General features: G+C 59.8%; 60 protein-coding genes (1 of these 60 only partly in view). 38 read left to right on the top strand and 22 right to left on the bottom strand.

Translation table 11 applies throughout. From position 1 onward, the window contains the following. A protein-coding gene (zapE, locus tag AACT07_RS07355) for a cell division protein ZapE (protein ID WP_069527051.1) crosses the window boundary here: on the bottom strand, positions 1-768 show its 5' portion. It extends 327 nt beyond the left edge of the window; the window shows 768 of its 1,095 coding nt (coding positions 1-768); it begins with the start codon at positions 766-768; the stop codon falls past the left edge of the window. Positions 769-908: 140 nt separating this feature from the next. On the opposite strand from zapE, the gene AACT07_RS07350 reads away from it, so the two are divergent. From AACT07_RS07350 to AACT07_RS07295, 12 genes are all read left to right on the top strand, one after another. Beyond that, complete coding sequence (locus tag AACT07_RS07350) at positions 909-1,289, top strand: YhcB family protein (protein ID WP_005356646.1); 381 nt, start codon at positions 909-911, stop codon at positions 1,287-1,289. 81 nt (positions 1,290-1,370) lie between these two features. Next, positions 1,371-2,732, top strand: a complete 1,362-nt coding sequence (locus AACT07_RS07345; RefSeq protein WP_005336295.1) for a Do family serine endopeptidase — start codon at positions 1,371-1,373, stop codon at positions 2,730-2,732. 109 nt (positions 2,733-2,841) lie between these two features. Then, positions 2,842-3,966 carry an outer membrane-stress sensor serine endopeptidase DegS gene (gene degS, locus AACT07_RS07340; RefSeq protein WP_069527050.1) on the top strand — a complete coding sequence of 375 codons (1,125 nt, stop codon included), beginning with the start codon at positions 2,842-2,844 and terminating at the stop codon, positions 3,964-3,966. Between the two features lie 314 nt (positions 3,967-4,280). Further along, positions 4,281-4,640, top strand: coding sequence for a transcriptional regulator (locus AACT07_RS07335; protein WP_005355140.1), 360 nt, complete (start codon positions 4,281-4,283; stop codon positions 4,638-4,640). Positions 4,641-4,657: 17 nt separating this feature from the next. Further along, on the top strand, positions 4,658-5,023 hold the full coding sequence (locus AACT07_RS07330; RefSeq protein ID WP_005355141.1) for an SFCGS family glycine-rich protein: 366 nt from the start codon (positions 4,658-4,660) through the stop codon (positions 5,021-5,023). Continuing rightward, positions 5,023-5,319, top strand: a complete 297-nt coding sequence (locus AACT07_RS07325; protein ID WP_019444839.1) for a DUF4312 family protein — start codon at positions 5,023-5,025, stop codon at positions 5,317-5,319. Before AACT07_RS07330 ends, AACT07_RS07325 begins: the two co-directional genes overlap by 1 nt. Before the next feature lie 39 nt (positions 5,320-5,358). Further along, positions 5,359-6,135, top strand: coding sequence for a DUF4311 domain-containing protein (locus AACT07_RS07320; RefSeq protein ID WP_005341754.1), 777 nt, complete (start codon positions 5,359-5,361; stop codon positions 6,133-6,135). Positions 6,136-6,146: 11 nt separating this feature from the next. Next, positions 6,147-6,797 carry a DUF4310 family protein gene (locus AACT07_RS07315; RefSeq protein WP_005355144.1) on the top strand — a complete coding sequence of 217 codons (651 nt, stop codon included), beginning with the start codon at positions 6,147-6,149 and terminating at the stop codon, positions 6,795-6,797. A 42-nt stretch (positions 6,798-6,839) separates the two neighbouring features. After that, a complete protein-coding gene (locus AACT07_RS07310) occupies positions 6,840-7,979 on the top strand; it encodes an amidohydrolase/deacetylase family metallohydrolase (RefSeq protein WP_069527049.1) in 1,140 nt (379 codons plus the stop codon). Continuing rightward, a complete protein-coding gene (locus AACT07_RS07305; protein WP_069527048.1) occupies positions 7,963-9,078 on the top strand; it encodes a DgaE family pyridoxal phosphate-dependent ammonia lyase in 1,116 nt (371 codons plus the stop codon). Before AACT07_RS07310 ends, AACT07_RS07305 begins: the two co-directional genes overlap by 17 nt. Beyond that, the gene (gene dagF / locus AACT07_RS07300; RefSeq protein ID WP_069527047.1) at positions 9,078-9,818 is read left to right on the top strand and encodes a 2-dehydro-3-deoxy-phosphogluconate aldolase; all 741 of its coding nucleotides are present in this window, start codon (positions 9,078-9,080) and stop codon (positions 9,816-9,818) included. Before AACT07_RS07305 ends, dagF begins: the two co-directional genes overlap by 1 nt. Positions 9,819-9,925: 107 nt before the next feature. Continuing rightward, entirely contained in the window at positions 9,926-11,830 is a 1,905-nt protein-coding gene (locus AACT07_RS07295; RefSeq protein ID WP_069527046.1) for a BglG family transcription antiterminator, read from the top strand. A gap of 17 nt (positions 11,831-11,847) precedes the next feature. On the opposite strand, the gene npr is transcribed toward AACT07_RS07295, so the two are convergent. The 10 genes from npr to AACT07_RS07245 all read right to left on the bottom strand — a co-directional run bounded on the left by npr (position 11,848) and on the right by AACT07_RS07245 (position 18,664). Further along, the gene (gene npr, locus AACT07_RS07290) at positions 11,848-12,120 is read right to left on the bottom strand and encodes a PTS phosphocarrier protein NPr (protein ID WP_005336318.1); all 273 of its coding nucleotides are present in this window, start codon (positions 12,118-12,120) and stop codon (positions 11,848-11,850) included. A 20-nt stretch (positions 12,121-12,140) separates the two neighbouring features. After that, positions 12,141-13,007 carry an RNase adapter RapZ gene (gene rapZ / locus AACT07_RS07285; RefSeq protein ID WP_040068818.1) on the bottom strand — a complete coding sequence of 289 codons (867 nt, stop codon included), beginning with the start codon at positions 13,005-13,007 and terminating at the stop codon, positions 12,141-12,143. Between the two features lie 45 nt (positions 13,008-13,052). Then, on the bottom strand, positions 13,053-13,499 hold the full coding sequence (gene ptsN, locus AACT07_RS07280; protein ID WP_005336322.1) for a PTS IIA-like nitrogen regulatory protein PtsN: 447 nt from the start codon (positions 13,497-13,499) through the stop codon (positions 13,053-13,055). Between the two features lie 2 nt (positions 13,500-13,501). After that, complete coding sequence (gene hpf / locus AACT07_RS07275) at positions 13,502-13,789, bottom strand: ribosome hibernation promoting factor (protein ID WP_005336323.1); 288 nt, start codon at positions 13,787-13,789, stop codon at positions 13,502-13,504. Positions 13,790-13,809: 20 nt separating this feature from the next. Continuing rightward, a complete protein-coding gene (locus AACT07_RS07270) occupies positions 13,810-15,249 on the bottom strand; it encodes an RNA polymerase factor sigma-54 (protein WP_005336331.1) in 1,440 nt (479 codons plus the stop codon). A gap of 65 nt (positions 15,250-15,314) precedes the next feature. Then, on the bottom strand, positions 15,315-16,040 hold the full coding sequence (gene lptB / locus AACT07_RS07265) for an LPS export ABC transporter ATP-binding protein (RefSeq protein WP_005336333.1): 726 nt from the start codon (positions 16,038-16,040) through the stop codon (positions 15,315-15,317). Positions 16,041-16,043: 3 nt separating this feature from the next. Further along, positions 16,044-16,571, bottom strand: coding sequence for a lipopolysaccharide transport periplasmic protein LptA (gene lptA / locus AACT07_RS07260; RefSeq protein WP_040068817.1), 528 nt, complete (start codon positions 16,569-16,571; stop codon positions 16,044-16,046). Further along, positions 16,558-17,118: an LPS export ABC transporter periplasmic protein LptC gene (lptC, locus tag AACT07_RS07255; RefSeq protein ID WP_005336338.1), complete on the bottom strand. Its 561-nt coding sequence runs from the start codon at positions 17,116-17,118 to the stop codon at positions 16,558-16,560. Before lptC ends, lptA begins: the two co-directional genes overlap by 14 nt. Further along, positions 17,115-17,669, bottom strand: a complete 555-nt coding sequence (kdsC, locus tag AACT07_RS07250) for a 3-deoxy-manno-octulosonate-8-phosphatase KdsC (RefSeq protein ID WP_069527045.1) — start codon at positions 17,667-17,669, stop codon at positions 17,115-17,117. Before kdsC ends, lptC begins: the two co-directional genes overlap by 4 nt. Beyond that, a complete protein-coding gene (locus AACT07_RS07245; RefSeq protein WP_069527044.1) occupies positions 17,669-18,664 on the bottom strand; it encodes a KpsF/GutQ family sugar-phosphate isomerase in 996 nt (331 codons plus the stop codon). Before AACT07_RS07245 ends, kdsC begins: the two co-directional genes overlap by 1 nt. A gap of 207 nt (positions 18,665-18,871) precedes the next feature. On the opposite strand from AACT07_RS07245, the gene mlaF reads away from it, so the two are divergent. From mlaF to murA, 7 genes are read left to right on the top strand one after another with little or no spacing between them, the layout of a single operon-like run. Continuing rightward, positions 18,872-19,672, top strand: a complete 801-nt coding sequence (gene mlaF, locus AACT07_RS07240; RefSeq protein ID WP_005336343.1) for a phospholipid ABC transporter ATP-binding protein MlaF — start codon at positions 18,872-18,874, stop codon at positions 19,670-19,672. Continuing rightward, the gene (gene mlaE, locus AACT07_RS07235) at positions 19,672-20,451 is read left to right on the top strand and encodes a lipid asymmetry maintenance ABC transporter permease subunit MlaE (protein ID WP_005336345.1); all 780 of its coding nucleotides are present in this window, start codon (positions 19,672-19,674) and stop codon (positions 20,449-20,451) included. The genes mlaF and mlaE overlap by 1 nt, the downstream gene beginning before the upstream one ends. A gap of 7 nt (positions 20,452-20,458) precedes the next feature. Next, positions 20,459-20,956, top strand: coding sequence for an outer membrane lipid asymmetry maintenance protein MlaD (gene mlaD, locus AACT07_RS07230; protein ID WP_005336348.1), 498 nt, complete (start codon positions 20,459-20,461; stop codon positions 20,954-20,956). 2 nt (positions 20,957-20,958) lie between these two features. Further along, positions 20,959-21,591, top strand: a complete 633-nt coding sequence (locus AACT07_RS07225) for an MlaC/ttg2D family ABC transporter substrate-binding protein (protein WP_005336350.1) — start codon at positions 20,959-20,961, stop codon at positions 21,589-21,591. Next, positions 21,588-21,860 (top strand): STAS domain-containing protein, encoded by a 273-nt coding sequence (locus tag AACT07_RS07220; RefSeq protein WP_069527043.1) that lies wholly within the window; start codon positions 21,588-21,590, stop codon positions 21,858-21,860. The genes AACT07_RS07225 and AACT07_RS07220 overlap by 4 nt, the downstream gene beginning before the upstream one ends. Next, complete coding sequence (gene ibaG, locus AACT07_RS07215; protein WP_005306001.1) at positions 21,860-22,117, top strand: BolA family iron metabolism protein IbaG; 258 nt, start codon at positions 21,860-21,862, stop codon at positions 22,115-22,117. Before AACT07_RS07220 ends, ibaG begins: the two co-directional genes overlap by 1 nt. A gap of 18 nt (positions 22,118-22,135) precedes the next feature. Beyond that, positions 22,136-23,392, top strand: coding sequence for a UDP-N-acetylglucosamine 1-carboxyvinyltransferase (gene murA, locus AACT07_RS07210; RefSeq protein ID WP_069527042.1), 1,257 nt, complete (start codon positions 22,136-22,138; stop codon positions 23,390-23,392). An 87-nt stretch (positions 23,393-23,479) separates the two neighbouring features. Here the strand turns inward: murA and pmbA are convergent, their stop codons facing one another. After that, a complete protein-coding gene (gene pmbA / locus AACT07_RS07205) occupies positions 23,480-24,823 on the bottom strand; it encodes a metalloprotease PmbA (protein ID WP_005355164.1) in 1,344 nt (447 codons plus the stop codon). Between the two features lie 114 nt (positions 24,824-24,937). Here pmbA and yjgA point away from each other — a divergent pair, with 114 nt between their 5' ends. Beyond that, positions 24,938-25,462 (top strand): ribosome biogenesis factor YjgA, encoded by a 525-nt coding sequence (gene yjgA, locus AACT07_RS07200; protein ID WP_005336359.1) that lies wholly within the window; start codon positions 24,938-24,940, stop codon positions 25,460-25,462. A 396-nt stretch (positions 25,463-25,858) separates the two neighbouring features. Then, entirely contained in the window at positions 25,859-26,641 is a 783-nt protein-coding gene (locus AACT07_RS07195) for a gamma-glutamyl-gamma-aminobutyrate hydrolase family protein (protein ID WP_021231832.1), read from the top strand. Positions 26,642-26,653: 12 nt separating this feature from the next. Here AACT07_RS07195 and AACT07_RS07190 read toward each other — a convergent pair whose 3' ends face one another. Continuing rightward, positions 26,654-27,037 carry a hypothetical protein gene (locus AACT07_RS07190; protein WP_041236100.1) on the bottom strand — a complete coding sequence of 128 codons (384 nt, stop codon included), beginning with the start codon at positions 27,035-27,037 and terminating at the stop codon, positions 26,654-26,656. Positions 27,038-27,182: 145 nt separating this feature from the next. On the opposite strand from AACT07_RS07190, the gene AACT07_RS07185 reads away from it, so the two are divergent. After that, entirely contained in the window at positions 27,183-28,709 is a 1,527-nt protein-coding gene (locus AACT07_RS07185; RefSeq protein WP_069527041.1) for a cyclic nucleotide-binding domain-containing protein, read from the top strand. Positions 28,710-28,754: 45 nt separating this feature from the next. Then, positions 28,755-29,153, top strand: a complete 399-nt coding sequence (locus AACT07_RS07180; protein ID WP_069527040.1) for an STY0301 family protein — start codon at positions 28,755-28,757, stop codon at positions 29,151-29,153. A gap of 76 nt (positions 29,154-29,229) precedes the next feature. Here AACT07_RS07180 and AACT07_RS07175 read toward each other — a convergent pair whose 3' ends face one another. The 6 genes from AACT07_RS07175 to lptM form a co-directional block, all read right to left on the bottom strand. Further along, the gene (locus tag AACT07_RS07175; protein WP_069527039.1) at positions 29,230-29,940 is read right to left on the bottom strand and encodes an HAD-IA family hydrolase; all 711 of its coding nucleotides are present in this window, start codon (positions 29,938-29,940) and stop codon (positions 29,230-29,232) included. Positions 29,941-29,973: 33 nt separating this feature from the next. After that, the gene (gene xerC, locus AACT07_RS07170; RefSeq protein ID WP_069527038.1) at positions 29,974-30,951 is read right to left on the bottom strand and encodes a tyrosine recombinase XerC; all 978 of its coding nucleotides are present in this window, start codon (positions 30,949-30,951) and stop codon (positions 29,974-29,976) included. Beyond that, complete coding sequence (locus tag AACT07_RS07165) at positions 30,944-31,624, bottom strand: DUF484 family protein (RefSeq protein WP_005336370.1); 681 nt, start codon at positions 31,622-31,624, stop codon at positions 30,944-30,946. The genes xerC and AACT07_RS07165 overlap by 8 nt, the downstream gene beginning before the upstream one ends. Positions 31,625-31,716: 92 nt before the next feature. Continuing rightward, positions 31,717-32,547, bottom strand: a complete 831-nt coding sequence (gene dapF / locus AACT07_RS07160) for a diaminopimelate epimerase (RefSeq protein WP_005336371.1) — start codon at positions 32,545-32,547, stop codon at positions 31,717-31,719. 164 nt (positions 32,548-32,711) lie between these two features. Beyond that, entirely contained in the window at positions 32,712-33,962 is a 1,251-nt protein-coding gene (gene lysA / locus AACT07_RS07155; RefSeq protein WP_069527037.1) for a diaminopimelate decarboxylase, read from the bottom strand. Positions 33,963-33,994: 32 nt separating this feature from the next. After that, positions 33,995-34,171 (bottom strand): LPS translocon maturation chaperone LptM, encoded by a 177-nt coding sequence (lptM, locus tag AACT07_RS07150; protein ID WP_019444858.1) that lies wholly within the window; start codon positions 34,169-34,171, stop codon positions 33,995-33,997. Positions 34,172-34,244: 73 nt separating this feature from the next. On the opposite strand from lptM, the gene cyaY reads away from it, so the two are divergent. Both cyaY and AACT07_RS07140 read left to right on the top strand, forming a co-directional pair. Then, on the top strand, positions 34,245-34,559 hold the full coding sequence (gene cyaY, locus AACT07_RS07145; protein WP_069527036.1) for an iron donor protein CyaY: 315 nt from the start codon (positions 34,245-34,247) through the stop codon (positions 34,557-34,559). Next, positions 34,556-35,209 carry an alpha/beta hydrolase gene (locus AACT07_RS07140; protein ID WP_069527035.1) on the top strand — a complete coding sequence of 218 codons (654 nt, stop codon included), beginning with the start codon at positions 34,556-34,558 and terminating at the stop codon, positions 35,207-35,209. The genes cyaY and AACT07_RS07140 overlap by 4 nt, the downstream gene beginning before the upstream one ends. Positions 35,210-35,275: 66 nt before the next feature. Here the strand turns inward: AACT07_RS07140 and AACT07_RS07135 are convergent, their stop codons facing one another. Then, the gene (locus AACT07_RS07135) at positions 35,276-37,795 is read right to left on the bottom strand and encodes a class I adenylate cyclase (protein WP_005356703.1); all 2,520 of its coding nucleotides are present in this window, start codon (positions 37,793-37,795) and stop codon (positions 35,276-35,278) included. A gap of 323 nt (positions 37,796-38,118) precedes the next feature. On the opposite strand from AACT07_RS07135, the gene hemC reads away from it, so the two are divergent. From hemC to AACT07_RS07115, 4 genes are read left to right on the top strand one after another with little or no spacing between them, the layout of a single operon-like run. Further along, entirely contained in the window at positions 38,119-39,048 is a 930-nt protein-coding gene (gene hemC / locus AACT07_RS07130) for a hydroxymethylbilane synthase (protein ID WP_139123765.1), read from the top strand. After that, positions 39,045-39,779: a uroporphyrinogen-III synthase gene (locus AACT07_RS07125; RefSeq protein ID WP_069527033.1), complete on the top strand. Its 735-nt coding sequence runs from the start codon at positions 39,045-39,047 to the stop codon at positions 39,777-39,779. Before hemC ends, AACT07_RS07125 begins: the two co-directional genes overlap by 4 nt. Next, positions 39,776-40,825, top strand: a complete 1,050-nt coding sequence (locus AACT07_RS07120) for a uroporphyrinogen-III C-methyltransferase (RefSeq protein WP_005336380.1) — start codon at positions 39,776-39,778, stop codon at positions 40,823-40,825. Before AACT07_RS07125 ends, AACT07_RS07120 begins: the two co-directional genes overlap by 4 nt. Positions 40,826-40,835: 10 nt before the next feature. Then, entirely contained in the window at positions 40,836-41,999 is a 1,164-nt protein-coding gene (locus AACT07_RS07115; RefSeq protein ID WP_069527032.1) for a heme biosynthesis HemY N-terminal domain-containing protein, read from the top strand. Positions 42,000-42,069: 70 nt separating this feature from the next. On the opposite strand, the gene AACT07_RS07110 is transcribed toward AACT07_RS07115, so the two are convergent. Beyond that, positions 42,070-42,321, bottom strand: coding sequence for a YkgJ family cysteine cluster protein (locus AACT07_RS07110; RefSeq protein ID WP_069527031.1), 252 nt, complete (start codon positions 42,319-42,321; stop codon positions 42,070-42,072). Between the two features lie 134 nt (positions 42,322-42,455). Beyond that, complete coding sequence (gene glpX / locus AACT07_RS07105) at positions 42,456-43,466, bottom strand: class II fructose-bisphosphatase (protein WP_005336386.1); 1,011 nt, start codon at positions 43,464-43,466, stop codon at positions 42,456-42,458. 221 nt (positions 43,467-43,687) lie between these two features. On the opposite strand from glpX, the gene AACT07_RS07100 reads away from it, so the two are divergent. From AACT07_RS07100 to hcp1, 9 genes are all read left to right on the top strand, one after another. Next, positions 43,688-44,743 (top strand): porin, encoded by a 1,056-nt coding sequence (locus AACT07_RS07100; RefSeq protein WP_069527030.1) that lies wholly within the window; start codon positions 43,688-43,690, stop codon positions 44,741-44,743. 120 nt (positions 44,744-44,863) lie between these two features. Continuing rightward, positions 44,864-45,784, top strand: a complete 921-nt coding sequence (locus tag AACT07_RS07095; protein ID WP_083249930.1) for an ABC transporter substrate-binding protein — start codon at positions 44,864-44,866, stop codon at positions 45,782-45,784. Positions 45,785-45,817: 33 nt separating this feature from the next. Further along, on the top strand, positions 45,818-46,696 hold the full coding sequence (locus tag AACT07_RS07090; protein WP_083249925.1) for an EamA family transporter: 879 nt from the start codon (positions 45,818-45,820) through the stop codon (positions 46,694-46,696). A 435-nt stretch (positions 46,697-47,131) separates the two neighbouring features. Then, positions 47,132-48,598 carry a glutamate/gamma-aminobutyrate family transporter YjeM gene (gene yjeM, locus AACT07_RS07085; RefSeq protein ID WP_040068784.1) on the top strand — a complete coding sequence of 489 codons (1,467 nt, stop codon included), beginning with the start codon at positions 47,132-47,134 and terminating at the stop codon, positions 48,596-48,598. Positions 48,599-48,857: 259 nt separating this feature from the next. After that, on the top strand, positions 48,858-49,769 hold the full coding sequence (pbpG, locus tag AACT07_RS07080) for a D-alanyl-D-alanine endopeptidase (RefSeq protein WP_005336410.1): 912 nt from the start codon (positions 48,858-48,860) through the stop codon (positions 49,767-49,769). 223 nt (positions 49,770-49,992) lie between these two features. After that, positions 49,993-51,030 (top strand): acyltransferase, encoded by a 1,038-nt coding sequence (locus AACT07_RS07075; protein WP_069527029.1) that lies wholly within the window; start codon positions 49,993-49,995, stop codon positions 51,028-51,030. Between the two features lie 291 nt (positions 51,031-51,321). Beyond that, positions 51,322-53,364 carry a TonB-dependent receptor gene (locus AACT07_RS07070; RefSeq protein ID WP_069527028.1) on the top strand — a complete coding sequence of 681 codons (2,043 nt, stop codon included), beginning with the start codon at positions 51,322-51,324 and terminating at the stop codon, positions 53,362-53,364. Between the two features lie 64 nt (positions 53,365-53,428). Then, a complete protein-coding gene (locus tag AACT07_RS07065) occupies positions 53,429-54,052 on the top strand; it encodes a PepSY-associated TM helix domain-containing protein (RefSeq protein ID WP_047438769.1) in 624 nt (207 codons plus the stop codon). A gap of 704 nt (positions 54,053-54,756) precedes the next feature. Beyond that, positions 54,757-55,140, top strand: a 384-nt coding sequence (hcp1, locus tag AACT07_RS07060; RefSeq protein ID WP_069527027.1) for a type VI secretion system effector Hcp1, incomplete at its 3' end; no start/stop codon positions are given.

The following is a 55,140-nucleotide window of genomic DNA, read 5'->3' as shown; positions in this document are numbered from 1 at the left end:
CATCCCGAGCGACCTCAGCTGACGATGATTGACCTCGAACGTCCCCTCGCAAGCCGTGTGTCCGCCGGTTAATTGCTGAAAATAGTGGTCAAGATTGGCTTTTGCCTGCAAATCCAGCGGGCAGTGATAAATCTCGGCTTGTTCCAGCGTACGCAGGCGATAGTCGATACCACCATCCACGTTAAGTACCTCGCAATGGCGCTCGATCAGCTCGATAGCAGGCAGAAAACGGGCTCGCTGCAACCCGTTGCGATAAAGATCATGCGGCGGAATATTTGAAGTGGCGACCAGCACGACACCGTGACCAAACAGCTCCTGAAACAGCGTTCCCAGCAACATGGCATCGGTGATGTCGGAGACAAAAAATTCGTCGAAACAGATGATGTCTGTTTCACTGGCAAGCTTGCTGGCCACCAGCTTGAGGGGATCGGACTGCCCGCTCAGCCCCTGCAGTTCATCGTGAATGCGGTGCATGAAGCGGTGGAAATGGCTGCGCATCTTGCGCGTCCCCGGCAGGCTGTCGAAAAAAGTATCCATCAGCCAGGTCTTGCCTCGGCCCACTCCGCCCCACATATAGATACCGAGGACGGGCTCCGGCGGCTTGGGCTTTTGCAGCCAACCCAGCAGCCCTCGAGATCTGGTCGGAGTCGGGCGCCGTAGCAAATCCTGATACAGTCGCTCCAGCCTGCTAATGGCCATCCCCTGCGCGGGGTCGGCCACAAAGCCGGGGCGCAGCAGATCCTGCTGGTATTTTTGCTGCGGTGTCATCCTTGAGCGCCTCTCCAAGTCCCTGAATCGAGGACAAAATGGTATCACGGCCTCAGGACGCACGGTATAGTGCCATCAAGGCATGGCGGTTATGACGACCGTATAAACCCACTCTGTTTTAGCTGTAACAAGGAGCATCTATGAGTCTGTTAACTGGGATCCTGCTGGCTGTCGCGGCCTTGATTATCGGTATCGTTCTCGGCCGTTTTTCGGTGCGTAGCCGCGATGCTGGCCGTCTGGAACAGGAACTGAAGAAGGCCCACAAGGAGCTCGAGAGTTATCAGGGCCAGATCAACACCCACTTCGCCGACAGCGCCGCCCTGATGGAGCAACTGGCCGAGCAGTATCAGACCCTCTATCGCCACATGGCCGAGCAGAGCAAATTCCTGGCCAAGGCGCAGGAACCGCTGTTCCGCGAGTCATTGGTAGAAGAAGCCCCTGCCAATGTGGCAGAAGAGCCGGGCGTTCCGCCTCGCGACTATGCTGGCGCCTCTTCCGGGCTGCTCAAGCAACCAAACTAGTTCCTCGCGGAACTAATTGGCCAGTCCCGTGGTCTGACCTTGACGATTGCAATGCAACTTTTTCTGGGAGCTGTTTTTCATATGCGTAAACCTCTTTCCATGCTCAGTGTGCTAGCCCTCAGTGTCGGTATCGCCATGTCTGCGGCCCCTGCTCAGGCTGCACTGCCTTCCCTGTTAGGTTCAAATCAGGAGATGCCAAGCCTGGCGCCTGTTCTCGAACAGGTCACCCCGGCGGTGGTCAATATCTCGGTTTCTGGCAAAAAAATTACCCGTCAGCGTCTGCCGGAACAGTTCAAGTTCTTCTTCGGCCCCAATATGCCCGATGAACAGGTGAGCGAGCAGCCGTTCCAGGCGCTCGGCTCCGGTGTCATCGTCGATGCCAAGAAGGGTTACGTGATCACCAACGCCCATGTGGTTCACGAGGCGGACGAGATCAAAGTCAATCTGAAGGATGGTCGTGAGTACGCAGCCAAGAAGATCGGTGAAGACAAGCAGTCCGACATCGCCCTGCTGCAAATCAAGGCCGAGGATCTGGTGCAGATCAAGTTTGCCGACTCCGACGAGCTGCGGGTAGGTGACTATGCGCTGGCCATCGGCAACCCGTTTGGTCTGGGCCAGACCGTCACCTCCGGTATTGTCAGTGCGCTGGGTCGCAGCGGCCTCAACATCGAGAATCTGGAGAACTTCATCCAGACCGATGCGGCCATCAACTCCGGTAACTCCGGCGGTGCCCTGCTCAACCTGCGTGGCGAGCTGATCGGTATCAACACCGCGATTCTGGGCCCGAACGGCGGCAACATTGGCATCGGCTTTGCCATCCCCTCCAACATGGTGCGGGATCTGACCGAGCAGATCGTCAAGTACGGTGAAGTGCGTCGCGGCCAGCTGGGTATTACCGGCACCGAGCTTACCTCCGACATCGCCAAAACCTTCGGTTACAACAAGAAGGATGGTGCCTTCGTCAATCAGGTCATGCCTGATTCGGCGGCCGACAAGGCGGGCATCAAGGCCGGCGATATCATCGTCAGCATCGATGGCAAACCGGTTCGCTCCTTCGGTGAGCTGCGTGCCAAGATCGCTACCATGGGCGCTGGCAAGCAGGTCGAATTGGGGCTGATCCGCGATGGCAAGTCGCAAACTGCCAAAGTGACCCTGAAGCAGGCCGATGACAGCGAAGTACGCGCCAGCGCGCTGCATCCGGCACTGGAAGGGGCCAAGCTGAGCACCACTACCGACCCGGTCTCCGGTGTTGCGGTGGCCGACATTGATCCTCGCTCTCCGGCTGCCGCTTCCGGCCTGCAGAAGGGTGACATCATCATCGGGGTCAACCGCCTGCGCATCAACACCCTGGGCGAGCTGACCAAGGCGCTCAAGAACAAGCCTGACGTGCTGGCACTCAACATCCAGCGCGGCGACTCCTCGCTCTATCTGGTGATCCGCTAACGCTCAAGTTGTTCGCCAACCCCTCTATCACCCGCGGCCTTCACCGCGGGTGATTTTTATCCATCGATAGTGTTATTCTCTGCGCGCAGCCTGTACGGATGAGAATGACATGAAAATCCCCCCTTTAGTCAGTTACTTGGGCAAGTCTGTCGGTTTTGGATTGACCGTCGCGGCGCTGCTGTTGCTGCTGTTTCCCCATTTTCGCGGTGGTGCCCAACTGCCCGGCATCATCACCAATGCCCGTGAACTGAGTTTCTCCTATGCCGCCCATCGGGCAGGCCCTGCCGTCGTCAACATCTACACCCGCAGCTTTGCCCCCAATCAGGGCAATCAGGGGGAACTGCGCCCGCAAGGGCTGGGTTCTGGCGTCATCATGAATCAGCGCGGCTATGTGCTGACCAACTACCACGTCATCGCCGATGCCGACCAGATCATCATCGCGTTGCAGGATGGTCGGGTCTTCAGTGCCGAGCTGGTCGGCACCGATCAGCTCACCGACCTCGCCGTGCTCTATATCGAGTCAGACAACCTGCCGGTGATCCCGCAGGATCCGGAGCGACTGCCAGAAGTGGGGGATGTGGTGCTCGCCATCGGCAACCCCTACAACGTCGGCCAGACCATCACCCAGGGCATCATCAGTGCGACCGGCCGTACCGGCCTCTCCAGCATGGGACCCGACAGCAATGGCCGCCAGGATCTGCTACAGACCGATGCCGCCATCAACGAGGGCAACTCGGGTGGCGCGCTGGTCAACGGCCGTGGCGATCTGGTGGGTATCAACACCGCCACCTATCACCTCAACGGCAATCAGGAGAGCTACGGCATCAGCTTCGCCATCCCCTACCGGCTGGCAAAACGGATCATGGATGAGCTGATCGCCAACGGCCGGGTGATCCGCGGCTACCTCGGGATCTCCAGTGTCGAGATCAACCCCATAGTCGCGCGGATGATGAACCTCGGCGACCTGCGTGGCCTGGTGGTGGAGAGTCTGGATCCCAACGGACCGGCGGCCAAAGGCGGCCTGCAGCGAGGGGATGTGCTGCTCAAGATCAACGGAGAGGCCATCAGTGGCGTACGCAGCGCCATGGACAAGATTGTCGAGAGCCGCCCCGGCACCAAGCTGACCATCTCGGTATTCCGCTCCGGCAAGCCGCTGGAAGTGGTGGTCACTATAGAGGAAGACCTGCGCTATCAGCAGAGAACGGCCAGCTCGAGCGCCGCATCGGCCAGCTAGCGTCACTCCTTTTAATGAGAAGGGCGGGAAACCGCCCTTTTCCATATCTGTCCCCTCGGCAACGTCTCTTACCGTGAGATGACTCACAGTTTCCCGCAACGCTTGCCCTGCCCCCGCCCCCCGATTTGTGCGCTACCGATCACACAAAACCAGCTTCAATAAGCACTCTTTTTACCTTTTCAGTATCCAAACGATCACTTCGGGGCCATTTCCTCAAGAATTTCCGCTTCGAATCGGAAAAACGCTACCTCCTCCGCATCGACGCGCAGGCTTAGGGTAACGCCATACCTTCTGCCAGCCTTGGAGAGCAGACATTGCAAACAGAGACTCACGACCAGACCCTGACCCCGAACAGCCCGGAGTTGCTGCGCCAGACCGATCATATCCTCGCGCGCATTTATCCACTGCTGGCCGAACAGGGCATCATCCCCAACGAGGTGCAACGGCAGATGCTGGCCTCCCATGTCAAAGCCATGGTGTGGCGCTCCCACAGCGGCGAGCCCCTGCCAGAAGTTGACCTCAGCCTGTTTGAAGAGATCTCCCCCCTCTCACTACGTCTCGCCGAACAGGTCGTCAGCTGGCTGGATCAACTTGCTTATGAAGAGGCACACCTCTTGTCCGTCCATTTTGAAGTCGCCAAAGAAAACGAACTCAGCTCGGTGCAGAACCCGTAACTCAAGGAGAAATCGATATGACAGCCATCAAACTCGTGATTGGAGACCGTCTCGGCAAGGGTCAGAAAGTGGGCGCAGGCGCGGAAGCTGCCGGGGCCAACGTGACCATCATCCCCGGCATGGCCGCTGACATGAAGCTCGGCGACGTGATGAACAAGGAGCAGGCGGATCTCGGCATCTCCTTCTGCGGCAGCGGCGGCGCCGGTGCGATCACCGCCCAGACCAAGTACGGCTACAAGTGCCGCTACGGCATGCGCTCTGTTGAAGAGGGCGTCACCGCCATCAACGAAGGATGTGTAGTGCTGGGCTTCGGTTTCATGGACAAGGAAGAGCTGGGCCAGAAGCTGGTCGAAGCCTTCGCCAAGAAGCACGGACGCGCCTGATGAAAGAGAACTTCACCACCCAGGTCATCGTCAACGGCAAGGGGACGACCCGCCAGCAGGCGTTTGCCTCCGCCCTCAGCCAGGTGCAACCCACACTGCTCAAAGACAACCAGCAGGTACTGCTGCGCATTGAGCCGGTCGATGTACAGGTGCTCAAAGCCGAGGAGTCGGTCCGGGTGGAGAAGTTCCTGTTCTTCTTCCTGCCGCGCCAGCGCCGCGAATACCGCGTCCAGCTGGAGATCAAGGTTCAGGTCACCAGTCTGGATGTCGCCAAAGTGACATTCACCCAGGTGTGATGCCTGCGCAGGCACAACCCCACAAGAAGGATACGTTGGATGTTTCTAATCATTTTTATCAAGTCACTCATCATTGGCGGCCTGGTTGGCGTCGGGGTGGGGGCCGGCGCGGCGCGGATGTTCCACGCCCCGACCGTACAGGGCATGGGTGCCTTCCGCACCCTGGGCGAACTCAACTCCTGCGAAGGGGATCCCGCTTCCCACTTCTCGTTTGGTCTGGGCTTCTTCTTCAACGCCTGGGCCTCGACCGTGGCGGCAGGCGCCTTCACCCAGGATGTGGATCACCGCATCATCCCGCACTGGGCCACGGCGGCACTGCTGTTCAAAAATCGGGATCTAGCCACCACTCTGCACGACCCGAAAAAGATGGCCATCGCCGGCGGCATCATAGGTGCCATCGTGGTTGCCTTCCTCAACAGCACGGCCGCAGCCGTCCCTGCTGCATTGCAGGTCACTGCGGTCAAGGTGCTGGTACCGGCAGCCAACCTGCTGGTCAACACCGTCATGCCGGTGATCTTCTGGCTCGCCGCCATCGAAGCGGGCAAGAAGTCCGGTTTCTGGGCCACCATCTTCGGCGGTCTGGCCCAGCTCATCATGGGTAACGCGGTACCGGGTCTGGTGCTCGGTATCCTGATCGGCAAGGGTGTGGAAGAGAGCGGTTGGAACCATGTCACCAAGGTGATGATGGCAGCCATCGTCCTACTGTTCGTGCTGAGCGGCTTCTTCCGCGGCTTCGACATGAAACTGATTGAATCCTTCCATATGGGCGTCCCCCTGTGGCTGGAAAACGTCCATAACCTGCTGAGCGGCAAATAAGGGGTCACACCATGGATGAGAAATTGAAAAACAACTTCTGGTATGCCGACTGGTCATTCCCCATCTTCGTCGGCCTGCTCTCGGCCGGGGTCTTTGCCGGTACCCACATGTTCTATCTGTACGGGGTCGGGGCCTTCAACGAGGTAGCCTTCGTCGCCATGCTGAAAGCCGGAATGGACACGGGTGCCTACGGCGCAGTAGCCGCCTTCGGTGCCAGCTTCCTGTTCGCCCGCATCATCGAGGGATCCCTGGTGGGGATCCTGGATATCGGCGGCGCCATCCAGACCGGGGTCGGCCTCGGAGTGCCAGCCCTGCTGCTGGGGGCTGGCATCGTCTATCCGGTGGAGAACTTCGGCGCCTCGTTGGCAACTGGCATGGGGATTGGTCTGGCCATCGGCTACGTCATCATTCTGGCGCGCAAGTTCACCATCAACCAGAGCAACTCCACTTACGGTGCTGACGTGATGATGGGTGCTGGCAACAGCTCTGGCCGCTTCCTCGGCCCCCTCATCATCCTCTCCGCAATGGGCGCTTCCATCCCCATCGGTATCGGTTCCCTGCTGGGTGCACTGCTGTTCTACGTGTGGGGCAAACCCATCACCGGCGGTGCCATTCTGGGAGCCATGCTGCTGGGTACCTTCTTCCCGGTCGCCCTTGTGTAAGTACCAGCCGCCCTGCGGGGCGGCTCGCCAGAGGTTATCAGCATGTACGACATGATCATCAGAGCCGGGCGTCAGGGAGATGGCCAGCTCGTCGATATTGCCATCAGGGAGGGCAAAATCGCCGCCATCGGCTCCCTGCCGGAGACGGCAGCGGCGCAGCAGACACTGGATCTCGGCGGCCGGGTGCATGTGAGCGCTGGCTGGATCGATGGCCACACCCACTGCTACCCCGCCTCCCCCATCTATCACGATGAGCCGGACAAGGTGGGCGTAGAGTCCGGCGTCACCACCGTCATCGACGCCGGCAGCACCGGAGCCGATGATGTGGATGACTTCCAGCAGATCGCTGCGGGCTGCAAGACCCGGGTGAATGCCCTGCTCAACATCTCCCGCATCGGTCTGCTACGCCAGAACGAGCTGGCGGATAGCCGGGACCTCGATATGGATCTCGCCTCGGCAGCCATTCGCCGCCACCCCGACTTTATCGTTGGCATCAAGGCGCGAATGAGCGGTAGCGTGGTCGGTGAGAACGGCCTGCAACCGCTGCGCATGGCCAAGGCCCTGCAACAGGCTCACGGCCAGCTGCCGCTGATGGTGCACGTGGGTAACACACCGCCGAATCTGGACGAGATCGTCGCCCTGCTGGGGGATGGCGATCTGCTGACCCACTGCTTCAACGGCAAGCCGAACCGCATCCTGACTCCGGCTGGCGAGCTGCGGGTCGCGGTGCGCGAGGCGATGAAACGGGGCCTTTTGCTCGACATCGGCCACGGCGGCGCCAGCTTCAGCTTCGAGGTGGCGGAGCTGGCTATCCGACAGGGGATCCTGCCCCGCACCATCAGCTCCGACATCTACTGCAAGAACCGCATCAAGGGGCCGGTCTACAGTCTGGCTCACGTGATGTCGAAGTTTCTCGCCATCGGCATGACGCTGGAACAGGTGCTCGCCTGCGTCACCCATCAGGCCGCTGATGCCCTGCGCCTTTCCGGCAAGGGGCGGCTAGAGGTGGGAGCCGATGCCGATCTGACCCTGTTCGAGGTCGCCAGCGGCCCGACCCTGTTTATGGATACCGAAGCCCAGTCCCGCAGCGGTGACCAACAACTGCAGCCTCTCGCCGCCCTGGTCGGTGGCGAACTGGTTCTGACTCACTATGGGAAATCACACCATGCCTTCTGTTTATGAGAAATATCAGCTCAAACCGGTGATCAACGCCTCCGGGCGCATGACCATACTCGGCGTCTCCACCCCCGAGCAGGAGGTGGTCGATGCAGTCAATTTTGGCCTGGGCCACTACTTCGAGGTCAAGGATCTGGTCAACAAGACCGGCGCCTATCTGGCTGGTTTACTGGATGTGGAAGATGCGGTGGTGGTCTCCTGCGCCAGCGCCGGCATCGCCCAGTCAGTCGCCGCCATGATAGTGCGCGGCGATCCCTATCGCCTCGAGCACCTGCATACCCATCACCATGAGGTGCCGAGTGAAATCGTGCTGCCCAAGGGGCATAACGTCAACTTCGGCGCCCCGGTCGGTACCATGGTCAATCTGGGTGGCGGCAAAGTAGTGGAAGCCGGTTACGCCAACGAGTGCTCCCCTTCCCAGCTGGCCGCTGCCATCAATGCCAACACAGCAGCCATCCTCTACATCAAATCCCACCACTGCGTGCAGAAGAGCATTCTGTCGGTGGCAGAGGCTGCCGAGGTGGCCAAGACCCACGGGCTCCCGCTCATCGTCGATGCGGCTGCCGAAGAGGATCTGCGCCTCTACTACAACCAGGGGGCGGACCTGGTCATCTACAGCGGCGCCAAAGCCATCGAAGGGCCCACCAGCGGGCTGGTAGTTGGCAAGCGTCAGTACGTGGAGTGGGTCAAGCAGCAAGCCAACGGCATCGGCCGCGCCATGAAGGTGGGCAAGGAGGGGATCCTCGGCCTGACTCACGCCATCGAGCGCTATCTGGCCAAAGAGAAAGAGAGCGGCGCCGCCATGGTTGCCAAGATGAGCCCCTTCATCGAGCGCCTCAACCAGCTGCCCGGCGTCACCGCCAAGGTGGTATGGGACAGCGCAGGACGTGACATCGCCCGCACCGATATCGCCTTCGACCACCAGCAGATCGGCATGACCACAGTGCAGGTCGTCACCCGTCTGCAACAGGGCACGCCTGCCATCTACTGCCGCGGCTACAAGGCCAACGAGGGGCACATCGAGATCGATGTGCGCAGCGTCTCCGTGCCCCAGCTCGACCAAATCCACTCTGCCATTGCCAACCTCGTTCAGGAGAATCGCTGATGTCCCTTACCCCCAACTACTACCGTGATCGGGTCTGTCTCAACGTATTGGCTGGATCCAAGGAGAATGCCGTCGAGGTGTACGACGCAGCCGAAGGCCACGTGCTGGTCGGTGTGCTCTCCAAAAACTACCCGGATATTCCCTCCGCAGTTGCCGATATGAAGGAGTACGCCAAGCTTATCGACAACGCCCTCTCCATCGGGCTGGGCGCCGGCGATCCACGCCAATCCGCCATGGTGGCCGAGCTGGCCTGCCAGCTGCAGCCCCAGCACGTCAATCAGGTGTTCACCGGTGTTGGCGCCAGCAGGGCGCTGCTCGGTCAGTCGGAAACGCTGGTCAACGGCCTGATCTCCCCTACCGGCATGCCGGGCATGGTGAAGATCTCCACCGGCCCGCTCAGCGCCGGGCAGCCGGATGGCATAGTGCCCATCGATACAGCCATCGCCCTGCTCAAGGACATGGGCGGCAGCTCGGTCAAGTTCTTCCCCATGGGCGGGCTGGCCTGCCGCGACGAGTATCAGGCAGTAGCCGAGGCTTGTGCCCGCAACAACTTCTGGCTGGAGCCCACCGGTGGCATCGATCTGGAGAACTTCGAGGAGATAGTGCGGATTGCGCTGGACGCCGGAGTCGAGAAGGTGATCCCACACGTCTACAGCTCCATCATCGACAGCGCGAGCGGGCACACTCGCCCCGAGGATGTGCGGACTCTGCTGGCCATAGTGAAACGACTGTTGGCCTGATGGCAGTCACGGGCGCCGGTTCAATCACTGACCGGTGCCTGGCCTGCTGGTGGCATGCTTGTTAACATCGGTCCTTTTATCGTGCAACAGGAGACGTTCATCCCCACATGATCAAGCTGCCCCACCCGAGACTGCACCAGCTGCTGACCCAACTTCATGCCGAACCACTGCCGCAGGAGGAGCTGGCTCGCCGCCTCAATGTCTCCACCCGCACGGTGCGCACCGATGTGGCGACCCTCAACGAACTGATTGCCACGCACGGCGCTCACCTGCTCCACCAGCGTGGCAGCGGCTACCAGCTGAAAATCTACAATCAGGGACTGTTCGACGCTCTGCTGGCGACACAGGGTCAGGATAGCGGCCTGCCACGCACCAGCCGGGAGCGGGTGCTGCACTTGCAGATCCTGCTATTGACGGCAGAGCAGGGGATCAAGCTCGATGAGCTGGCTGATACCTGGTATCTGAGCCGGGCGGCACTGCAGGGGGATATGGCGGAAGTCCGTGAGCAGCTCAGCCACTTCAGGCTCAGCGTCGAGAGCAAACCCCGCTTGGGGATGCGCATTCAGGGGGAGGAGACGGCGATCCGTGCCTGTTTGACCCAACTGCTCTATCAGGAGTTGCTGCACAACAACCAGTTGCAAACCCTGCTACCCAACCTCTGCCCCAGCAAGACGATGGAGGTAGTGGGCAATCACATCCATGCCCAGCTTGCCCGACATCAGCTGCGTCTCGCTGACGAGAGCCTGCAGCAGCTCACCATCTACTGCGCCGTTGCCCTGCTGCGTCAGGCATCCGGTCACGAGTTGCGCCACTTCGCCAGCGAAGATCTGACTCTGCCGCTGCTGGCAGTATCTCGCGATATTTATGCGGTATTGCCAACCCTGACGCCCCCCGTAGAGGACGAGATCTCCGGGCTCGCCATCCAGATCCAGGCGCGCCTGATTGCCGATACTCCCCAGCTCAGCCCTGCAATGGCCGCCGAGAGCGAACAGCTGGTGGAGCATCTGCTGACCTACATTCATCAACACTACCCTTACGACCTGCGAGGCGACCAACAGCTGCGGGCCGACCTGCAAACCCATATCAGCACCATGCTGCTACGGGTCAAATACCAGATAGGCAACCACAACCCGCTGGCCGATCACATCAAGCAGTACTACCCCCTCGCCTACGACATCACGCTGGCGGCCATTTCGGAGTGGATCAAGCAGACCCCCTACAGACTGACCCACCACGAGATCGGCTATCTGGTGATCCATATCGGGGTCGGGCTGGAGCGCCACTACGACATCGGCTACACCAGACGCCCGCAGGCGCTATTGCTTTGCGATGCAGGCAACGCCACCTTCCGGGTACTGGAAGCACGCATCAAACGTGAATATCCCCAGTTACAGCTGACCACGCTTGAATCGGTGCGGGATTACGAAGGTCTGGCGCAGATCGCGCAGGACTTTGTCATCAGTACCGTCAAGGTGAACGAAAAAAACGCCCCCGTGGTACTCGTTGCCCCCTTCCCGACCCAATACCAGCTGGAGCAGCTTGGCAAGCTGGTGCTGATCGACCGCACCCGCCCCTACATGCTCGACAAATATTTCGATGCCGACCACTTCATGGTGGTAAAAGAACCCCTTACCCAGGCCGAACTGTTTACCCGTATCTGTGATCAGCTGGAGGCGGAAGATCTGGTGGAGAGCGGCTTCAGAGCCTCACTGCAGGAGCGGGAGCGGATCGTCTCCACCATGCTGGGAGAAGGGATCGCCCTGCCCCACTCCCTCGGTCTGCTGGCGCGCCGCACCCTGGTTTACACCGTGCTGGCACCGCAGGGGATCGACTGGGGCAACGGGGAAATCGCGACGCTCATCTTCGTGCTGGCCATCAGCAAGGCCGATTACGAAGAGGCGATGGGTCTCTACGATCTGTTTCTGGCACTGATGAACGAAAAAGCCAGCAGGAATCTGCTGGCTTGTCGCGATTTTGCCAGCTTCAAAGCGCTGGCGCGTACCGGTTCATAACATAAAACGAGGAGTGACTACTCCTCGTTGAAGCCGGAGGTGAACAGCTCCACCACGGCGGCCAAGGCCTCGACCTCTTCGGGCCCCTCAACCTGTACTTCCACCTGCCGCCCTTGCGCCGAATCCAGCATCAGCAGGCCGATGATGCTGTCAGCATCGGCCTCCACACCATCTTCATTGCGCAGCAGCACGTGAGCATCGAAACCCTGCACCAGCTCGAACAGCATCATGGCTGGTCTGGCATGAATACCCAGTTTGTTTTTCACTTCAACCGAGGCGGAAACAGTCATCGGGTCGTCCTATTGGTCCGTCAGGATTGGGGGGCACTCTTGTCGAGAGTGCGGTGGCGGATCTGCACGTTCTTGCCGAGCAAACGGAATGCACTGGCCAGCCGTTCTGCAATAAAGACCGAGCGGTGCTGACCGCCGGTGCAACCGATGCCGACCGTGAGGTAGCTGCGATTGTTGCGCTCCAGATGGGGCAACCAGGTAACCAGCATGTTCTCGATCTGCTGGGTAAACAGCATCACGTCAGCCTGCGCCGAGAGGTAGTTGGCGACCGGCTCATCCTTGCCGGTGAAGGGCTTGAGCTCGGGGATCCAGTGTGGATTGGGCAGGAAGCGAGCATCGAACACGAAGTCGGCATCCTTGGGAATGCCATACTTGAAGCCGAACGACTCGAACACCAGCACCAGCTCGTTCTCTTTCTTGCCGAGTACCCGGGTTTTGATGAGCTCGCTCAGGTCGTGAATGCTGAGGGTGGTGGTGTCGATACGCAGGTCAGCAGTCGAGGAGAGTGGCGCCAGCAGGTGGGTCTCCTCCCGAATCGCCTCATCCAGCGACAGCTTGTTGCGTGAGAGGGGGTGCAGGCGGCGGCTCTCGCCATAGCGCTTGAGCAGGGTGCCGTTGTCGGCGTCGAAGAAGAAGCTGGAGAACTCAACCCGCCCCTCATTGCGCACCTGAGCCAGCAGATTTTCCAGTTTCTCCGGATCGCTCGGCAGGTTGCGCACATCGATGCTGACCGCCAGCTTGTCGTACTGGCTCTCCACCGAGACAATAAGCTGGGGCAGCAGATTGACCGGCAGGTTGTCCACACAGTAGTAACCCAGATCTTCCAGCACTCGCAGGGCTACCGTTTTACCGGAGCCCGAACGTCCACTTACCACGATTAACTGCATCTTGTTCCCTCACGCCAAAACGGGTGTCTCATCCTTGGCCTGCTGTCAGGCCGAGGTCATGATCTGATAGAGCTCTTCGTCGCTGGTTGCCTGACGCAACTGGCGGCAAACCGCCTTGTCACCCAGCTTGGAAGCCATCAGAGAAAGGGTCTTGAGATGCTGCTTGCACTCGCTTTCCGGCACCAGCAAGGCAAACAGCAGGTCAACCGGTTGATTGTCGATGGAGTCGAAAGGAATAGGGTCGGCAAAGGTCATCAGAATCGCGGTTGGCGGGAACTCATCGTCAATGCGACCGTGGGGGATCGCAATACCGGCACCGATCCCGGTACTACCCATTTTTTCGCGGGCCAGCAAGCATTCAAACAGCGCCTGACGGGAGGTGCCAAGGCGTTCGGCGGCCAGCTCGCTGATGATTTCGAGGGCGCGTTTCTTGCTGGTACAAGGGACTGCACTCTTGGTGCAGTCCCGACTCAGTATGTGTTCAAGTTGCATGGTTATTTTTTATTTAACTTATCTTTGTGCTTGATGATCTGCCTGTCCAGCTTGTCGAGCAAGGTGTCTATCGCAGCATACATATCGGCATGTTCAGAGTTGGCGAACACTTCGCCACCGCTGACGTGCAATTTGGCTTCCGCTATCTGGTTCAGTTTTTCCACGCTAAGCACCACATGAACATTGTTGATGTGGTCGAAGTGACGCTCGAGTTTGGCAAATTTGTTATTCACATAATCACGCAGAGCTTCGGTGATCTCGACATGGTGTCCGGTCAGGTTAATTTGCATAACATCATCCTTTTGTTTGCCTAAACCAGGCGTTTGCGCTGATTGGAAGGTGGGATAAACAAGGATTCGCGATACTTAGCGATCGTGCGTCTCGCCACCATAATACCCTGTTCGGCCAGCAAATCCGCGATCTTGCTATCACTTAACGGCTTGGCAGGATTCTCTGCCGTGACCAGCTTCTTGATGAGCGCGCGAATTGCGGTCGATGAGCACTCTCCTCCTCCTTCGGTGTTCACATGGCTGGAGAAAAAAAACTTCAATTCGAAGATACCACGGGGGGTATGCATGTACTTCTGGGTCGTCACCCGGGAGATGGTCGACTCATGCATCTCTACCGCTTCGGCGATGTCATTGAGCACCATCGGCTTCATCGCCTCTTCACCATACTCGAAAAAGCCCTGTTGCTGCTCGACAATGCAACTGGCCACTTTCAGCAGGGTATCATTGCGACTTTCCAAGCTCTTGATGAACCACTTGGCTTCCTGCAAATGGGAGCGGATAAACTGGGTGTCGGTGCTGCTGCGGGCGTTGCGGGCCATGGCGGCATAGGTCTCGTTGACCCGGATGCGGGGGGCGGAGTCGGGATTGAGCTCGACCACCCACTTGCTGCCCTTCTTGACCACGGAGACGTCGGGGATCACGTACTGGGAGTCGCTCTGGATGATGCCATTGCCGGGACGCGGCTCCAGCAGCTGGATCAGATCCAGCACCTCCTTGAGGTCGCTCTCCTTGAGTTTTGTCTTGCGAGCGAGGGTGCGGTAATCCCGGTTGCCGAGCAGCTCCATGTGCTCGAGGATCACCTCTTTGGCCTCATTGAGCCAGGGGGTCTGCGGGTCATACTGATCCAGCTGGATCAGCAAACACTCCTGCACAGAACGGGCAGCAATGCCGACCGGATCGAAGTGCTGAACCCGCTTGAGTACCGCCTCGACCTCATCGAGTTCCACCTCTACGTCATCGCTGGTAACGGCAGCCTGGATATCCTCCAGCGCAACGGTCAGATAACCGGATTCGTCGATGGCATCGATGATGGCAAGCGCGATGGCGGCATCCACGTCGCTGAACGGCGTGAGCCGCATCTGCCACAGCAGATAATCCTGCAGGTTTTCGGTGGTCTCTCCCTGATAGACGCTATCTTCCCCATCGTGGATGGGGCCTGCGCTCTGGGCGGTGCCGGCAGAGTAAACCTCGTCCCAGGTGGTATCCACCGGCAACTCGTCCGGCATCTGCTCCTGGGCCATGGCATCGCTGGAGTCCAGCTGGCTGGCATCGACCGGCGCTTCCGGACTGGTCTCTTGCGCCTCGCTCTCTTCCTGCTCCAGCAGAGGGTTGTTTTCGAGCGCTTGCTGAATTTCCTGCTGAAGTTCCAGAGTGGAGAGCTGGAGCAGACGAATCGCTTGTTGTAATTGCGGCGTCATGGTCAGGGACTGACCGAGACGCAACTGTAATGTCGGCTTCATCTACGTCGGGATATCCTTATGTTCAGCGAGGCACTCGTCAAAGGAAATGAAGGCATGCCCCCTTACTATAGACTGAATTGATCGCCCAAATAGACGCGCTTGACCTGCTCATCGGCAAGGATGTCAGCCGGTGCACCTTCGGCAATCATCTTGCCGTGGCTGACGATATAGGCCTTCTCACATACGTCCAGAGTCTCTCTGACGTTGTGGTCGGTAATCAAGACGCCAAGGCCTCTATCTTTCAGATGCTGAATGATCTTCTTGATGTCTATCACAGAAATCGGGTCAACCCCTGCAAAGGGTTCATCCAGCAGAATAAAACGCGGCTCGGCCGCCAGCGCACGGGCGATCTCGACCCGACGGCGCTCACCGCCGGAGAGGCTCTGACCCAGGTTGTCGCGAATGTGGGTGATGTTGAACTCTTCCAGCAGTTGCTGAACCTTGTCCTCACGCTCCTCACGGCTCAACCCCTTGCGGGTCTGCATCACTCCCATCAGGTTGTCGAACACCGACAGGCGACGGAAGATGGAGGCTTCCTGCGGCAGGTAACCAATGCCATTGCGCGCCCGCACATGCATGGGCTGCAGGCTGATGTCCTGATCGTCGATGGTGATGAGACCGGCATCGCGCTGTACCAGCCCCACGATCATGTAGAAGGAGGTGGTCTTGCCCGCCCCGTTGGGGCCGAGCAGGCCGACAATCTGGCCGGTGCCCACTTCAAGGCTGACGTCACTCACCACCATGCGGCGCTTGTAGCTCTTCTGCAGGCCCACTGCTTTTAACACTGCCATGGCTTATTTTCCCTGCTTCTTCTGGTCGGCGGGCTTGTCGAAATTCTCTACCTGATCCGGCAGGAACACGGTTTTGACCCGCTGGCTCGGGCTCTTGCTCTCGGCAATCATCTTCTGTTTGACGATGTCGTAGCGGATCAGATCGCCATTGACCTGGCTATCTTCCTGCTTGAGCTGACCGTTGCCGGTGATGGTCACCAGCCGGTTCTTCAACTCGTAGCGGATGGTATTGCCGTGGGCATTGACCGGCTTGCCGTTATCCAGGATCTGGAAGAAGGTGGCGGGCTTGCCGTAGGCAGTCATCACCTCGGCTCCTTTCTCGCCGGAACGGGTCACTACCACCTTGTCAGCCTTGATCCGGATGGTGCCCTGATTGATGGTCACATCCTCTTCGAAGGTGATGCGGTTGTCCTGCATCTCGGCCACCTGTTTGACGGCATCGACGTAGACCTTCTCGGCAAAGTCGGACTCTTTGGCAGTCACCGCACCACACAACAACAGGGCTGCGAGGGCCAGATTAGCGTTTTTCATTGAAATAGATGGCATGGCCTTGATCCAGTAACTCAAAATATTTGCGGTCCAGATGGCCCTTGAGGCCAACCCCTTGGGTCTGGAAATCCCGACCCAGAATGTTCACTTCCCGGTTGCTGCGCACATCCTGTGTCACCAGATCCAGCTCCAGATAGGGGGTATCCAGTGTGGAGATGAAAGAGGTGGGCAGCAGACCATCCAGATGCACCTTGTCCCGCAGGATGACGTTGTCGCCGGTGTTGAGCACGCCGGTTTCGGCGGTCACCTTCCACTCGGCGGCACCCTGATCGTCATACATGTAGACCACCGGCTTGTCGAAGGTGGCCTGCTCGAGGATTTGATAATACTCGGCGTAGGTCGACTCCAGCCGCTCGGTGCGCTTGCCGTTGATATCAAAACGGGTGGTCACCAGATCTTTGGCGACAAAATCCGGCTGATAGTTTTCGATTTTGACGGCGCTCTCCGGCACCAGCTCAACCTTGCCCAACTGCCAGGCAACCAGCGCGACCAGAAACAGCAGGGCAAACAACAGGGTCTGTCTGCTCATACCGAGGCCTCGGGCTGATAATCGTCGTGGCCCTGCGCCTGCAAAATGAGGTCACACACCTCGCGCACCGCGCCCATGCCACCGCCAAGCCGGGTCACCATATCGGCACGACTCAGCACCAGCGGATGGGCATCGGCCACCGCGATACCCAGGCCGCAGGCGGCCATCACCGGCAGATCGATGGTGTCATCGCCCATATAGGCAGCCTGTTCCGGGCTCAGCCCCAGCTTGGCCAGCAGCGCTTCGAAGTGAGGCAGCTTTTTATCAGCCCCCTGCACCACATGAGCCACCCCCAGGCTTTTCATCCGATCACTGACGATTCGGGAGTTGCGCCCTGTGATGATGGCGATCTCGATCCCGGCATTGAGCAGTGCTCGTATGCCCGCACCATCACGGGTGCAGAAGGTTTTCAGCTCTTCGCCGTTGTTTCCCATGTAGATAAGGCCGTTGGAGAGCACCCCGTCCACATCGCACACCAGCAGGCGGATTTGCGCCGCCTTGTCGAACTGGCTGCGCGTCACCGGACCATAGAGGGTCGGTACGTTTTGCATCAAATTACTCCGGCTTTCAGCAGGTCGTGCATGTTGAAGGCACCGAGCGGGCGCTTGTCACCATCCACGACCAGTAATCCGTTGATTTTTCTCGTTTCCATCAGCTTGACGGCTTCCGCAGCCATCATCTCTGGACCTACGGTAACACAGTTGGCCGTCATTACGCGGCTGATGGGGGTGTGATGGATATCGATCTGCTGGTCGAGAATGCGGCGCAGGTCGCCATCGGTAAATAGCCCGGCCAGCAGGCCATTGCCATCGACCACAGCTGTCATACCGAGCCCCTTGCGGCTCACTTCCAGCAGCGCCTGGCTGATGGTGGCATCTATCCCTACCTGGGGCAACAGCTCACCGCTGTGCATCAGATCGCCGACCCGCAGCAACAGACGCTTGCCAAGGGAACCGCCCGGGTGAGAGAGGGCGAAGTCATCGGCGGTAAAACCACGCGCTTCCAGCAGAGCCACCGCCAGGGCATCGCCCATCACCAGGGTTGCCGTGGTACTGGAAGTGGGTGCCAGACCCAGCGGGCAGGCCTCTTTCTCCACCTTGATGCACAGGTGCACATTGGCCTCTTTGGCCATGGTGGAGGCGGGATTACCGGTCATGCAGATGAGCGGTATGCCGCGGCGCTTGAGCACCGGCAGCAGGGCCAGGATTTCGTCGCTCTCGCCGGAGTTGGAGATGGCGATGATAAGGTCGCCGCTGGAGATCATCCCCAGATCGCCGTGACTCGCTTCTCCCGGGTGGAGGAAGAAGGCCGGTGTGCCGGTGCTGGCGAGGGTGGCGGCGATCTTGCTGCCGATATGGCCCGATTTGCCCATGCCGGTGACCACTATCTTGCCACCGCAGCGCAGCACCATTTCGCACGCCTTGTCGAAGGCGTCGTTCAGATACTGATAGAGTCCATCAATGGCTTGCTTTTCTGTGTCCAGCACCGCGCGGGCACTGCGACGAAAATCGAACAGTTCAGACACTTTCTCAGGCTTTACAGACATAAAGACACAGCTCCGGGCCGAAATTAGCTGCGGGATTATAAAAAAGTCTGCCCGGATAAGCGAATCGGATGGCAAGTCCCGCTCTCAATGACGCACTTTGTTACAGAAAACTGTCGTGCAAATGGGCTTGCAGCCTGTTCAATAGTTGTTCCTTGCTGTTGCTTAGACCTAGACTACCCCATAAAATTCGCACCTCATTTACACCGGATGGACAATTGTTTGAACAATGACCTGATCACCATCTCCGATCTGACCTTCAGTCACGGAGATCGGCTGTTGTATGACGGGATCAACCTGACCATTCCTCGTGGCAAGGTAACCGCCGTCATGGGCCCGAGCGGCATCGGCAAAACCACCCTGCTGCGGCTGATCGGTGGCCAGCTCAAGCCGGAGTCCGGTCACATTCTGTTTGACGGGGAAGATATCCCCACCCTCTCCCGCTCGCGCCTCTATGAAGTGCGCAAACGGATGAGCATGCTGTTCCAGAGCGGCGCCCTGTTTACCGGCATGACGGTCTACGACAACGTGGCCTTCCCGCTGCGGGAGCACTCCGGCCTGCCGGAGGAGCTGATCCACACCATCGTCATGATGAAACTGCAGGCGGTGGGCTTGCGCGGCGCAGCGAAACTGATGCCCTCCGAGCTCTCTGGCGGCATGGCGCGCCGGGCGGCGCTGGCTCGGGCAATTGCGCTCGATCCTGACCTCATCATGTATGACGAGCCGTTCGTCGGGCAGGACCCCATCACCATGGCGGTGCTGGTCAAGCTGATCAAGGAGCTGAACGATGCTCTCGGTATCACCTCCGTCATCGTCACCCACGACGTGAAAGAGGTGCTGAGCATCGCCGATTACGCCTACATCATTGCCAATCGCAAGGTGGTGGCGCACGGCACGCCGGACCAGCTGCGCGAGGAGCACAATCCCGAAGTCGAGCAGTTCCTCAAAGGATTGCCCGATGGTCCTGTTCCGTTTCATTTTCCGGCAGGCGATCTGCTACAGGATCTCTGATGTTGATAAGTCAAATAAGCAAGCTGGGGCGGGTCGGAGTGCGGTTTATCAGCTCCGTCGGTCGAGCCACCATCATGTTGTTCCATGCGCTGGCGGGCAAACCCGAGCCGCGCAAGCACTTCCCGCTGCTTGTCCAGCAGCTCTATGTGGTGGGTGTGCAGTCGGTGGCCATCATTCTGGTCTCCGGCCTGTTCATCGGCATGGTGCTCTCGCTGCAGGGTTACAACGTCTTGAAGGATTTCGGTGCTGAGCAGAGCTTGGGGCCGCTGGTATCCCTCTCCCTGCTGCGGGAGCTGGGCCCTGTAGTCACGGCGCTGCTGTTTGCCGGCCGTGCCGGTTCGGCCCTGACCGCTGAAATCGGCCTGATGAAAGCCACCGAGCAGCTTTCAAGCCTCGAGATGATGGCGGTCGACCCGCTGCGCCGGGTGGTTGCCCCCCGCTTCTGGGCTGGCGTCATCAGCATGCCGCTGCTGGCCTTTATGTTCAGCCTGATCGGCATCTTCGGCGGCAAGCTGGTTGGTGTGGACTGGCTCGGCGTGGACGAAGGGGGCTTCTGGTCTGCCATGCAGGCCTCCGTCGACTGGCATGAAGACATCATGCAGGGCGCCATCAAGAGCCTGATTTTCGCCCTGGTGGTCACCTGGATTGCGCTCTTTAACGGCTATGATGCCAAGCCGACCTCGGCCGGGATCAGTCAGGCCACGACCCGTACCGTGGTCCACTCATCCCTCGCCGTGCTCGGCCTGGATTTTATACTCACTGCAGTCATGTTTGGATAAGGTAAAGATGAAGTTCAGCAAAGTAGAATTCCTGGTCGGCACCTTCATGCTGGCTGGCATCGGTGCCATTCTGGCACTGGCCCTGCAAGTGGCCGGTTTGAGCTTCAAACCGGAAGGAGAAACCTATACCCTGCGCGCGCATTTCGATAATATCGGCGGCCTGAAAGTCCGTTCGCCGGTCAAGGTTGGCGGCGTGGTGGTCGGTCGGGTCAGCGACATCGTACTGGACCCGAAAACCCAGGTGCCCGAAGTGACCCTGATGATGCAAAAGAGCGCTGGCGAGTTCGCCGATACCAGTTCCCTCTCCATCCTCACCTCCGGTCTGCTCGGCGAGCAGTACATCGGTCTGGCCCCCGGCTTCAGCGATGAGGAGATGGGCACCGAGATGCTCAAGGATGGCGACCTGATTGAAGACACCAAATCCGCCATCGTGCTGGAAGATCTGATTGGCAAGTTCCTCTACAGCCAATCCTCCGACAGCAAATCAGACAGCAAGAAGGAGTAACCATGTTCAAGAAAATCGCCCTGCTGCTGGGTCTGATGACCAGCATGCTCTTTTCCCTGTCTGCCCAGGCCGCAGTCGATGCCACCGACCCCAACGCGCTGGTGGATCAGGCTGCCAAGCAGACCTTTGCCCGCCTGAAAGCCGATCAGGCCCAGGTGAAGAGCAATCCGGATCACCTGCGGGTGATCATCCGCGAAGAGCTGCTGCCCTATGTGGACAACCGCTTCGCCGCCTACAAGGTGCTCGGCAACCAGATTAAAGAGACCACCGAAGCGCAGCGCAATGCCTTCGTCGAGGTGTTCACCGAGTACATGGTGAGCTCCTACGCCGATGCGTTGGCCCATTTTGACAAGCAGACCGTCAAGGTCGAGCCGGGCAAAGCTCCCAGCGGCAACATCACCGCCGTCAACGTCAGCGTGAAAGAGGCCGGCAAGCCGGACATCTTCCTCGAGTTCAAACTGCGCAAGAACAACAAGACCGGCGAATGGAAAGCCTTCGACATGGTGGCCGAGGGGATCAGCCTGCTCTCCGCCAAACAGAGCGAGCTGGGCGGTTTGATCCGCCAGAACGGCATTGATGCGGTGATCGCCCAGTTGCGCGAACACAACGCCAAGCCGCTGGTACTCAAACCATGACCCTCAGCGGCGAGCTGCAGGCGCCACAGGTCAATGACCTGTGGCAACGCCGCGCCGAATGGTGGCAGGACGACCGGCTCGAGCTCGGCGACGTCACCACCCTCGACTCCGCCGGACTGGCCCTGCTGGTCAAATGGGCCAAAGCCGTATTAGCGCGAGGCGCCACACCGCAACTGGTGGGCGCCTCCAGTGATTTCTATACCCTGGCCAACCTCTACGGGGTGGCCGGGCTGTTTCAGTCAACCCCGCTCACAACTGAGGACGCATAATGCAAGTCTCTGAAATTGAAGCGATACTCCTTGAGGCTCTGCCATTGTCCGAAGTCCATGTCAAAGGGGACGGTAGTCACTACCAAGTGATCGCCGTCGGTGACATGTTTGACGGCATGAGCCGGGTCAAGAAGCAGCAGGCCATCTATGCCCCGCTGATGGACAAGATCGCCAGCAACGCTATTCACGCCCTCTCCATCAAAGCGTTCACCGACGCCGAGTGGAAACGCGAACGTAAATTCCTATTGCCCTCCTGATTTGGTAACGAAGTAAAAATGGACAAATTCAAAATCGATGGTCGTTGTACTCTCAACGGCGAAGTGACCATCTCCGGCGCCAAAAACGCCGCGCTGCCGATCCTGTTCGCGACCCTGCTCTGTGATGAAGAGGTACACCTCTCCAACGTGCCACGCCTGAAAGATGTAGGCACCACCATCAAGCTGCTGGAGATGCTGGGCGCCACCACCAAGGTCAACGGCAACGTCACCGTGCTGACCGGTGCGGTGAACAACCACGTCGCCCCCTACGAGCTGGTGAAGACCATGCGCGCCTCCATTCTGGCGCTGGGCCCGCTGGCAGCCCGTTTCGGCGCGGCTGACGTCTCCCTGCCCGGCGGCTGCGCCATCGGTGCCCGTCCGGTCAACCTGCACGTCCACGGCCTGGAGCTGATGGGTGCCAAGATCACCATCGAAGATGGTTACATCAAGGCCCGTGTCGATGGCCGCCTGAAAGGCGCCCACATCCTGATGGATATGGTCTCCGTGACCGGTACCGAAAACCTGATGATGGCTGCGACCCTGGCTGATGGTCGCACCGTGATCGAAAACGCCGCACGTGAGCCGGAAGTGGTCGATCTGGCCAACTTCCTCAATACCTTGGGCGCCAAGATCCAGGGCGCGGGCACCGACACCCTGACCATCGACGGTGTCGAGCGTCTGCACGGCGGCAGCTACAGCGTGCAGCCTGACCGCATCGAAACCGGAACCTTCCTGGTGGGCGCAGCGGTCACCGGCGGCAAGATCACCTGCCGCAAGACCGACCCGACCCTGCTGGAAGCGGTACTGGTCAAGCTGGAAGAGGCTGGCGCCCTGATTGAGAAGGGTGAAGACTGGATCACCCTCGACATGACTGGCCGCACCCTCAAGCCGGTCACCATCAAGACCGCCCCCTACCCGGCCTTCCCGACCGACATGCAGGCACAGTTCACCGTGCTGAACGCCGTCGCCAAAGGCACCGGCATGGTCACCGAGACCATCTTCGAGAACCGCTTCATGCACGTTCCCGAACTGGTACGGATGGGCGCAGACATCGAACTGCAGGGCAATGTGGCCATCTGCCGTGACACCGAGCAACTCAAGGGTGCCCAGGTGATGGCGACCGATCTGCGCGCCTCCGCCAGTCTGGTACTGGCCGGCTTCGTGGCCGAAGGTACCACCATCGTCGACCGTATCTATCACATCGACCGTGGCTACGAAGACATCGAGCAGAAGCTGCAGGGTCTGGGTGGCCGCATCGAGCGCATCAAGGGCTGATAGCCCCCTGATCGCTAGCCGATAAAAAGGCCCCCTCGCGTTGGCGAGGGGGCCTTTTTCATGGTTTCGGTTCTGTTGAAACCGGGATCAGTGGCCCGCCAGCTTCATATTCTCTACCAGCACCGAGCCGGTCTTGAGACTGGAGCGCTCATCCTCGTCACGACCCACCGCCACGATATGGCTGAACATCTCGGCCAGATTGCCGGCGATGGTGATCTCCTCGACCGGATAGGCTATCTCGCCATTCTCGACCCAGAAACCGGCAGCGCCACGGGAGTAGTCGCCATTGACGATATTGACCCCCTGCCCCATCAACTCGGTCACCAGCAGACCGGTGCCCATCTCTTTCAGCATGCCTTGAAAATCCTGGCCGGTATTGGAGACCTGCCAGTTGTGGATGCCACCGGCGTGACCCGTAGTAGTCAGCCCGAGCTTGCGGGCAGAGTAGGAGGTAAGCAGCCAGCTCACCAGCTCGCCATTACGGATGATATCCATGTCGCGGGTACGCACCCCTTCGCCATCGAACGGGGTACTGGCGAGCCCGCCCAGCAGGTGGGGGAACTCCTGAATGGTGAGCCACTCGGGCAGGATCTGCTTGCCCAATTTGTCGAGCAGGAAGCTCGACTTGCGATAGAGGTTGCCACCGCTGATGGCCATCACCAGATGGCCCCACAGGCCAGAGGCAGTGTCTGGGTGGAACAGCACAGGCGCGTGACGGGTAGAGATCTTGCGGGCGCCGAGGCGGGAGACGGTACGCTCAACGGCTTCGTCGGCAATGCGCTGCGGGCTCCAGAGCCCGTCGAGGGTACGGCTGGAGGAGTAGCCGTAATCACGCTGCATATCGCCATCCTGCTCGCCGATCAGCACGCAGCTCAGTGAGTTGCGCGACGCCGCGTAGCCTTTGACGAAGCCGTGGCTGTTGCCATAGACCTTGATGCCAAGATGGCTGGAGAAACCGGCGCCGTCGGAGTGCTTGATACGGGCATCGCGACCAAGCGCCAGCCGCTCGCACTCGATGGCCAGTTCGATCCCGCGCTGGGGATCCAGTTCGATTTGGTGGCACAGTTGCAGGTCGGGGGCATCCCAGGCCAGCAGCTCGGCGTCCGCCAGACCGGCGCAATCATCGGCCGAGGTGTGGCGAGCAATCTCGATAGCCGCTTCAACGGCGGCACGAATGGCGGGTTTGCTCAGATCGGTGGTCGAGGAAGATCCCTTGCAACCATCGCGATAGACGGCGATGCCGAGGGCGCCATCCTTATTGAATTCAATGCTTTCCAGTTCACAACCCCGGGTGTTCACCGATAACCCGGTCTGCTTGCTGATGGAGACTTCGGCCAGCGAGGCGCCCAGTCCTTTGGCTATCTCCAGGGCTTCGGCAACCACGGCCTCGAGATGGGCTTGATCCTGGCGGATTTGGTCTTGCTGATCCATAACTCACATCTGTATGAAAGAAGGAAAGGGGGGTAAGCATATCAGACCCCTGCGCCCAGCGGGAGAAGCTGGTAACATATCCGCCAAACGTGAATGACAGGAATCAAGAGACCGATGAGTCAATATCAAGACGACAACGAGTTCGAAGACTGGGGCCCCAGCAAGAGCCAGCTCAAGCGCGATGCCGAAGCATTGCAGAAAATGGGGGAAGAGATCGTCTCCCTCAGCCACAGCGAGCTGGAAAAAATCCCGTTGGATGAAGAGCTTGCAGAAGCTGTCGAGCTGGGTCGCAAACTCAAGCCGAAGAAGGATGAGTCCTTCCGTCGCCATCTGCAGTTCATCGGCCGCCTGATGCGCAGCCGTGATATCGAGCCGATTGCCGAAGCGCTCTCTATCATCAAGAACCGTCACTCCACCGTGAATGCACGTCTGCATCGGCTGGAGCAGTGGCGCGAGCGCCTGATCACCGAAGGTGACAGCGCCCTCAATGAGCTGATGTCCCAGTTCCACGAGCTGGATCGCCAGAAGCTACGCCAGCTGATCCGCTCCGCCAACAAGGAGCGGGAGCTGAACAAGCCGCCGGTCGCCTACCGCGAGATGTACCAGTATCTGCGCGGCGAGATCGAAGACCTGCTGTGATCCCCGAAACACGCCTCCCCTCGCGGAGGCGTGTTTATCTTGATGCCTTTTCCTCTCCACATCCCCCGCCATCCCTGCGCGTTTAATATATCCACCACTTTGCTACCCCAGCCATAACGGCCCATCTCAACAGCCCCGTTAAATCGCCCCTTCAGAGCAGTTCAAAATAAAACCGTTAACAATTTCGCATCATTTTGTTTGACATATTGAACGTCCTTGGCAGACTGAAGAGAGGATCCAGGCTGTCGCTGCCCAGGCTGACCAACGATTCTGCCACCCGGCCCGACGCGGGATCCCATGACCATGCCTTGAGGCATGCCCTTGCCCTAGCGGTTTGCAAGGGCCTGCCCAAGGCGCAGGATGAGACTTCAACGCCAAGGATAATCAAGGTGCCCTATGCCAAATCCCCAGCCTCCCGCCACCCGTAAACCTGTCGTGCTGATGACCATGGGTGCCCAGCCCCGCAACGGCCACGCCTATCAGGTGATGACCCACAAATACATCATGCCGCTGGTGGAGATAAGCGGCTGCGTCCCGCTGCTGGTGCCCACCTGCTGCGGCACCACCGATCTGGAGCAGTATCTGGATCTGGCTGACGGCATCTATCTGAGCGGCGCCGGTTCCAATATCGATCCGGCCCTCTACGGTCAGGAGAACCTCACGCCGGAAAAACAGCAGGACAGGGATCGCGACCTGTTCGATCTGCCCCTCATCAAGGGAGCGCTCGCCCGTGGCTTGCCGATCCTCGGTATCTGCCGCGGAATGCAGGAGATCAACGTGGCGCTGGGGGGAGACATTCATCAGAAGGTCTATAACGAGCCGGGTTATGACGATCACCGGGAGGATGCAGACGATCCGGTCGACGAGCAGTATGGGCCGAGCCATCAGATCAAACTGCTGCCGGGCAGCTGGTTTGCCGAACTGATGGGGGAAGAACAGATTCCGGTCAACTCGCTGCATGGACAGGGCATCAACCGGTTGGGGAAGGGTCTGGAGCCGTTGGCCCACGCAGAAGATGGGCTGATCGAGGCACTTCATGCTCCCGCACTGTCACCCTTTTTGCTGGCAGTGCAGTGGCATCCGGAGTGGAAAGCCAATGAAAACCCCCACTCCATCAAGATCTTTCAAGCCTTTGGCGATGCCTGCCGCCAACGCAGTGCATTGATGGCAGCGAGTTAACCCCTCATCGATTCAGTCGCCAAACCCGCGCGCCTTGAGCTTGGGCAGTCCGCCCCGCTCGGGGCGCAGGGTGCGGCAGATATCCATCCCCTTGAGCCCGCGCTGGATATGGTCAGGCGAATGGCCAAACACCATGCCGTTGCTGCGGTAGAGGTTGTTGTCATCCAGCTCGAACTTCTCGCCACCGATCAGCAACTGCTCGCGGCCATTGACCGTGTCACCCCGCTTGATGGGCACCTTCATGTCACTCAACACCTCGCCGGTGGCACACCCCTCGCGCCAGCGTGCCTCGCTGGAGAAGGGGGTAATGGCTATTTCACGCCAGGAGCCATCCCGGAATTCGACCCGATATTTCTCGGCCAGCAGGTCGCAGCCAACCAATGGCAACAGGGCCATCAAACAGATGATTTTCTTTGAAAATTTCACTCATTCGCACTCCTTTGCCCGGTTCTGCACAGGATAAATAAATTGCCGCCCCAACGCACCATTTCCCCGCGCCGCAGCAGCTATGCTGGAAATAAAACCACAATAAGGTGCTGCTATGGCTGGCGAAAACCTCACCGCGCTACCGACGCTGATCTGGATTGGCGAACACCCGTTCTGGACCCTGCTCACCCTCTCCCTGATGCTGATCCACTTCTGGCGCCGTCCGGGACAGCGACGGGAGCTGCTCTCCGAGCTCAGTTTCGTGATGATAAGCGCGGTGGTGATCCTGCTGATCCAGCTCGAGGGGGGCTGGTTCAAACTGCCGCTGCCCCATCAATTGCTGATCGAGATCTCCACCCTGCTGGCTGGCCTGATACTGGTCAAGATATGGGGGATCCTGCTGTTCGAATTTCTGCTCCCCCTCTGCCATGTACGGATCCCGCGGATCATCGCCGATATCGTCATCACCATCGGCTATATCGGCTGGGGTCTGTTTCGCCTCTACGCCTCCGGCATGGCGCTTGGAGAGATAGTCACCACCTCGGCGGTCATCACCGCGGTCATCGCCTTCGCCATGCAGGACACCCTGGGCAACCTGCTGGCTGGGGTCTCCATTCAGCTCGACAACTCCATCGCCATCGGTGACTGGCTGCAAGTCGACACCACCCAGGGCCGGGTGGTGGAGATCAACTGGCGTGCCACCACCATCGAGACCCGCAACTGGGAGACTGTGGTCATCCCCAACAGCCACCTGCTCAAACAGCGCTTCACCGTGCTCGGGCGCCGCCGTGGCGAACCCTTGCAGTGGCGGCGCTGGGTCTGGTTCGATCTGACCCTGGATACCTTGCCGACCCAGATCATCGCGCTGATCGAGAAATCCCTGCGGGAGACCAAGCTCCCCTGTGTCGCCAAGCACCCGCAACCGGACTGCCTGCTGATGAACGTCGAAGGGGGCATCGCCCGCTATGCGGTGCGCTACTGGCTCACTGACCTGGCTCGCGACGATCCAACCGACTCCATGGTGCGCAGCCTGATCGATGCCGCCCTGCGCCGCAACGATCGCCGCCTCACCCCGCCGATCTTCAATGTCTTTATGGCCAAGGAGAAGCAGCATCTGGATGCCCGCCACAAGCGCCACACCGCCGAACGAACCGATACCCTGCGCAAGCTGCCGCTGTTTGCCATGTTGCAGGAGAACGAGCTGCTTCAGCTGGCCGATCAGGTGAAGTTCGCCCCCTTCGTCAGCGGCGACATCATGCTGGAGCAGGGGGATGTCTCCAGCTGGCTGTTCGTGCTGGTCAAAGGGGAAGCCGAGATGGTGGTCAATGTCGAAGGGCGAGAGCTGAAACTCGGTACGCTCAACGCGGGAGACTTTTTTGGCGAACTGAGCCTGCTCACCGGCGAGCCCAGCTCCTTCACGGTACGGGCGGTGGCCACCGTCGAAACCTATCGCATCAATCAGGCAATGTTTCAGGAGTTGGTGATGCAGCGCGAGTCGCTGGTCGAGCCCCTCTACCGGGTGCTGAGCGACCGCCAGCAGGAGCAGCGGGCGCTGCTGGAGCGGGAGGCGGAAGCCATGAAACAGCCACCACAACCGCTTGATCTGCTTGATAAACTGATGAAGCTGTTCGGCGGAAGATGACGTAGCATGACATCGTATTGAGGACGTGAAGAGAGAACCGCAGCCATGTTACTGACCACCCTGGCCCTTGCCGCCAGCCTGCAATTTGATTGTCCCGCCACCATCGAGAGTCGCCAGCAGCTGCTGACCCCGCAGCAGGGCTGGCAGGCGTTCACCCGCAATGACGATGGCAAACCGAACGAAACCCTCAGCCACCGGCTCGATAATCTGGCCCTGTTCGATGGAGATCCTGCCGAACTGGCCCAACTCAAACCGGATAATGGCGACAGCGACGAGATCCACTACTGGAGCCAGCTCGATAGCAGCCTGCGCCCGCTCTATCTGGTCTGCCGCTATCAGAACAGCGCCATCACCCTGCAGCAGGCGCTGCCCGTCGGCATCAGTTACTGCCGCGTCAACCAGCGCGACCGCTACACCCTGCTCGGGCTGGTTTGCCGCAAATAGTGATCCTGGATGGTTACCGGTAACAGCCATCTACCGGTAATCATTGCCGCCTGAGCGTGGCCACCCGCCAGCGCCATCAGAGCAGCAGCTCGGACAGCTCCTCCAGTGCCGTCAGCTCCACGTCCGGCAACAGTTGCAGCTGTTGCCACGGTTGCTGCCGTTCGTTGAGCCAGGCGGCGCGAAAGCCATGCAGACGGGCACCCAGTACATCGGTCTCGGGATGATCCCCCACATGGAGGATCCGCTCCGCTGGCAGCTTGAGGGCATTGCGGGTCTGCTCAAACATATCCGGTGCCGGTTTCATTCTGGCGCCCGCCCCCGCCTTGCAGACCAGCGTGAAGTAGTGATCCAGCCCTGCCTGAGCCAGATCCAGATTGCCGTTGGTGATGACCACCAGCGGATAGCGTTCGGCCAGTCTGACCAGCAGCTGATGAGTGGACTCGCTCACCTCGATCTTCGAGCGCTCTGCCAGAAACGCAGCAAACACCTGCTCCGCCTCGCGGCTGGCCTGCTGGTCGGCCATCCCCCCCTCGACCATGGCGGTACGGATGGTCTGCTGGCGCGCCAGACTGACATCGTGGCGCAGCTCGGGGGAACCGTTCAGCACACTGCGCTTGAGTTCCAGCCAGCGCGGCTTGTCGAGCATGGCTGTGGCCAGATATTCGCTGCGCAGATGATTCAGCATCCACTGCTCGGCGCGCACGATGGCGGGGCCGTTGTCATAGAGGGTGTCATCGAGGTCAAACGAGATGGCAGCAACCGGCTGCCAGCGGCGATAGAAGTGCATGGACTCTCCTCTGCATCACGGGCTCAGGGCCCGTTATTCATCGTCCTGCGCATCCGGGTCACGCTTGGCCCTGGGGTGGGCGCTGTCGTAAACCTTGGCCAGATGCTGGAAGTCGAGGTGGGTATAGATCTGGGTGGTGGAGAGGTCGGCATGTCCCAGCAGCTCCTGCACTGCCCGGAGATCGCCGGAGGACTCCAGCATATGGGTGGCGAAGCTGTGGCGCAGCTTGTGGGGATGGACGTGGGCGTTGAGCGCCTGCTTGTTGCCCCAGCCATCGAGGCGGGCCTGCACCGAGCGGGCCGACAGCCGCTGCTTGCGGCTGGAGACAAACAACGCCTCGCTCTCGTCCCCGGCCAGCAGCGGGCGCACCTTGAGCCACTTCTGCAGCCACTCGACCGCCATCCGGCCGATGGGCAGCACCCGCTCCCGCGAGCCCTTGCCGGTCACCTTGAGCTGACGGTCGTCGAGCTTCAGATCCACCAGATTGATCCCCACTAGCTCGGCCAGACGCAGCCCTGAAGAGTACATCAGCTCCATGATGGCGCGATCCCGCACCGCCAGCGGATCCTGCTCGTCGGTGATGTTGAGCAGCTGGTGCATCTCGTCCACATCGAGGTTTTTCGGCAGCGGCCGCCCCTGTTTGGGGGTGACGATGCCACGGGCCGGATTGGCGGTCAGCCGCCCCTGCCGCACCTGCCAGTCGCAAAAGCTGCGCAGGGCCGAGACCTTGGTGGAAAGGGAACGAGGAGCAAGGCCCACCTTGTGCATCCGGGTCACCAGAGTGCGCACCTGACTCGCCTCGAGCCGACCCCAGTCAGTGAGCCCGAGGGCCACCAGCTCGGCGGTCATCGCCTCCAGATGGGCTTGATAGTTATTGCGGGTATGAGGGCTGAGCTGACGCTCGACCCTCAGGTATTCGATAAAGGCCGCCAGCTCGTCCGCCAGTGCTGCAGGCAGTGGCGGTGCGACGACGGGAGCTTTGGCGGGTGCCCTGGCCGGTGTTCTAGCCATGAGTCAACTCGGGCAGACGCAGTTGCAGCAGGCGCCCCAGTTGGCCCAGCAGCAGGGTGTCGTTGTGGGGAGTAAAGTGGCCGGGATCCGAGCTGGCGAAGGCCAGCACACCGAGATCGCCGAGCCGCATCAGGGCCACCGAGTTGACCAGCACATCGTGGCCAAACAGCGCCTGCTTCTCGCTCTGGCTCAGGCGGCCAAAGTAGTAATCCTGCCCCGGCAAACGCTGACCCAGCAGGGATTCGAGCTGCTTGCCCTGCGCCAGAAAACGCTGCTCTGGCCCGCTCAGGGCAAACTTCTTGGGATTGAGCCAGAGCCGCAGCCCGGTCAGGCGCAGTCGCTGGACAAAGGCCTTGCCCATCACGGCACTTACCTCGAACAGGGTCTGGCAACCGTACAGCTCGCCGTAGAGATCGGCATAGACCCGGAAGATCCGCTCGTTCTCGCTGGCGATCCCCATCAATTCGGTGATCTCCTGCTCCAGCTGTTCGATCCGCTCGCGCTGACGCTCCAACTGGCGCTCGACCAGCGAGACCGACCCTTTGCGTTCATGGGGAATGCGGATCCGGTCCAGCACGGCGGCATGGCGTTGGAAAAACTCGGGATAACGGGCCAGGTACTCCAGCACAGTGGCTTCATCCACCGATTGCTCCTGCCGTTTGAGTTCGCTCATAAATTGGTTGATCCATCAGAGAAATGGGGCTCGCTGCCCCGACATCATGGGCAAAGGGGGCCAACGCCCCCCGTACCTGAACCTTTAATTGGCTAAACCTCTATCTGGCCGTCAAACACATGCTCGGCGGGACCTGTCATATAGACCGGCTGGCCCGGCCCCTTCCAGGCGATGGTCAGCTTGCCGCCCGGCAGACTGACGGTGACCCGCTCCTTGAGCTTGCCCTGACTGATGCCAATCACCGCCGCCGCACAGGCCCCGGTGCCACAGGCCAGGGTCTCGCCACAGCCCCGCTCGAACACCCGCAGCTTTATCTCGGTGGCGTTGACCATCTCCATGAAACCGACGTTGACCCGCTCGGGAAAACGCTCGTGGCGCTCCATGATGGCACCGAGCGTTTCGACCGGCGCATCGGCGACCGAAGGCACTTCGATGACGCAGTGGGGATTACCCATGGAGACCACGCCACACATCACGGTATGCTCCTGCGCCCGCAGCAGATAGGTTTTCTCTGCCTTCTGGGCCCGGAACGGGATCTTGCCTGGTTCAAACTGGGGAACACCCATGTTGACCGTGACCTGATTCTCCCCCTCCAGCTGCAATACGATGCGACCCCGGGCGGTACTGACCGCGATACGATCTCGGTTGATCAGCCCCTTGAGACGCACGAAACGGGCAAAACAGCGGGCGCCGTTGCCGCACTGCTCCACCTCGCTGCCATCGGCATTGAAAATGCGATAGTGAAAGTCGAGTTCAGGGTCATAGGGCGGCTCCACCAGCAGCAGCTGGTCAAAGCCGATCCCGAAATGGCGATCTGCCAGCTTCTTGATGACGTCATTGCTGAAAAATACCTTCTGGGTGACGCCATCCACCACCATGAAGTCGTTGCCCAAGCCATGCATCTTGGAAAAATCTATCAACATCGTGCATTCCTGTGCTGTTAGGGCTGTAAAAATTCACCGAACCAAGGGTCGCCAAGCGCCATGAAGTCGTTGTCCAAAGCCCCATGCATCCTGGAACAATCTATCCACATCGTGCATTCCTGTGCTGTCAGGGCTGTAAAATTCTGTCGTCTCTATCTACTGCATCAGGGCAGCAGGTGCTCACCGCGCCAGAGATCGGCCAACTGCTCCCGCTCGCGGATCAGGTGCGCCTCGGCACCATCCACCAGCACTTCGGCAGCGCGCGGACGGGTGTTGTAGTTGGATGACATGGTAAAGCCGTAGGCACCGGCCGAACGCACCGCCAGCAGCGACCCCTCGGCAATCGCCAAGGTGCGCTCCTTGCCGAGGAAGTCGCCGGTCTCGCACACCGGCCCCACCACGTCATAGAGCGCGGGAGCATGACCGGCGCGGCTATCCACCTCGATGATGTTCATCCAGGCGCCGTAGAGCGAGGGGCGCAGCATGTCGTTCATGCCGGCATCGATCAGCGCAAAGTTGCGGGTCTCACCCGGCTTCAGGTACTCGACCCGGGTCAGCAATACGCCGGCATTGGCGACGATGGCACGGCCCGGCTCGAACAGCAGGGTCAGATCCCGGCCCGCCAGCTTCTGCTTCAGCGCTTCGGCGTACTCGGTCGGATGGGGTGGCTGCTCGGAACCATAGTTGACCCCGAGACCGCCCCCCACGTCCAGATGGTGGATATGAATACCTTCCGCCGCCAGACCGTCGATCAGCCGCAGCAGCTTGTCAGCCGCTTCCATAAAGGGATTCAATTCAGTAAGTTGCGAGCCGATATGGCAATCCACCCCGACGATCTCGATGTTCGCCATCGCGGCCGCCTTGCGATAGATGGCTGGCGCCAGCTCGATGGGAATGCCGAACTTGTTCTGCTTGAGGCCAGTGGAGATATAGGGGTGAGTACCGGCATCGATATCCGGATTGACCCGCACCGAGACGCGAGCCTTCTTGCCCATGCTGCCCGCCACCCGATTGAGGCGCTCCAGCTCGGCTTCCGACTCCAGATTGAAACAGAGGATCTCTTTTTCCAGCGCAAGGCGCATCTCACCTTCACTCTTGGCGACCCCAGAGAAGACCACTTTGGCCGGATCACCGCCCGCTGCCAGTACCCGCGACAGCTCGCCACCGGAGACGATGTCAAACCCCGAGCCCAGACGGGCCAGCAGGTTGAGCAGCGCCAGATTGGAGTTGGCCTTCACCGCATAGCAGATCAGATGGGGAATATCGCCAGCGGCCTTGTCGAAGGCGTGCCAGTGACGTTCGAGGGTCGCACGGGAGTAGACGTAAAGCGGGGTACCGTACTGCTCGGCAAGCTGTTGCAGCGGGGTTTGCTCGGCCTGAAGCTGGCCGTCGGCGTCGTAGTTAAAGTGATCCAAGGGGGCGGTTCCTTCCTAGAATGGGTGCGGCATTAGTGCGGCGCGGCCTCGGTGGCAGCCTCAGTGGTCGCAGGCGGTGCTGCTTGCGGTGTACTCTGGCTCTGTGGCTGCTCGGGGGGCGGCATATAGAGAGGCCCCTTCAGACCGCACGCGGCCAACCCGAGGGACAGAAGAGTGGCAAGCAGGCACTTGGTGAACTGAGTGATCATAATGGTTCGCTGCGAAAAAATTTTTGGCCCTCTATAATCGCACTCACATTGTTAAAAGCAACAGGATAAACCGATGAAGGATCACGAGTATCACGCCCTGACCGACGCCTTTTTCCAATATGTGGAGGACACGCTCGACGAGGGGTATCCGGATATCGACTGCGAACGCAACGGCGGCGTATTGACCCTCTCTTTCGAGAACAAGACCAAGGTCATCATCAACAAGCAGGAGCCACTGCATCAGATTTGGGTCGCCACCCGCGAGAACGGCTTCCACTTCGAACTGCGGGGTGACACCTGGATCGACAACCGCTTCGGCCACGAGCTCAAGGCGCTGCTGAGCCAATCCTGCACCGCCCAGGCGGGCGAAGAGGTGGTGTTCCCATGATTGACCTGCACCCGCAGGGCGCCCGTCATGCGGTGATCTGGCTGCACGGGCTGGGTGATTCCGGCGCCGGTCTCGCCCCGCTGGTGGACGCGCTGGACCTGCCCGCCGAGCTGCCGGTGCGTCACCTGCTGCCGGATGCCCCCGAGCGCCCCATCACCATCAACATGGGCTACAAGATACGCGGCTGGTACGACATCAGGAGCTTCGAGGATCCCGCCGAGCGGGCCGTGGAGCCCCATGTGCGGGAATCAGCCGACCAAATTGCCGCATTGCTCGACCAACTGGTGGCCGACGGGTTTGCCCCCGAGCATATCGTGCTGGCAGGTTTCTCTCAGGGCGGGGTGATTGCCTCCTTCACCGCGCTGCGCTATCAGGCAACGCTGGCGGGCCTGCTCTGCATGTCCACCTATCTGGCCGCCCCCGACAAGCTGCTCGGCGAGATGAGCGAGGCTGCTCGCACCCTGCCCATCTGCTACATGCACGGCATCTATGACGATGTGGTGAGCCTGTCGCTCGGTTGGGATGCCAAGAACCGGCTGGAAAGCGCCGGACTCGCCCCCGAGTGGCACGAGTACCCGATGCGTCACGAGATCTGCCGCCCGCAGCTCGGCGACATTCGCAGCTGGCTGCTGGCTCGCCTCGGCGCCTGAGCCTCTCCGGTAAAGCAAACGGCCTGCATCTGCAGGCCGTTTTTTATGACGATTCCAACTGGCGGGTCAGCCCACTTCTCGAGCGGGCGGCACCTGTTCGCGCAGAGTGCCCTGACTGCGATAGGGGATCACATCCAGCTCGCCATTCACTTGTACTATCTCGTAGTACTGCGGCAGGTTGAAGTTGATGAACTGCCCATCATCGCTGAACCGCTCGTGATTGGAGGTGTAGAAGCGGTTGACCCCCGCCACCAGCTCATCCTTGTTGCCGGCAAAGTGCTGGTAGATCTCCACCCGGTTCGCCTCATCGAGGATATAGATGTTGGTGCCCGCATCCCGGGTATCGAAGAAGAACTGCACCAAGCCTTCGCTGGCGTAGGCATCGACGATGCTCGGCAGATGCTGGCTGTGGGTCTTGTCGAGCCGCAGCGGCAGATGATCCAGCTTGTTGTGGGAGATGTGACGGTAAAAATCGATGGCGTTTTCCAGCTTCTTCACCGACACCCCGCGCCGCTCGAAGAAGATGCCGTACTTCTCGCGGCCAAGGGCCATGGTCTTGACCAGCTGCTGCTTGTCGCGGGCAAGGCGCAGGTCGATACACTCCGCCACCAGCGTCTGAAAACGGGAGCGCACCAGAGAGCGGAAGTGCTGGCTATAGCAGAACACCTCGATCATCTCGGGGGCGGCGGCATCCTGATGCATCTTGCCGAGGATGGTGGTGAGGGCATCGACCACGGCTTCATCCCCCTGGAAATGCAGGGTGCGGATCTCGCTCCAGGAGTTGCGATAGACCAGATCCACCGAGCCGACCAGACACTCCTGATTGCGGCCGAACGAAAAGACATCCACGGTGTTGGCGTCAAATTCGATCACCTGACCGACCCAGTGACTGGTCGGGTCCATCTCCAGATTGAGGAAGATGGAGAGCTGGCGTATCTCGCACGGCCGACTGAGGGCCAGGTTGGTGGCGAGCGGGTACTTCTCGGGGAAGCAGCCGGAGAGATCGCGGCAGAACTGGTGCAGATTGTCGATGTGCAGATCCGACCCCTGATTGAACAGGTGCACCCGCGACTGGGGCGTCAACAGATCGTTGAAGTAGGCCCAGGAGACCAGCTTGCTGATGTAGCCGTTGAACTCCAGCGGCGCGCGGCCAATGATGTCCACCGGCTCCAGCGAATGTTTGTAGAGATACCAGCCGGCGCGGTTGAGGCGACCATGCGGCACCTGCACGAAGCTGAGATCCGGCTCGCTGAGATCCGGCGCGATCTTGAGGTTGATGCGCTGCACCTTGCCCGGCAGGCTCTCGAACGCGGCGTAGAGCTTGCGCGACAGAATGCCGATATCTTCCGGGTTGATCGACTCGCTGATGTTGTTGCGGCGGGCGAACTGGATCAGGTTGCGGTAGCTCTGCATCAGGGCTTCCAGCAGCTCGGCGTGGGCGATCTTCACCTCTTCGATCTTCCACTCGTGGCGATGATCGAGTTGATAAAGTTTGTCCTGACTCCAGCCCCAGTAGGAGACCAGCTGGCTCATCTGCTCGCGACGCCACTCGGGGGAGTGATCATCCTTGGGATGGCTGAGACCGTCGCACACCTTGAGGTAGAAGCAGCGGCGCACCAGATCGAGCCGCGCCATGTCGCCGATGGACTTGAGGTAGTTGGTCACCTTGTCCAGCATCAGACAGTAGTTGTCGAGCCGGTAGTGCATCCCCTCGTTGTGCTGGAACCAGTCGCGACCAATCATCGACAGCAGGCGGGTGTTGGGATACTCGTGGGAGTAGGCTTCCATCAGCACCGACTTGAGCACCGCCTTGTAGGGGGAGTCGATCCCCTTGTAGAGCTGCCACAGGGCGGAGCCGAAATACTCTTCGGCCGGAATACGGTCAAAACTGCCGAGATCGAGCCAGTCATCCTGCTTGAGCTTGCCGCTCCCGAACAGCTCGTTCACATACTCATCGTAGTGATCATCACACTCGGTGGGCACCAGATACCAGATCAAGCGTTTGCCCGCGATACGCATGGCACTGCGGTAGAACTCGTCGAGCAACAGCAGGTGCTGGGCACTGCCGCAGCTCTCCCCCTGCATCTGGGCATCGTTGGTCTGGCGGAACTTGTCTTCCGGGATCAGGAAGAAGTTGAGATCGACCCCGCGCTGTTCGGCCCACTTGGAGAGTTGCTGGCATTTCAGCTCCAGCAGATCGAGCCGCTCCTGCGACAAACCGGCCACGTGGCAGACCCAGATATCGAGATCGGAGTGACAGCACTGACCGATGGAGGAGGTGCTGCCCATGGAGTAGAGCCCCTGAATGGCTCGATCATGGGTTGCCAGACCACTCTGGCAGTTGGCATTGCGGCAGAGGTCATCGATGAAGGCTTGCTGCTCGGCGGTGGCGCTGAAGCTCCAGATGCCATGAGGGACATCACCGGAGACATAACCGGGCAGCAGGGGATGATTGAAGTGCAGCATGACAGGCAGCAGTTGGAATACCTGCTGCCCATAGCGACTCATGAGGCCTAACGCCCGTTGCGTCTTGAGACGGGTAATGTCGTCATAACGCGCAACCAGCGTATCGATGTGTTCCTGCAATGCCCTGCCTATCACCTAAGTGAAAATGACGCACCAAAAGGGGGATACGTCAAAAAAGTGTGATCATGTTAACAATGCAAACAGCGGTGGTAAACAAGCCTTCAGCTAAACGCCAGATTATTTCTGGTATGACCACATCAAGTATCAGGGGAAATCATTAAATTCCAATACATTCAATGAATTAATCAACACCACTTGCTTAATGAAAATCATTTTCAGCATGCATTTTTGAGCTTGGCCCCGCTTTTGCCGGCTCCGCCATGAAAGCCCGGGCAAAGGGTGGTAATATCGATTTCCTTCTAAAAATGAAACAACTGATTGATATGGCAGCCCGAACCCTGAAAATTGCCACTCGCAAGAGCCCGCTGGCCCTGTGGCAGGCCAACTTTGTCAAAGACCGGCTCGAAGCCCTGCACCCGCAGTTGCAGGTCGAACTGGTGCCCATGAGCACTCAGGGTGACAAGATCCTCGATACCCCGCTGGCCAAAGTGGGCGGCAAGGGGTTGTTCGTCAAGGAGCTGGAGACCGCCATGCTGGAAGGGCGAGCCGATATCGCCGTTCACTCCATGAAAGATGTGCCGGTGGAGTTCCCCGAGGGGCTCGGCCTGCACACCATCTGCGAGCGGGAAGATCCCCGCGATGCCTTCGTTTCCAACCGTTTCAAGGCCATTGCCGAACTGCCGCAAGGGGCCGTCGTCGGCACCTCCAGCCTGCGCCGTCAGTGCCAGCTGCGCGCGGCGCGCCCGGATCTGGTGATCCGGGATCTGCGCGGCAACGTCAACACTCGCCTTGCCAAGCTGGATGCCGGTGAATATGACGCCATCATTCTGGCAGCCGCCGGTCTGAAACGACTGGAGATGGCGCACCGCATCACCGCCTTTATCGAGCCGGAGCAGAGCCTGCCGGCCAACGGTCAGGGCGCCGTCGGCATCGAATGCCGCCTCGACGATACTGAGCTGCACGCTCTGCTGGCGCCGCTGGAGCACGCCGAGACCCGCGCCCGGGTGTTGACCGAGCGCGCCATGAACCGCGCTCTGCAAGGGGGATGTCAGGTGCCTATCGGTGCCTACGCACTGGTCGACGGCGAGCAGATCTGGCTGCGCGGTCTGGTGGGTAGCCCGGATGGCACCCAGGTAATCCGCGACGAGATCCGCGGTCCGCTGGCCGATGGTGAGGCCCTCGGCGAGCAGTTGGCCCAGCGCCTGCTGGCCGCCGGTGCCGACGAGATCCTGGCCGAGGTCTACCGCGCATGACCCCGCTGGTGGTGCGTCCGGCCGCCCAGGCCGCCGAGCTGGTGCAGTTGCTGCGCCAGCACGGTCATGCACCACTCTGCTGCCCGCTGCTGGAAACCGTGGCGGGCAGCGAACTCCCTCTCCTGCCCGGCCTGCTGCGCAGTGCCGACGCAGTTATCGCCGTCAGCATCCATGCCGTTCATTTTGCACACGATTTTCTGTTGCAAACTGGTCAGACCTGGCCACATATTGAGTACTTTGCGGTGGGTCAGGCCAGCGCAGATGCGTTTGCAGCCATCGGCATCACGGCAAGTTGCCCGGATGACCCGCGTAGCGAAGGGCTGCTCGCCCTGCCCGCCCTGCTGCAGGTAGCAGGCAAACGGGTACTGATCCTGCGCGGCAATGGCGGGCGGGATCTCATCGCCAGCACGCTGGCCTCACGCGGTGCTCTGGTGCACTATTGTGCGGCCTATGAGCGCCACTACCCCGAGCTAGACGGGGACACATTAACCCGCCACTGGCAGGCAGCGGGGCTGGACAGCCTGCTCATTACCAGTGGTGAACTGTTGCAACGCCTGCTGGAGCTGGTTCCCACCAGCCAGCAGCCCTGGCTTTTTGACCGCCTGCTGGTGGTCCCCAGCCCGCGCGTGGCCGAGATGGCCCACTCCGCGGGCTTTATCCATATCACGATTGCCCAAGGTGCATCCAACCAGACCCTGACGGCCGCACTGGAACTGAGGAAGATGGAATGACAGAACAACAAGAATCCCAGGTAAAACCCCAGCCGACCGCTGCGGTCAATGGCAGCAAGAGCCGCTCCGGTGCCGTACTGGGAGGGGTTGCTATCCTGCTGGCCCTTGGCCTGACCGGCGGTCTCTATCTGCACGGTCACAAGAATGCGGTAGCCCAGCAGGCCGAACTGGCCCAGCTCAAGCAGCAGCTGGCGAGCGCCCTGAGCAAGATCGACCAGACCAGCAGCAAGGATGCCGAGCAGCTGGCCGCGCTGGATCAAACCCAGCAGCGGCTGCAAGGGGAGATGCAGGGCCTGCAGAATCGGGTACTGGATCTCAACGACAAGCGCCCCAACGACTGGATGCTGGCCGAATCCGAATATCTGGTACGAATGGCGGGCCGCAAGCTGTGGCTGGAGCATGACCTCGTCTCCGCCATCACCTTGCTCGGCAATGCCGACGAGCGGATCGCCGCCCTCAACGACCCCAGCCTGATGCCGATCCGCAAGGCGCTGGCCGAGGATATCGCCAAGCTCAAGGGGATGCCGCGCATCGACCGCGAGGGGCTGACCCTCAAGCTAGCTGCGCTCTCCGACCAGATCGAGCTGCTGCCCCTCTCCACCGTCAGCATGCCGGAAGCCAAGGCCGAGCCGGATCAGGCGGTCAGCACCAATCCCGACGAGTGGGAGAGCAACCTGAAGAAGAACTGGGTCAAGTTCACCGAGAACTTCGTCACCATCCGTCGCCGCGATGGCGCGGTCGAAGCGCTGCTCTCGCCGCAGCAGGAGATCTTCCTGCGTGAAAACCTCAAAACCAAGCTGTTGCAGGCCCAGCTCTCCGTCTATCGCGAGCAGCAGGCGCTCTACGAAGACAGCCTGGACAAGGCCCAGCGCTGGCTGACCCAGTATTTCGACACCGACAACAGCGCCACCCGCTACATGCAGGGCGAGATCGACAAGCTCAAGGGTGAGCAGATCCAGATCGACTATCCGGCCCAGTTCAAGACCCAGGCCATGCTGGAGCAGGTGCTGACCGAACGCCTGCAACGCATTCTGGCCAGCAGCTGAGGAGGGCACCATGATCCGTATAATCATTCTGGTTGCCGTGATGGTCGCAGGGCTGATCTTTGGCCCGCAAGCCTCCGGCAACAAGGGCTATGTGCTGATTGCCCTTGGCAATTACACCATCGAATCTTCCGTCACCAGCGCGTTGATCCTGGCCGTGCTGTTCTACGGCGCCCTGCTGATCGTCGAGTGGCTGCTGGGTCGGGTATTCGGCCTGCGCCGCAAGACCCTCGGCTGGTACGGCTCGCGCCGCCGCCGCAAGGCCAATCAACAGACCGTCGCCGCCACCCTGGCAATGGCCGAAGGGCACTACAGTCAGGCTGAAAAACTGATGATCAAGGGGGCCAGCAACAGCGACACCCCGCTGCTCAACTACCTGAGCGCCGCCAAGGCGGCGCAGGCCCGTGGTGACGACGCCCGCCGGGATCAATACCTGCAAAAAGCGCAGGAGGAGAACCCCAAGGCCGAGCTGGCGCTCACCCTGACCCAGACCCAGTTGCAGATCGAGCAGGGCCAGTACGATACCGCGCTGGCGATGCTGGAGTCGGTCTACGCCCTCAACCCGCGCCACCCCATGGTGCTGGATCAGCTGCGCCAGGTGCATTTGGCCCGTCAGGACTGGAGCGCCCTGTGCGACCTGATCCCGGCACTGCACAAGGTAGGCAAGCTGACCCCGAAACAGGAAGAAGATCTGCTGCAACAGGCCTGGTGTGGTCGCCTGCAACAGGCTGCCGGCAGCCTCGAGACCCTCAAGGCGGTATGGCAGGATCTGCCGCGCAAGCTACGCCTCGAGCCGGAACTGCTAGCCTGCTACGGCGATCTGCTGCGCCAGCTGGGTGCCGATGGCGAGGCCGCCACCCTCTGGCAGGAGGCGCTGCGCAAACAGCCGCTACCCCAATTGCTGACTCGCCTGCCCAAGCTGAAACTCGACAGCTACCAGCCGCTGCTGGCGCTGCTGCAAAAACAGCAGGGGCAACCGGAGGTGGACACCGCACTGGCCCAGCTCTATCTGCTGGCAGGCCAACTGGATGATGCCCAGAAGCTGCTGGAGCAGGAGGTGGAGCGGGCGCCGAGCGCCGCCGCCTACCACGCCCTCGGCCAGCTGATGGACAAGCGCCGCCTTACCAACAAGGCCAACGAGTACTATCGTCAGGCACTGGAGCTGGCGGGAGTCTGATCCCCGGCAAACAGAAACGCGAGAGGCCGCATGATGCGGCCTCTCTTTTTATCTCTTCGCCCTGCCCTCGTCAGGTGGTGAGCCGCTCCAGCTCGCCGATCAGCCAGATGGCCTCGGCGCGATGGCTGCCGCACACATCCATCATGGGGCGAAAACCGCCGCACACCGCCGGTCGCTCCGGTTGACCGAAGATCTTGCAGCCAAGGGCGCTATCGAGCTGGATACAGGGGACGCCAGCCGGTTTGCCATCTGGCATACCGGGAATGACACTGCTGATACTGGGGGCGATGCAACAGGCTGCGCAGCCGCTACGACACTCCATAGACTCCACTCCTTTGGGACGGTCTGAGCCACCATAGCCGAAGCGGCGGCACAAACGTAGCTGGCGCACAAGAAAAAGCCCGACCGCACGGGCGATCGGGCTTCAGACAACACAGCCGGTTCAGCGAGCCATCATCACAGGATGATGTCACGTACCACGCTGTCTTTGCGCTCCAGGTAATGGATCGACTTGATACGACGAATGGTACGGGATTTACCACGGATCAACAGAGTCTCGGTGGTCGCCATCACGCCATCGCTGGTGATGCCGTCCAGCAGATCACCCTTGGTGATGCCGGTGGCGGAGAAGATGACGTTGTCATTCTTCGCCATGTCTTCCAGCTTGAGCACCTTGTTGACATCGATGCCCAGCGCTTCGCAGCGGGCAATTTCCTGCTCGCCCAGCGCACGCACTTCCGGGCTGTCGCCCTTGACGCGATGACGCGGCACCAGACGGGCTTGCATGTCGCCATCCAGCGCGCGGATCACCGCCGCGGAGATCACCCCTTCCGGTGCGCCGCCGATGCCATACAGCATGTCGACTTCGCTGTCCGGCAGACAGGTGAGGATGGAGGCGGCAACGTCACCATCAGGAATGGCAAACACTCGCACGCCCAGACCCTGCATCTCCTTGATTGCCTTGTCATGACGCGGCTTGGCTAGGGTAATGACGGTCAGACGAGAGAGCGGCTTGCCCAGCGCCTTGGCCACGGACTTCAGGTTCAGCTCGAGAGCCTGATCCAGGTCGATGGCGCCTTTGGCCTTGGGGCCGACGATCAGCTTTTCCATGTACATGTCGGGCGCTTTCAGGAAAGAACCCTTGTCGCCCACCGCCAGCACGGCCAGCGCGTTGGCCTGACCCATGGCAGTCATGCGGGTACCCTCGATGGGATCGACCGCGATATCCACCGCGTCGCCGTGTCCGGTACCGACCTTCTCGCCGATATAGAGCATCGGCGCTTCATCAATTTCACCTTCGCCGATCACAATCTCACCATCGATCTCGATCTGGTTGAGAATGTGGCGCATGGCCGCTACGGCCGCCCCATCAGCGATATTCTTGTCACCACGTCCGAGCCACTTGTAGCCAGCCAGTGCAGCCGCTTCCGTCACTCGGGAAAACTCGATTGCCAGTTCACGTCTCATCGCATATCCAACCTATGGAGCTCGAAAACGGGCGGCATTCTACCACAAGGGCAAACCTTTGCGCACAAAAGTAGCCGCTGCGAGCAAGAATGTAGCCAATTCATCCAATTGCAACCCAATTGCCATCGACTCTTCATCCAACTGTCACCCCGCTGTCATCCCCGCTGCCTAGCATGACCCCGTTTTCAAAACAAAAGCTTGCAACACCACAAGGGATTAAGATGAAAAAGCTGACTGTAGTGGCACTGGCTCTCACCGCAGCCTTCCAGGCTCAAGCCGTTGAAGTGTACAAAAATGACACCTCCATGCTGGATCTCTATGGCCGCGTCTATGCGGGTCACTTCTTCGGTGACAAGAAAGACGACACCAATGCTACCAAGGAGTACAGCAACAAACAGGGCGCCAACCAGTTTGTCCGTTTCGGCGCCAAAGCCGAGACCCAGATCCAGAGCGGTCTGAAGGCACTGGCCCAGTACGAAGTGCAGATGTACATCAACGACAGCGAAAAGACCCTGGGTAAAGATGGAAACGCGGACAACTTGCGTACCCGCCTGGCCTTTGCCGGTGTCGGTGCCGATTGGGGCAACATCACTTTCGGACGCCAAAAAGGGGCAATGGGAACTCTTGTTGACTGGACTGATGTGGCACTATCCGATGGTTATGGCGCTGATGCCACCGGGGCAGGTACTGACACGTTTGCTACCAACCGAGCAGGCTCCGTACTGAAGTATTCAGGCCTGTTCAATGGCTTCCAGTTCGACACCAGCTACAAGTTCGATGGTGGCAAAGTGGAAGACAAGGGTAACAAGAACAGCGACCCAGCCTATGGCGCTGCCCTTTCCTACACCTTCCCGTTCAACTTGGCACTGGGTACCGCCTACAACGTCGGCCAGCGTCAGGATAAAGACGCTAAGGATGCCAAACTGTGGTTGATCTCCGCCAAATACGATAACAAGGCTCTGTATGCAGCACTGACCTACGCTGATGGTGCAGACTTTGTCAAAACCGGCACCGATCACACCGGTTGGGAAGCCGCGCTGGGCTACAACTTCGAGAACGGCTTCGGCCTGATGGCGCTGTGGAACAAGCAGGAGCAGGAAGTAACCGGTGGCCAGAAAACTGATGCTGTTGATTACTACACCCTGGGTGCCCAGTACAAATTCAACAAGAACCTGCGGGTGATTGGCGAGTACCGTATCAACAATCTGGACAGCAAAGAAAGCGGTCGTTTTGATGTGAAAGACGACTTCCAGGTGGCTGCCCGCTACGACTTCTAATCGAGGTTTTGCGGATCCCAAAAGCGCGATGGCTTGCCATCGCGCTTTTTGCTGGGCGTCGCTCACGACCGGAGAAAGTGGCCTAGGCTCAACAGTAGATGTATCGCCGGAGAGATGATCATGATCAGGCTGCCTTTCGTCCTGCTGTTGCTGCTGGCTCTTCCCGCTCACGCCCTCTCTATCGCCATGGTGCTGTGGCGCGGTGAAACCGCAGCCGAAGCGGGCTTTCGGGCAGAGCTGACCCGCCTTGGCTATCAGGCCACCATCACCACCTATAACGCCGATCAGGATCGTACAGCGCTGGCAACCATGCTGCGCCAGCAGATGCTGCCGAAACTGGCCGAATACGACTACATCTACACCTTTGGCACCACCGCCACCACCATGACCAAGAGTCTGGTGGCAAACCGCAAGCCTCTGATTTTCAATGTGGTTTCCGATCCGGTCGGGGCAGACATCCTCTCGGAAGACAAAGCCCAGAACAGCATGGTGGCCGGGGTAAGCAACATGGTGCCGATGGCACTGCAACTGGCCAACGCCAGCGAGCATCTGGCCACCGGAAAACGGCTGCTGCTACCCTTCAACCCCCGTGAGCAGAACACCCTGCTGGTGGCCGATATGTTGCTCAATGAAGCGAAACGCTATCAGTGGCAGATGGTCACCTGGCGAATGGCCCCTGACCCACGGCGGCTGGACAACGAACTAAAGCGGCTGCAACAGGATGCCAAAAACGACATCGTCTTTCTGGCCGCAGACAGCTATCTGCTCTCCATCGCCCCCCGTTTGCTGAATGCACTCAACGCAGCTGCCATCCCTACCATCTGCAGCGCCGAGCTGTTCGTCGAACACGGCTGCAGCGTTGGCACCATCAGCAGCTACGAAGCACTGGGCAAGATGGCCGCCGGGATCATCCATCGCCATCAGCAGGGAACAGAGTTGCAGGATATTCCGCTGCAGACCGACCCCCATCCCAAACTGGTGTTGGGGCAACTGGGTAACGCCACCACGCAGGAGGCGAGCCCCGAAAAGCCGAAGCCTTGATAAAGATCTCGGCCAATCAGGCTCCGGGCGGGTATGCTGTTGACCCCCATCGCCCGAGAGCCCTTTCCCATGAGCACCACCGTCTTTTTTGCAGTTCTGCTGGCAGCCCTGCTTCACGCCAGCTGGAATGCGCTGGTCAAAATTGGCGAAGAGCGGCTGGTGGGGGTATCACTGGTGGCGATCTTCTCAGGGCTTATCGCCGCCGTGGCGCTGCTGCCAATGGGGCTTCCCTCTGCTGCCGAGCTGCCCTGGCTCGGCCTCTCAGTCCTGCTCCATATCGGTTACTGCCTGTTTCTCAGCCATGCCTACAATCAGGGCGATTTTGGCCAGATCTATCCGCTGGCCCGTGGCAGTGCCCCACTGCTCGCCATGGCGTTAAGTGCCCTGCTGCTGGGGGACTACCCCGGTTACGGCGGCATCATCGGCGCCTGCGTGCAGATCATGGGGGTCTTGCTAATGGCCTGGCGAGGTGGGCTGCAGCGCCTTGACAGCAAAGCGGTTCGGGCAGCACTGATCACGGCCATGTTTACGGCGACCTATACCCTCTCGGATGGAGCCGGCGCCCGCGCAGGGGGTGAACCGGTACGCTACACCCTCTGGCTCTTTGCCTGCACCGGGCTGGCAATGTTGCTGGTGCTGCTCGCCCACCAAAAGCGCAACGCATGGCGCCAGATCCGCCAATATGCACTGGTTGGCGCCACCGGAGGTGCCATGTCACTGCTTGCCTATGGGATTGTTATCTGGGCCATGACCCAAGCCCCCATTGGCGTGGTCGCGGCTCTGCGCGAAAGCAGTGTGCTGTTTGCCATGCTACTCTCGGTCTGGCTGCTGAAAGAGCCGCTCGGGCGCATGCGGCTGACGGCGGCGGCCATTATCACTGGCGGCGTGCTGCTGACCCGGCTGGGAGGATAAGCGCTGTCGCCATTGGTGCAGATTTATCTGACAGGATGGCGTAATTCACTCCGCCAAATATGCCGAATACCAATAATGGAAATAAGTGTCGGCCCGGGCGTAAATGTTTACATCCGCAACGTATCAATTAACTGGCAGGTCTGTTTATTTCAACCACAGCTTCATTCGGGAAACTTACCTGCCAAGCAGCATTAATGATAAAATCGTTCACAGTTAATTTTCGGCAACGCTGACCAATACCGCGCATGGCACAGACCATGCCGCTCCGCCCATACATTCATTGACCGCCTGACGGGTAAGCCAGCCCGGTCAGAGATGACCCGATCGCGTCCGCCACAGCAGGATGGCATGGCGCTACAGCGTTATTAATGGGTCCGGTTTCGTCCGTTTAATTTTTGATTATTTTAAATCCAGCACCATCAGGGAGTTTTTAATATGTCAGCAAAAAAGCTGAAGTTGGGCGCCTTTATATTGATGATATTAACATCGGTATTTGGCGTCACTAATATCGGGATCGGTTTTTACCGAATGGGATATGCCGCCATTCCGATGTTCGTGATCGGCGGTCTGTTTTTCTTCATCCCGTTCATTTTGATGATGATCGAATTCGGCACCGGTTTTCGCAAAGAGGCGGGCGGCATCTTTACCTGGATGCGTCACTCGGTCTCGACCCGATTCGCCTTTATCGGTCTGACCATGTGGTTCGCCTCCTACGTCATCTGGATGTTTGGCAAGGCGCTCTCTATGTGGGTGCCCCTCTCCTTCATGCTGTTTGGCCGCGACATCACCGTCATCCCGGTCACCCTGGGCACCGGCATCGACTTCGGCCCCTTTATTCTGGGTGTGGTCGCCATCGCACTGGTTGCCACCGTCACCAAGCTCATCACCCTGGGTAGCGCCCGCTTCGCCAAAGTGGCAGCCATTGGCGGCCTCTCCGTGGTGGCACTCAACGTGCTGTTGCTGGTCGGCGGCGTCTTCACCTTCGCAGTGAGCGGCATGACTCTGCAGGAGCCCTTCACCCAGGCATCGCTGACGGCCTCTCCCAATGCCGCTTTCAACGACATCATCCCCTTCCTCGGCTTTATGGTGTTCGCCATCTTCGCCTACGGCGGGGTCGAGGCGATGGCCGGGGTGGCTGACGAGCTGGAAGATCCCGAGCGCGACCTCAAGCGCGGCATCTTCCTCTCCGGCGCCTTCATCGTGCTCTGCTACATCATCGGCTTTCTGGCAGTCGGCTCCATCATGCGCTGGAGCGACTTCCCGGCCGAGGGGATCACCTCTCTCTCCGCCCTCTTCATCATCATGCTGGAGCTGGGGCGCCATCTTGGTGGCGAGTGGCTGGGACAGGTGTTCATGCGCTTTGCTGGCCTTGGCATGTTCCTGAGCTATCTGGGTGCCTTTATCGCCCTCTCATACGCGCCACTGCGCCAGTTCATCACCGGCACCCCGAGTTACTTCTGGCCGGAGCGTTTCCAGCGCGAGAACGAGAATGGCGTGCGGATTGAAGCCCTGAAGGTGCAAGCCTGGGTGGTCTGTCTGTTCATTGCCGCCAAGTCCATCTTTACCCTGATCAACCCGGAAGGGGCCGCCGCCCTCTATGAGCTGATCATCACCATGACCAACGTCGGCATGACCCTGCCCTACATGTTCCTCATCTACGCCTGGTATCGCTATCGCAACAACCCGGCGCTGGGCAAGGACCTGATCTTCTTCAAGAGCACGGGCTCGGTACTGCTGGCCACCATCATCAGCCTGATCCTGGTCGCCTTCGGCAACGTCTTTACCGTGGTGGCCCCCTTTATCTCCGGCGATATCTCCACCGGCGTCTGGACCATCATTGGCCCGCTGCTGTTCGTGGTGATCGCCATGCGCTTCAAGATCAAGCAGGAAGATGCCCACTAAACGATAAGCAATGCTCCATGCCAATCGGGACCGTTCTGGTCCCGATTTTTTTAGCGCCGGCTTCCGCTCGCCATCACGGCCAGTCCATAGCTTCAATGTAAAAAAAGACTCCATGGAGACCTCTTTTACACTCTCCTCGCCGTCAGAGCGCGCTCAACGCCGTAAATTATCAATATCAAGGTGAGAATGATTGTGAAGCGCCAGTTCACGACATATAACTTAGCGAGATATCCCTGTATTTCGTCCGGTAGAGCTGATCATGATGATGCGTTCCCTTCTTCCCCTGTTGCTTGGCGCAGTAATGCTGCCGGCCACTATGGACAGTGCCCATGCCAACCCCTTTTCCGCCAGCAGCAAGAGCAGCAGCGGCTTTCTCGAGCGACGGGATGTGCCTAACCTCAGCTCGGCCGCTTTCGTGGTGGCCAACCACAGAACCGGCGAGGTGATCTCCGAGCGCAACGGCAACCGGGTAATGCCCATCGCCTCACTCACCAAGCTGATGACGGCGCTGGTGGTGCTGGATGCCAACCTGCGCCTCAACGAAATGCTCACCGTGACCAATGCCGACATCGACCGCATCAAGGGAACCGGCTCGCGTCTGGCCATCGGCTCCAGGCTCAGTCGCGCCGAAATGCTCCATATCGCCCTGATGTCCTCTGAAAACCGCGCCGCCTCGGCGCTGGCCCGCCACTATCCCGGCGGCCAGCGTGCCTTTGTCGAGGCGATGAACGCCAAAGCCCGCATGCTGGGGATGTGGAATACCCGCTACGCCGACAGCACAGGGCTCAACCCGCGCAATGTCTCCACCGCGCAGGATCTCGCCAAGCTCGCCGCCGCAGCGGCCTCCTATCCGCTGATCCGCCAGTACTCCACCGACGAGCAGAGTTATGTGCGCACCAACAAGCGTCAGCTGCACTACCTCAACTCCAACCGGTTGATCCGCGAAGGGCAATGGGAGTTCACCCTCTCCAAGACCGGCTATATCCGCGAAGCGGGCCGCTGTCTGGTGCTGGGCACCAAGGTCAATCGTGAGCCGGTGATCATGGTGTTGCTCAATGCCGAGACCACCAACGATCGGGTCGCCGACGCCAAGCGGATCAAAACATGGCTGGAGAGCTCGGGCAGAACCACCCTTGCAGCCAACCAGAGCAGCATGCTGACTCACCAGTAAGCTCGAGATCCCCAACCAAGCGAGGCGCCCGCCTCGCTTTTTTTATCTGCATGAGCGCGCCCAAAAAACGGGAGCTTGCTCCCGTTACAGGTAACACCTTCCGCCATCCCGTTACAAAACGTAACTACTCAACAGTGTGATTCACACTAATAGAATCAATTGGTTGTAACTTGGCAGCAAGAATTTTAGCGTGCCATCACAACCCCTGTAACGACGAGCCACCATGCGTATTTCCAGTATCGAGTGCGGGCGGGTACTGGCCATTCTGGCCGTGATGACCATTCACGTATCCCCCTTCGCCAATCCGTTCAATCCCGCCCTGTGGGGAAGTGGATCCTGGCTCTGGCTGAGCGGCACCATCAACCAGTTATGCCGCTTTGCCGTGCCGCTGTTTTTCCTCTGTGCCGGTTACTTTCTGCAGCCGAGACTGAGCCGCGAAGCGCCACTGACCGTTGCCTGGCGCTACTGCCACCCCTTGCTGCTGCTCTGGCTGGTATGGAGTCTGGTCTACCTGCTGGTGCCGTTCAATCCGCTGGATGCAGTGCAACAGGGCTATCTGGTCTCCCTGCGCGGGCAGTGGCAATTCCAGCTCGGCGACACCCTCAATGGCTGGCTGGTGGGCGGCATGATCCACCTCTGGTTCCTGCCAGCCCTCGTCATGGCGGTGGCCCTGCTGGCACTCTGCTACCGGCTTGGCAGACCAGAGCTCGCCCTCTGGCTGGGTCTTGGCCTCTACCTGCTGGCGCTGCTGGGGGGCTCCTATGCAAAGCCGCTGCTGGGCGCCGAGTGGCCACTGCTCACCCGTAACGGCCCCTTCTTCTCCCTGCTGTTTGTGGCGCTCGGGGCCCTGTTGCGCCAGCGTCAGTGGCAGCCCGATGCCCGCACCGGCTGGCAACTGCTGCTGGCGGGCGTGACGCTCTATGGCTGTGAAGCCTGGGCGCTGCAGCACTTCGCCGCGGTACCGCTCACCCGCCACGACTTCCTGCTCGGCTCCCTTCCCTGGGCTATCGGTCTGTTTGGCCTGCTGCTGGCCAACCCCGAGTGGGGCAAGGGCAGCTGGCTTGAACGTCAGGCCCCCAAAGTGCTCGGGCTCTACTGCCTGCACATGATGCTGGTGGTCTGGCTCTTCGTGTTCGGCCCACAGAGTGCATCCATCCTGTGGGAGATCGCCAAGGTGCCGTTGCTGCTGGGATCGTCTCTGCTGGTCTATCGCCTGCTGGCGGCCTTGCCCCTCACCCGCCGACTGCTGCGCACCCACTGATCCGGTATCCGGCCCATCCTATCGGGCCGGATACCTCTTCACGTTTAGCCCCTTTCTCTTCCGCTACACCCTTTTTCCCTCGCTTCATTCTCGCCGCTTGCTGCAATGGCTCTGCTTTTCAGCCGAGCTCTCCCGACTGCACAACCCGCCCCCAATGCCCCCTCTATTTTCACCTCGCCAGATAAATGAAAATCAATATCATTGGCATCCCGCTTTGGCGGGTCAGGCTAATTATAATTAAATCAATATGTTCGAGCCGTCAGGTCGACATCCAAAGAGTCAATATTGAATATGCAGCACCCTCACTTTCGCAGAACGCTGGTCTCGCTGGCACTGCTGGGCACCGGCTTCACTGCCCAGGCCGCCGATGAAACCATGACTGTGGTTGGCAAACGCTCCCAACATCAGGAAGTTGCCACCGCAACCCGTACCAATACGCCAGCCAAGCTGGTTCCCCAGACCATCGACAGCGTCAAGGTCAGCGAGCTGACCGCCTTCGGCCAACCGACGCTGAGTGAAGCCCTGAGCGGCATTCCCGGGGTCAACGCCAGCGGTGACACCCGCTTCGACGGGGTCAATATCCGCGGCTTCAGCGCCAGCAACGACTTCTATCTCGACGGATTCCGCGACGACATGCAGTACACCCGGGATCTCGGCAATATCGAGCGGGTGGAAGTGCTCAAGGGCCCGGCTGCCGTGCTCTACGGACGTGGCAGCACGGGGGGCATCGTCAACCGGGTCAGCAAGAAGCCGCAGAAAGGGCAGGAGTCCAGCGTCACCGCCCGGGTCGGCAGTTTTGACAGTCAGCGGCTGGCTGCCGACCTCAATGGCGAGGCGAGTGAGCAGGTGCAACTGCGCCTCAACATGGCGCAAGAGGACAAAGATAGCTTCCGCAACGGCGTGAAAAGCAAGCGCACCCTGCTGGCCCCTTCCGCCAACTGGGAGATCAGCGACAACCTCAACTGGCTGGTGCAGTACGAGCGCAACGAACATGACCGCACCCCGGATCGCGGCATTCCCGGGGTCAATGGCCGTCCGGCCGATGTGCCGCGAGAGTATGTTTACAGCGATACCAGCCGCGACTTCATCGATGACGTGGCGCAATCCACCCGCTCCCGCCTCTCCTGGGATATCAACGATCAGTGGCAGTTGCGCCAGCAGCTCGGGTACTCCACCCTCGACAGCCAGTTTGACAACACCTATGTCACCAGCGTCAAAGGGGATCAGGTGACCCGCTCCCGCTGGCAGCAGGATCTGAAAGCGAAGAACCTGATCAGCAACACCGAGGCAGAAGGTCTGTTCCAGACCGGCCCGGTGGAACATCGCCTGCTGGTCGGCTTCGAGCAAAACTGGCAGGAGCGCACACCCAAGCTCTACCAGAACGCCACCGCCATCCCGTCTGGCAACCTCTACGACCCGGGCTCGCTGCCTACCTACAATGGCGCCATGAAGCTCTCCAGCGACGCCAAACACAAGGTGCGCGGCAATGGCCTCTATCTGCAGGATCAGCTCAGCCTGGGTGACTGGCATCTGGTTGGCGGGCTGCGCCGTGACGACTTCACAGTTACCAGTCGCCGCTACGACCTCAACAAGGAGGAGAGCGTCTCGGTCAACAGCCTGAGCCCGCGCCTCGGTCTGGTGTGGAATCCCCTCGAGGATCACGCCTTCTACACCTCCTACAGCAAGACCTTCACTCCGGTGGGCGGCGAGCTGATCGGCATCACCCCGGGTGACAAGAACAACGGGCTGGAACCCCAGCACACCCGCCTCTACGAAGGAGGTGTGAAGAGTGACTGGCTGAACGGCAAGCTGGCGACCACTCTCTCCCTCTATCGACTGGAGATGTACAACAAGCGCACCAAGGATCCGCTGGATCCCACCAAGGTGATCCTCACCGGCCTGCAGCGTACCGAAGGGGTCGAACTGAGCGCCCGCGCCAAGCTGACCGACGAGATCTATCTGCGTGGCGGCTTTGCCATTCAGGATGCGGAGCAGGTCAAGGCGGATGCGGATCTGCAGGGCAAGCGCCCGATGAACGTCTCCCGCCAGAATGGCCAGTTCTACCTCGGCTACAAGAGTGGCGAGCAGGGCTGGTTCAGTGAAACCGGCGTAACGGCGGTGGGCGATCGCTTTGCCGACAACGCCAACACCACCACACTGCCCGGTTACGCCCGCTTCGATGCGCGCGCCGGTTATCGCTGGCAGCAGTGGGAAGCCGAGCTGAGCGCCGAAAACCTGACCGACCACGAGTACTTCGTCAGCGCCACCAGTGCCAACCAGATCATGCCGGGCACACCCCGTCAGCTGAGTCTGACCGGTACCTACCGCTTCTGATCTCTGTGACAACCACCCCGACTGGCCAGCCCCTGCTGGCCAGTTTTTTTATGAAGCAACCACGATGAAACGCAGAAGAGTTCCCCTTCACAACAACAAATGGGTACGCCGCCTCCATGCCTGGGCCGGTTTTTTTACCCTCGCCCTGATGCTGATGTACGGCATCACCGGTCTCTGGCTGCAACACCGTGCCGTGTTGCCCATCCCCGGCCCCCACACCGACAAATCGAGTGAAGAGATAGTGCTGGAGGCGCCGCTCGCCAGCCCGGAGCAGCTGAAAAGCCTGTTGCAACAGCGCTATCCCGATACCTTTGCCGACGGGCGAACCATGATCACCCCGGCCCAGACCCTGCCCACCCCGAACGGCCCGCTCACCCTGCCCGCCAAGTGGGAAATGCGCGGCGTTACCCTCAGCCAGAGCGTAGCCGCCAGCTATGTCGAGGGTACCTTGCTGGTACGTACCGATCTGCAACTGGCCAACTTTGCCGCCAGCCTCAACCGGCTGCACCGCGGCATGGGTACCGGCCTCGGCTGGCAGCTGTTTGGCGATATCGCCGCCCTGGCCCTGTTGCTGCTCGCCCTCACCAGCCTGTTTATGTGGACCAAGCTGCACGGCACACCCAGAGCCATCATAGCGCTGACACTCGCTGGCAGCCTCGGCACCTTGCTGTTTGCCCTGCTGGGGTAACGCAGCAACCATGATCTGATGCAGCAAGGTTTGGAAAGAAAACCGCAATAGAAACAGGCCGCTGGCGGTGATGCCGGCGGCCACATCAAGAAAAGGAAATAACGGAGAGCGGGAAAAGAGAAGGGATACCAAGAGGTAACGGGAAGTACTGCCTGCTCAGCAGCAACGCACCAATGCGCAGGAACGCCAAAAAACAAAAGGCCATCATTGCTGATGGCCTTTTGTCATGAATTTGATGGTGCCCGGGGTCGGACTCGAACCAACACGGTTATTCACCGGCGGATTTTGAATCCTGATTCTGCGGTTTCAGAGAGATAGCGCGTCTCGTAAACCATTGAATCAAGTGGGGTTGAGTTATTTCAGGTTGGCTCAAGTTGAGGTGGGTTTGCACACTTTGCACATTTTTACCCACGGAACTAACGTAGGGTCAGATACTTTTGAATATCGGTACATCACAAATGGGAAATGTCAGCAAGCAAGGTGAATTATGCTAGATAGCGCAATTTTTTGCTCGATCTCCAGAGTTAATTTCTGTTTTAACAAAAAATGCCGGCATATGTACGTAGTTTGAGCTAAAAATTGCGCACCATAAGCAAGCTAAAACATAAGTAATTGATAAGTAATAACATAAAAAATGGCATGGTCGCTGCTAAGAGTTTGGTCGAGTGCTAGCTCATTTAACCAACCTATTTAGGAGCATACACATGCCAACTCCATGTTATATCAGCATCGAAGGTAAAACCCAGGGCAATATCACCGCAGGTGCCTTCACTTCCGATTCCGTCGGCAACATCTTCGTGCAAGGCCACGAAGATGAAATGCTGGTACAAGAGTTCCAGCACGTTGTCACCGTCCCGACCGACCCGCAATCTGGTCAGCCTGCCGGTCAGCGTGTCCACAAGCCGTTCAAGTTCACCGTGGCGCTGAACAAAGCTGTGCCGCTGATGTACAACGCGCTGGCTTCCGGCGAGATGCTGCCGAAAGTGACCCTGAAGTGGTACCGCACCTCCGTTGAGGGCAAGCAGGAGCACTTCTTCTCTACCGTACTGACCGATGCCACCATCGTTGACATCGATTGCCAGATGCCA

The organism is Aeromonas sp. ANP5 (genome assembly GCF_963870295.1).
Lineage (GTDB): Bacteria > Pseudomonadota > Gammaproteobacteria > Enterobacterales > Aeromonadaceae > Aeromonas > Aeromonas veronii.
Note: the sequence above shows the minus strand (reverse complement) of the source record. Positions and strands in the feature narration are given on the sequence as shown.

Excerpts from the sequence above, each read along its gene's own strand:
- AACT07_RS07350 (WP_005356646.1), top strand. The coding sequence starts at position 909 with ATGAGTCTGTTAACTGGGATCCTGCTGGCTGTCGCGGCCTTGATTATC.
- AACT07_RS07345 (WP_005336295.1), top strand. The coding sequence starts at position 1,371 with ATGCGTAAACCTCTTTCCATGCTCAGTGTGCTAGCCCTCAGTGTCGGT.
- degS (WP_069527050.1), top strand. The coding sequence starts at position 2,842 with ATGAAAATCCCCCCTTTAGTCAGTTACTTGGGCAAGTCTGTCGGTTTT.
- AACT07_RS07330 (WP_005355141.1), top strand. The coding sequence starts at position 4,658 with ATGACAGCCATCAAACTCGTGATTGGAGACCGTCTCGGCAAGGGTCAG.
- AACT07_RS07325 (WP_019444839.1), top strand. The coding sequence starts at position 5,023 with ATGAAAGAGAACTTCACCACCCAGGTCATCGTCAACGGCAAGGGGACG.
- AACT07_RS07320 (WP_005341754.1), top strand. The coding sequence starts at position 5,359 with ATGTTTCTAATCATTTTTATCAAGTCACTCATCATTGGCGGCCTGGTT.
- AACT07_RS07315 (WP_005355144.1), top strand. The coding sequence starts at position 6,147 with ATGGATGAGAAATTGAAAAACAACTTCTGGTATGCCGACTGGTCATTC.
- AACT07_RS07310 (WP_069527049.1), top strand. The coding sequence starts at position 6,840 with ATGTACGACATGATCATCAGAGCCGGGCGTCAGGGAGATGGCCAGCTC.
- AACT07_RS07305 (WP_069527048.1), top strand. The coding sequence starts at position 7,963 with ATGCCTTCTGTTTATGAGAAATATCAGCTCAAACCGGTGATCAACGCC.
- dagF (WP_069527047.1), top strand. The coding sequence starts at position 9,078 with ATGTCCCTTACCCCCAACTACTACCGTGATCGGGTCTGTCTCAACGTA.
- AACT07_RS07295 (WP_069527046.1), top strand. The coding sequence starts at position 9,926 with ATGATCAAGCTGCCCCACCCGAGACTGCACCAGCTGCTGACCCAACTT.
- npr (WP_005336318.1), bottom strand. The coding sequence starts at position 12,120 with ATGACTGTTTCCGCCTCGGTTGAAGTGAAAAACAAACTGGGTATTCAT.
- rapZ (WP_040068818.1), bottom strand. The coding sequence starts at position 13,007 with ATGCAGTTAATCGTGGTAAGTGGACGTTCGGGCTCCGGTAAAACGGTA.
- ptsN (WP_005336322.1), bottom strand. The coding sequence starts at position 13,499 with ATGCAACTTGAACACATACTGAGTCGGGACTGCACCAAGAGTGCAGTC.
- hpf (WP_005336323.1), bottom strand. The coding sequence starts at position 13,789 with ATGCAAATTAACCTGACCGGACACCATGTCGAGATCACCGAAGCTCTG.
- AACT07_RS07270 (WP_005336331.1), bottom strand. The coding sequence starts at position 15,249 with ATGAAGCCGACATTACAGTTGCGTCTCGGTCAGTCCCTGACCATGACG.
- lptB (WP_005336333.1), bottom strand. The coding sequence starts at position 16,040 with ATGGCAGTGTTAAAAGCAGTGGGCCTGCAGAAGAGCTACAAGCGCCGC.
- lptA (WP_040068817.1), bottom strand. The coding sequence starts at position 16,571 with ATGAAAAACGCTAATCTGGCCCTCGCAGCCCTGTTGTTGTGTGGTGCG.
- lptC (WP_005336338.1), bottom strand. The coding sequence starts at position 17,118 with ATGAGCAGACAGACCCTGTTGTTTGCCCTGCTGTTTCTGGTCGCGCTG.
- kdsC (WP_069527045.1), bottom strand. The coding sequence starts at position 17,669 with ATGCAAAACGTACCGACCCTCTATGGTCCGGTGACGCGCAGCCAGTTC.
- AACT07_RS07245 (WP_069527044.1), bottom strand. The coding sequence starts at position 18,664 with ATGTCTGTAAAGCCTGAGAAAGTGTCTGAACTGTTCGATTTTCGTCGC.
- mlaF (WP_005336343.1), top strand. The coding sequence starts at position 18,872 with ATGGACAATTGTTTGAACAATGACCTGATCACCATCTCCGATCTGACC.
- mlaE (WP_005336345.1), top strand. The coding sequence starts at position 19,672 with ATGTTGATAAGTCAAATAAGCAAGCTGGGGCGGGTCGGAGTGCGGTTT.
- mlaD (WP_005336348.1), top strand. The coding sequence starts at position 20,459 with ATGAAGTTCAGCAAAGTAGAATTCCTGGTCGGCACCTTCATGCTGGCT.
- AACT07_RS07225 (WP_005336350.1), top strand. The coding sequence starts at position 20,959 with ATGTTCAAGAAAATCGCCCTGCTGCTGGGTCTGATGACCAGCATGCTC.
- AACT07_RS07220 (WP_069527043.1), top strand. The coding sequence starts at position 21,588 with ATGACCCTCAGCGGCGAGCTGCAGGCGCCACAGGTCAATGACCTGTGG.
- ibaG (WP_005306001.1), top strand. The coding sequence starts at position 21,860 with ATGCAAGTCTCTGAAATTGAAGCGATACTCCTTGAGGCTCTGCCATTG.
- murA (WP_069527042.1), top strand. The coding sequence starts at position 22,136 with ATGGACAAATTCAAAATCGATGGTCGTTGTACTCTCAACGGCGAAGTG.
- pmbA (WP_005355164.1), bottom strand. The coding sequence starts at position 24,823 with ATGGATCAGCAAGACCAAATCCGCCAGGATCAAGCCCATCTCGAGGCC.
- yjgA (WP_005336359.1), top strand. The coding sequence starts at position 24,938 with ATGAGTCAATATCAAGACGACAACGAGTTCGAAGACTGGGGCCCCAGC.
- AACT07_RS07195 (WP_021231832.1), top strand. The coding sequence starts at position 25,859 with ATGCCAAATCCCCAGCCTCCCGCCACCCGTAAACCTGTCGTGCTGATG.
- AACT07_RS07190 (WP_041236100.1), bottom strand. The coding sequence starts at position 27,037 with ATGGCCCTGTTGCCATTGGTTGGCTGCGACCTGCTGGCCGAGAAATAT.
- AACT07_RS07185 (WP_069527041.1), top strand. The coding sequence starts at position 27,183 with ATGGCTGGCGAAAACCTCACCGCGCTACCGACGCTGATCTGGATTGGC.
- AACT07_RS07180 (WP_069527040.1), top strand. The coding sequence starts at position 28,755 with ATGTTACTGACCACCCTGGCCCTTGCCGCCAGCCTGCAATTTGATTGT.
- AACT07_RS07175 (WP_069527039.1), bottom strand. The coding sequence starts at position 29,940 with ATGCACTTCTATCGCCGCTGGCAGCCGGTTGCTGCCATCTCGTTTGAC.
- xerC (WP_069527038.1), bottom strand. The coding sequence starts at position 30,951 with ATGGCTAGAACACCGGCCAGGGCACCCGCCAAAGCTCCCGTCGTCGCA.
- AACT07_RS07165 (WP_005336370.1), bottom strand. The coding sequence starts at position 31,624 with ATGAGCGAACTCAAACGGCAGGAGCAATCGGTGGATGAAGCCACTGTG.
- dapF (WP_005336371.1), bottom strand. The coding sequence starts at position 32,547 with ATGTTGATAGATTTTTCCAAGATGCATGGCTTGGGCAACGACTTCATG.
- lptM (WP_019444858.1), bottom strand. The coding sequence starts at position 34,171 with ATGATCACTCAGTTCACCAAGTGCCTGCTTGCCACTCTTCTGTCCCTC.
- cyaY (WP_069527036.1), top strand. The coding sequence starts at position 34,245 with ATGAAGGATCACGAGTATCACGCCCTGACCGACGCCTTTTTCCAATAT.
- AACT07_RS07140 (WP_069527035.1), top strand. The coding sequence starts at position 34,556 with ATGATTGACCTGCACCCGCAGGGCGCCCGTCATGCGGTGATCTGGCTG.
- hemC (WP_139123765.1), top strand. The coding sequence starts at position 38,119 with ATGGCAGCCCGAACCCTGAAAATTGCCACTCGCAAGAGCCCGCTGGCC.
- AACT07_RS07125 (WP_069527033.1), top strand. The coding sequence starts at position 39,045 with ATGACCCCGCTGGTGGTGCGTCCGGCCGCCCAGGCCGCCGAGCTGGTG.
- AACT07_RS07120 (WP_005336380.1), top strand. The coding sequence starts at position 39,776 with ATGACAGAACAACAAGAATCCCAGGTAAAACCCCAGCCGACCGCTGCG.
- AACT07_RS07115 (WP_069527032.1), top strand. The coding sequence starts at position 40,836 with ATGATCCGTATAATCATTCTGGTTGCCGTGATGGTCGCAGGGCTGATC.
- AACT07_RS07110 (WP_069527031.1), bottom strand. The coding sequence starts at position 42,321 with ATGGAGTGTCGTAGCGGCTGCGCAGCCTGTTGCATCGCCCCCAGTATC.
- glpX (WP_005336386.1), bottom strand. The coding sequence starts at position 43,466 with ATGAGACGTGAACTGGCAATCGAGTTTTCCCGAGTGACGGAAGCGGCT.
- AACT07_RS07100 (WP_069527030.1), top strand. The coding sequence starts at position 43,688 with ATGAAAAAGCTGACTGTAGTGGCACTGGCTCTCACCGCAGCCTTCCAG.
- AACT07_RS07095 (WP_083249930.1), top strand. The coding sequence starts at position 44,864 with ATGATCAGGCTGCCTTTCGTCCTGCTGTTGCTGCTGGCTCTTCCCGCT.
- AACT07_RS07090 (WP_083249925.1), top strand. The coding sequence starts at position 45,818 with ATGCTGTTGACCCCCATCGCCCGAGAGCCCTTTCCCATGAGCACCACC.
- yjeM (WP_040068784.1), top strand. The coding sequence starts at position 47,132 with ATGTCAGCAAAAAAGCTGAAGTTGGGCGCCTTTATATTGATGATATTA.
- pbpG (WP_005336410.1), top strand. The coding sequence starts at position 48,858 with ATGATGATGCGTTCCCTTCTTCCCCTGTTGCTTGGCGCAGTAATGCTG.
- AACT07_RS07075 (WP_069527029.1), top strand. The coding sequence starts at position 49,993 with ATGCGTATTTCCAGTATCGAGTGCGGGCGGGTACTGGCCATTCTGGCC.
- AACT07_RS07070 (WP_069527028.1), top strand. The coding sequence starts at position 51,322 with ATGCAGCACCCTCACTTTCGCAGAACGCTGGTCTCGCTGGCACTGCTG.
- AACT07_RS07065 (WP_047438769.1), top strand. The coding sequence starts at position 53,429 with ATGAAACGCAGAAGAGTTCCCCTTCACAACAACAAATGGGTACGCCGC.